The organism is Veronia nyctiphanis (genome assembly GCF_004116385.1).
GTDB classification, from domain to species: Bacteria; Pseudomonadota; Gammaproteobacteria; order Enterobacterales; family Vibrionaceae; genus Veronia; species Veronia nyctiphanis.
In genome coordinates this window covers 1-57671 of record NZ_PEIB01000012.1, presented here as the reverse complement: position 1 = coordinate 57671, position 57671 = coordinate 1, and the positions used below count along the sequence as shown (strand labels likewise).

The window sequence follows — 57671 nt, the reverse complement described above, 5'->3', positions numbered from 1 at the left end:
GCAACGCTGGTGACACCTTCACCGACCTGCTCAACGATACCGCCGCCTTCGTGACCAAGTATTGCTGGGAAAATTCCTTCAGGATCATCACCTGAAAGGGTAAATGCATCGGTATGGCATACACCCGTTGCGATAATTCTTACCAATACTTCCCCTGCTTTTGGCAACATCACATCGACTTCTTCGATGCTTAGCGGCTTGCCTGCTTCCCAAGCGATTGCAGCTTTGGACTTAATGAACTGTTCTGTCATGATGTTCGTCTCGCTGTTATTGTGTGGGTGCTCACTGTCACCCTAGCTGAAAAATAACCCCTGCTTTGTTCTGTTTTTGACACAGATTATCTAGCCAGTTGTCGTCTGGTTTTTAGTATATTTATTTCATATGAAGTGATAATCCTCTATATTTGCAATTCACTTTTACCTAGAGGTAATAATGGTTACGTGGCAAGGCATTAATGAATTTGTAGCTGTGGCAGAAACGGGCAGTTTTACCAAAGCATCTGAGCGGGTCAGTGCTTCAACGGCACATGTCAGCAGGCAAATCAGTATTCTGGAAGAACGTCTTGGGGCAAGGCTCTTTCTCCGAACAACACGCAGTGTGTCGTTAACCGCGGAGGGAAAAGTCTACTATCAACATTGCCGTGTGCTGGTTGAGGGGTTGAAAGACGCCGAAACCGCGCTGACTGATCTTCGCGAAATGCCGAAAGGGACGATAAAACTGACTGCACCTGTGACCTACGGAGAGCAAGTCATTATGCCGTTAGTCATTGAGTTTATGGCTCAGTATCAGGATGTGAACGTTGAAGTGGTGTTATCCGATAAGCCACTTGATTTGGTTGAGACCGGATGTGATTTGGCTGTTAGGCTCGGACGCCTTGCGGATTCGTCGTTAATTGCCAAAAAATTAGCGACAAGGAAAATGATTGCCTGTGCATCGCCTATTTATCTGACCGAACGCGGCACACCGCATACCCTTTCAGAGTTGGAACATCACAATTGCCTTTGCGGCTATCGTGAGTATTGGCGCTTCCGGGAAAATGGCACAGAACGAAATGTCCGTGTTTCCGGTAGCTCCGCTGTAACAGTGGGCCTGCACTCTGTAATGCAGCGAAGAAGGGGATAGGGATCATTCAGCTACCCGATTATTACGTTAACCATGCGTTGAGAGCGGGGGAATTAGTGCAGGTATTACACTCTTATCAGGACGATGAAGAGGGAATATGGGCGTTGTTTCCGCATCGCCGCCTTCAACCGAGAAGGGTAAGGACGCTGGTGGATTTTTTTGCTCAACGATTAAATCAGTTAGAAAGTGATATACTCCCCGCCGTTTCAATTTAGTAGGTAATCTAAGTGACTGACGTGCACCAACAAGAAATCTTTATGCGAAGGGCGATGACGCTGGCTGAAAAAGCGGAAGCTGAAGGCGAAGTGCCTGTCGGTGCAGTACTTGTGCATGAAGGCCGTGTCATAGGTGAGGGCTGGAACCGTCTTATCGGTCAGCATGATGCCACCGCGCATGCCGAAATGATGGCATTGCGCCAAGGCGGTAAGGTTTTAGAAAATTACCGACTGCTTGATGCTGAGTTATACGTCACTCTTGAGCCTTGCCCCATGTGTGCAAGTGCAATGGTACATAGCCGAATTGGTAAAGTTTTCTTCGGTGCGCCCGACCCAAAAACAGGCGCTGCAGGCAGTGTAATGAACTTGCTCAGCTACGAGGGCGTGAATCACTGTGTTGAAATAAAAGGTGGATTGTTAGAAGAAGAATGCCGCGCTCAGTTACAAGCCTTTTTTAAACGTCGTCGAGCGGAGAAAAAGGCCGAAAGGCAGGCGCGAAACGGTATCAATGATTCTGATGGGCCTGCCCAATAGTTGTTAGTGATTATCTTCCAGCATTGCGAATTCTCGAAGTGAGAACGTACGTTGACGCCAGAGTACCTTTTTGTGCATGTTTGCACGCATTCTTTTACGGCGATTAGCCGCCATCATTGAACTGCGGTTAAAGCTGGATCTTGACTTGCTTCTTTGTGAAAACATATTTCAAATTCCATTCTGACAAGCGGGGCCAACTTAGCCCCATCGTGGTTTTAATAATACGTCATATTGATAACGTCTTCGTATGACTGAATGATGACATTGAGCAGATAATTACTTGCCAGGAATCGGCGGTGTGGATTCTTCCACCTTTTTATTATTAATTAATGGCGATTTCGACGGTGCATTCTTATAGGTACTGTTATTTCCTGTTGCTTGTCTTGCCGTTGGTTTTTGGCTGCTCTTTTCCTTCTCTTCTTTCTTTATCGTGTCTGTTTGCTTGTTGTCTGCTTTGCTTGGAGCGGTTGATTCTGCTTCTTTAGGCGGTGTTATAGTTTCATCATTTGACTTTTTCTCGCTGTCTTGAGCCTTTTCAGTCTGCTTTTTAGCTGATGAAGGCGACTGAACTTTGGCTGGCTCTTTTTTGGTTTCTTTCTTGGTGCTGCTAGCATTGACGTTCTTGGTCTTGACGTCATTTGTTTTTTCTTTCACCTTACCTGCTGCTGGCGTGGGCGTTTTCACCGGTTTTGTCGCTGCCACTTTCTCTTCTTTCGGTTTACTGGCTGGTATGACAGGTTTCGCATCATCAGAGTCAGTTTTGGTCACGATATCAGTCGTCGGTACGTTAATTGTCTTCAATCCATCCAAGTCGCCACTCGAAACAGGCTGACCTGCTTCAGCGAGCTTAGATTGCTCGTAACCGCTGATACTCTGATAGTAACGTCGAATATTCTCAACATAGCTGAGGGTTTCATAACCACGTGCGAATCCGTAACGCGTCTTGGTGTAATACTTACGTTCGGCGAGCATTGGCAGGCGCTTTTTCACATCACGCCATGAATTAGGATCACCACCTTGGCTGGTGGTGAGTCTTCTGGCATCCATTAAGTGACCAAAACCCACGTTGTACGAGGCGAGAGCGAACCAAATGCGTTCGTTTTCGTTCACGCTGTCGGGTATTCGTCGCATCATCTTGCCAAGGTATGCAGAGCCACCGCGAATACTCTGCTCAGGATCGAGTCGATTCTTAACGCCAACATCTTTTGCCGTCGGCTTAGTTAACATCATCATCCTCTCACACCTGTTGGAGAGACGGCGCGGGGGTTCCAGTGAGACTCTTGATACGCAAGGGCAGCAAGTAATCGCCAGTCAAACTCACCCGAATATTTTTTGAAAAGAGGCTCCCATTTTGGCAGCTTCTTCTCGATAGCGCGTAAAAATGCTCGGGTATCGACAAAGTCGAAGTTGTTAACGTGACCAAAGTATTTCTCTTCAAGTCGGGCAAGCTCACCGCTTTTTTTGATTTTTCCGAAAAACTCAATCATCAGTGCATAGAGGCTATCGTCAGCCTGCTTTTTCATAAACCATGCAATGGGTTCATCTTCTGAGAGTTCAAGTGCTACGGCGATATTCGGGTGCGTGCGCTGGATTAATGCGATGTCGACAGAATCTGCTATCGTAAAGTCGATTTCACCGGAAGCTATTTTCTTCAGAAGCTCATCATCGTCCGTGTCTGCCACGCTGTCCCATTTCAGATCAGGATATTCGCCTTTCAACGTCTGGAGTGTTAGCTCATGGCTTGAGCTGTCGACAACGACGATATTTGAGTCTTCCCTGATGAGATCTTTGACTTTTTTGGGGTGCCAATGACCGTTTTTATACACCAGTTGCTGACTGACTGAGTAGTAGGACGGGCCGGGTCTGAACGTATTCATTCTGTCTTTGGTCACGGTCAAACCAGCGGCGATAATGTCAACATCGCCGCGTTCAAGTGCCGGAAATAATCCTGATAGGGTGTAGGCGGGCTGCATTTCGAGCTTCAGTCCAAGACTGTCTGCAAAGCGCTGTGCGAGTTCGAAATCAAGGCCTGTAGGGCCGTCACGGTCAATATAGTAAGAGAGTTGATTGTTCAGAGTGCCAACACGAAGTACACCGCGATCGCGAATTTTTTCCAATTGGGTGCGGTCGTCATAGTCCCACTCACACCCTGCAACTAGCAAAACCAGTGAGGTAATGATAAGTGTATGAAAAATTTGAGTGACAGATCTGATGTTCAAAAAAAAGCCCACTTCTCTCTATTTTCTCCATTTATACCAGAGCAACTGTGCCGCGGAAAGTTCACCTACGGCTTCTGTGCGTTACAATGACCAGACCCGCATTTTTACAGCAAGATAAAAAAAACGCGCAAACGGTTGCGTCAGGTGTTACCTCAATTGGACTTTTACCCTATAATGGCGCCCGAATGGTGCGAAGGCGGCAAAAAAAGAAGTATTGACGTGACCTGATCTGCTACGGGCAGCCCGCAATCAGGTGGTCAGGCCAATATTCCTTTGATCAACCGCTAACGAGAGATGTACGCACATGGAAATTTTGCGTGGTTCCCCCGCTCTGTCCGAATTCCGAGTAAATAAGCTGATGGAAAGCTGCCGGGAGCTCGGTCTGCCTGTTTCTGGTATATATGCAGAATACGTCCATTTTGCTGATCTGGCTTCTGCGTTAAATGATGAAGAGCACAGTAAACTGTCTCAGCTACTCACTTATGGTCCAACAATCGAAGAACATGAGCAATCAGGTTTATTCTATCTGGTTACACCTCGCCCGGGTACTATCTCTCCATGGTCTTCAAAGGCGACAGACATAGCCATTAACTGTGGCCTGTCTCAGATTAAGCGTTTGGAGCGCGGCACAGCATACTACATTACCCTGACTGATACGCTAAATGCTGAGCAGGATCACGCACTGAAAGGTCTTATTCATGACCGCATGATGGAAAGTGTGTTTGCTGATCTTGAAGATGCAAGCGTACTGTTTACCGAAGCAACGCCGGCACCTCTGACACCGGTGGATGTTCTCGAAGGCGGTCGTGAGGCGTTGGTTGTCGCGAACACCGAGCTTGGCCTTGCTCTTGCAGATGACGAAATTGATTATCTGGTGGAAAGCTTTACCAAGCTAGGTCGTAACCCGAACGATATCGAACTGATGATGTTTGCGCAGGCTAACTCTGAGCACTGTCGTCATAAGATTTTCAATGCCGATTGGACCATTGATGGTGTTGAGCAGGGTAAATCGCTGTTCAAGATGATCAAAAACACTTACGAGAAGAACAGCTCTCACGTCCTTTCTGCGTATAAAGATAATGCTGCCGTCATGACTGGCTCTGAAGTCGGTCGCTTCTTCCCCGACCCTGAATCCCGTCAGTACAACTACCATCAGGAAGATGCACACATTCTGATGAAGGTGGAAACACACAACCACCCAACGGCGATTTCACCATGGCCGGGCGCATCGACAGGCTCAGGCGGTGAAATCCGTGATGAGGGCGCAACGGGTATTGGTGGTAAACCGAAAGCTGGCCTTGTTGGCTTTACGGTCTCTAACCTTCGCATCCCGGGCTTCGAACAGCCATGGGAAACCAACTTCGGTAAACCTGAGCGTATTGTTACTGCACTGGACATTATGCTGGAAGGTCCACTGGGTGGCGCGGCATTCAACAACGAATTCGGTCGCCCAAACCTGCTGGGATATTTCCGTACTTACGAAGAAAAAGTCACCTCACACAACGGTGAGGAAGTGCGCGGTTACCACAAGCCAATCATGATTGCTGGTGGTATGGGTAACATCCGTGACGAGCACGTGAAGAAAAAAGAAATTCCTGTTGGTGCCAAGTTGATTGTTCTGGGTGGCCCGGCGATGAATATCGGCCTGGGTGGAGGCGCTGCATCATCGATGGCATCTGGCCAGTCTGCGGAAGATCTGGATTTTGCTTCTGTTCAGCGTGAAAACCCTGAAATGGAACGTCGTTGTCAGGAAGTGATTGACCGCTGCTGGCAGATGGGTGAAGAAAACCCGATTGCCTTTATCCACGATGTGGGCGCGGGTGGTATCTCTAATGCTCTGCCTGAGCTGGTTGATGATGGTGAGCGTGGCGGTAAATTTCAGCTGCGTGATGTACCGAATGATGAGCCGGGTATGTCGCCGCTCGAAATCTGGTGTAACGAATCTCAGGAACGTTATGTCATGGCGGTGGCGCAAGAAAACATGGATGTCTTCGATGCTATCTGTAAGCGTGAACGCGCGCCATATGCTGTGGTAGGTGAAGCAACCGAAGAGCGTCACCTGACGCTGGAAGATAGCCACTTCGACAACACACCTATAGATATGCCAATGGATATTCTCCTTGGTAAGCCGCCGAAAATGCACCGCGATGTAGAAACCAAAAACGTTGAGGGTGTCGCGCTTGACCGTGCGGGCATTGATATTGAAGAAGCGACCAAGCGTGTTCTGAGATTGCCTTCCGTCGCGGAGAAAACCTTTCTCGTGACCATCGGTGACCGCTCAGTGACAGGTCTGGTTGCTCGTGACCAAATGGTCGGCCCATGGCAGGTTCCTGTTGCTAACTGTGCAGTAACTGCTGCAAGCTATGACAGCTACCACGGTGAAGCGATGTCGATGGGCGAGCGCACACCGGCAGCACTGCTTGATTTTGCAGCATCTGCGCGACTGGCTGTTGCTGAATCACTGACCAACATTGCCTGTGCCGATATCGGTGATTTGAACCGCATCAAACTGTCAGCAAACTGGATGGCAGCAGCAGGCCACCCGGGCGAAGATGCAGGTTTGTATGAAGCGGTTAAAGCTGTGGGTGAAGAGCTGTGTCCTGAACTTGACCTGACTATCCCAGTTGGCAAAGACTCTATGTCGATGAAAACCCGCTGGCAGGAGAATGGTGAAGATAAAGAAAATATCGCGCCACTTTCTCTAATTATTACTGCATTCGGTCGCGTTGAAGACGTTCGCAAGACGGTTACGCCGCAGCTTCGCACTGACAAAGGCGATTCCGCATTACTTCTGGTTGACCTTGGTCAGGGCCAGAATCGCTTGGGTGCAACGGCACTCGCGCAGGTTTACAAGCAGCTGGGTGACAAACCTGCAGACGTTGACAGCCCGGCGTTGCTAAAAGGTTTCTTCCATGCCATGCAAATCCTTGTTCGTGAAGAGAAACTACTTGCCTACCATGACCGTGGTGATGGCGGTTTGTACGTGACACTGGCGGAAATGGCATTTGCAGGTCACACAGGTATTGAAGTAGATATCAACACCCTGTCTGCCGATGGTCATTGCGATGACAACCTTGCCGCCTTGTTCAACGAAGAGCTGGGTGCGGTCATTCAGGTCAAATCTGATGATCTAGACCAAGTTCTTTCATCACTGGCGTCTCATGGCCTAGAGCACTGCAGCCATGTTATCGGTACGCTGAGTGATGACGATGTTGTTCGTGTCTGGAACGGTGACGAGCGCGTACTGGAACAAAATCGCACTGAACTTCGAACCACTTGGGCAGAAACGACTTATCAGATGCAAGCGATGCGCGACAACCCGGCTTGTGCGCAACAAGAGTTTGATGCGAAAGCCGACCTTACAGACCCAGGTCTGCAAGCTGAACTGACCTTTGATGTTCATCAGGATGTTGCTGCGCCTTTCATTGCTACAGGTGCACGCCCGAACATGGCGATTTTGCGTGAGCAAGGCGTTAACTCACACGTAGAAATGGCAGCAGCCTTTGATCGTGCAGGCTTTGACGCAACAGACGTTCATATGAGTGATGTGCTGGCTGGCAATGTCGGGCTGGAAGATTTCCACGGTCTGGTAGCGTGTGGCGGTTTCTCGTATGGTGACGTGCTGGGTGCAGGTGAAGGCTGGGCGAAGTCAATCCTGTTCAACAGTCAGGCGCGTGATGAATTCGAACGCTTCTTTACCCGTGATAACACCTTTGCATTAGGCGTGTGTAACGGTTGCCAGATGATGTCTAACCTTAGGGACCTGATCCCGGGTGCCGACCTGTGGCCACGATTCGTTCGCAATGAATCAGAGCGTTTTGAAGCGCGCTTTAGCTTGGTTGAGGTACAGTCTAGCCCGTCGTTGTTCCTTGATGGAATGGCTGGCTCAGTGATGCCAATCGCTGTCTCTCATGGTGAGGGACGTGTCGAGGTTCGAGGTACAGACCATCTTGCAGCGCTTGAGCAATCAGGCACTGTGGCACTGAGATACCGCGATAACTTCGGCAAGATCACCGAGACATATCCAGCGAACCCGAATGGCTCGCCAAATGGTATCACGGGTCTTACAACCACAGATGGCCGTTTCACTATCATGATGCCGCACCCTGAGCGTGTGTTCCGTACCGTGGCGAACTCATGGCATCCGGATAGCTGGGGTGAGGATAGCCCTTGGATGCGCATGTTCCGTAATGCACGCGTCAAAATCGGCTAAACATACGCATTTATTAATGAAAACCGCTGCTTTGACAGCGGTTTTTCTTTTTTTGAGATAGTACATGGCTGGGTTTTTATCTCTCAGCGGTTACAATGACACTAATGAATCGATTGGACATTTCCGGTAAAAGGGTGTCATTCCAGTTTTAATTAGGGAAGAAAACATGAAAAAGATCGAAGCGATCATCAAGCCGTTTAAGCTGGACGATGTCCGTGAAGCTCTGGCTGAAGTGGGTATCACAGGTATGACAGTATCTGAAGTAAAAGGATTTGGCCGCCAGAAAGGGCATACTGAGCTTTATCGCGGTGCTGAGTACATGGTCGACTTTTTACCGAAGGTAAAACTGGAAATCGTTGTTGCGGATGATGTCGCTGACCAATGTGTTGAAACCATTATGGAAACGGCACAAACGGGTAAAATTGGCGATGGTAAGATTTTCGTCACTGAAATTGAGCGTATTGTTCGCATCCGAACCGGTGAAGAAGATGAAAACGCCATCTAGTCTCTCGCTGTGAAGAAGAATGTGAAAAAAAGACAAATAAAAAAAGAGCGCTTCAAGCGCTCTTTTTTGTTGTCAGTTGACCCGTCAAGCCTAACTTGATTTTACTTCGCAGGTGCCACTTGATAACGCTCTGGCTTGTGGTTCATGGTCAGCAGCATATTGAGGATGACTGCGCTGCCTACCGAACATAGCAAGATAAATGGACTGACAACAAAGAATGAAGCCACCAAAATCGCGCAGTCAATGCCCATCTGAACGTTACCGGCACGAAGACCGAATTTATCCTGACAGTAAAGGGCAAAAATATTGAATCCACCCAGACTGGCGTTATGACGGAATACCATCAGCATTCCAACACCAATCATCAGGCCAGCAATGACCGCACTGTAAACAGGGGATAGCCAGTCCACAACAAACAAGTTGTCTATCATGTCTGCAAAGATTGAGACTAAACTGCCTGCGATAAGGCTACGAATAGCAAATTGACGGCCGAAGCGTTTCCACGCCATCAGGTAAAAAGGCAAATTGAGAACAAAAAAGAGAGTGCCGAATGATAAATCTGTTACCTGATTAACTAACAGTGCTAAACCTGCAATACCACCGGAGAGAAGTCCCGCCTGCTTCAGGAACATAACGCCTTGAGCAACAATGAAAGTACCCGCCAAAATAGCGACTAAATCTTCCTGCCAGGTGTGTTTAATGGTCTTACTCAACGCTGTTACTCCTCAAATTTGCTCAATTCAACTGCGGAATGTAAAAAAACAACAAGAAATACGCAAAAGCACACATATGTAGGCTTAGCTAAATGCGATCAGGCGCTAATATATCTCTGATTTTACATTTTTGCTAATGAGGTATTTTACACGTAATCCAAGCTTTACAAAGTGTAAAGTTGTAAATTTACAACTTGTTGTAATTTTGTTACCTAATGAAGTCCTAAGCTTGGTGTTTTTCTGCGGAATTGATGGGAGAATACGAAAGAATATATTTCTACTACCTGATGGCGCGCATATTTTGTAGAATACTTGCGGAAATTATACGGGAGACGTAAACGTTTGCGTCCGCGTGATAGCTGGTTTTTTTAAGTTACTCAATGCTGGAGTGACACTTGGGTTACCAAAGCTGTGACCTTATCTGAGGCAGGAGAGACAGATGTTAAAGCGTGATATGAATATCGCTGATTATGATCCGGAGTTGTTTGCCGCGATCGAGGAAGAAACGGCCCGTCAGGAAGAGCACATCGAACTGATCGCGTCAGAAAACTACACCAGCCCTCGCGTAATGGAGGCTCAGGGTTCGCAGCTGACTAACAAGTACGCAGAAGGCTATCCGGGCAAACGTTATTACGGTGGTTGTGAGTTCGTTGATAAAGCAGAAGCGCTAGCCATCGACCGTGCCTGTGCGCTGTTTGATTGCGAATATGCCAATGTTCAGCCACATTCAGGCTCACAAGCCAACAGTGCAGTGTTCATGGCACTGCTTAACCCGGGTGATACCATCTTGGGTATGAGCCTCGCGCACGGCGGTCACTTGACTCATGGCTCTCCGGTAAACTTCTCTGGTAAGCACTACAACGTCATTCCTTACGGCATCGATGAAGCTGGCCAAATTAATTACGATGAGATGGAAGCGCTGGCTGTTGAGCACAAACCTAAGATGATCATCGGCGGTTTCTCTGCCTATTCGCAAATCGTTGATTGGGCGCGCATGCGTGAAATCGCGGATAAAGTCGATGCTTTCCTGTTTGTCGATATGGCCCACGTCGCCGGTTTGGTTGCTGCAGGTGTTTACCCTACGCCAGTGCCTCATGCACATGTGGTCACAACCACAACCCATAAAACGCTTGCAGGTCCTCGCGGCGGTCTGATTCTGTCCAGTGCTGGCGAAGATCTGTACAAAAAACTGAACTCAGCGGTATTCCCGGGTGGTCAGGGCGGTCCTTTGATGCATGTTATCGCAGCAAAAGCGGTCGCATTTAAAGAAGCGATGGAGCCAGAATTTAAAACTTACCAGCAGCGTGTTGTCGATAACGCCAAAGCCATGGTTGAAGTTTTCCTGTCTCGCGGTTTCAACATCGTATCGGGCAGCACAGAAAACCACCTGTTCTTGGTTGACCTGATTGAAAAGAACATCACAGGTAAAGAAGCGGATGCGGCGCTGGGTGCGGCGAACATCACGGTAAATAAAAACAGCGTACCGAATGACCCGCGTAGCCCATTCGTCACCTCTGGTATTCGTGTGGGTACGCCGGCAATTACTCGCCGAGGCTTCACTGAGCAAGATGCAAAAGATCTTGCTGGCTGGATGTGTGACGTGTTGGAAAACATCGAAGACAGCGCTGTTATCGAAGCGACGAAAGGCAAAGTATTGGATATTTGTCAGCGTCTGCCAGTTTATCCATAAAACTGCGTAAGAGACTGCAAAAAAGAAAAGGCACCCTCAGGGTGTCTTTTTTGTTTTAGCAACCAGAATTTCATCGGCATTTCCTATAATCCACTGCGACTGATCAGTAAATCGGGTACACTGTTGCGAAATCATTAAGGAGGCACGATGCACTGTCCATTTTGTGGTGCAACTGACACCAAAGTCATAGATTCCAGGTTGGTGGCCGATGGTCATCAAGTTCGTCGTCGTCGCCAATGTATTGCGTGCAGTGAGCGATATACCACGTTCGAGACGGCGGAACTGGTTATGCCACGCATCATAAAAAGCAATGGTAACCGTGAGCCTTTCAATGAAGACAAACTGACTGGTGGTATTCAACGCGCGTTAGAAAAGCGTCCAGTTAGTACCGACGATATGGAAAAAGCCATCAACGCGATCAAAACCAAGATACGTGCGACGGGTGAGCGTGAAGTTTCGTCGAATATGGTCGGTAACTTGGTGATGGAAGCGCTGAAAGAGTTGGATAAAGTGGCGTACATCCGCTTTGCCTCGGTCTATCATAGTTTTGAGGATATCCGAGAGTTTGGCGAAGAGATTGCCCGACTCGAAAAGTAAGGCTCATCATGTTTTCTGATTTTGATACCCGAATGATGGAGCGCGCACTGGCGCTGGCGGCTCTTGGGCGGTTCACCACAGCCCCCAACCCTAGGGTCGGTTGTGTTATCACGCAAGGTGAACATATTGTTGGTGAAGGTTTTCATCAGCGGGCAGGCGAAGCGCATGCCGAAGTCTTTGCTCTTCGAGCAGCTGCTGAGAAAGCAAGCGGCGCGACGGCCTACGTCACGCTTGAGCCGTGCTCTCATTTTGGCCGAACGCCGCCTTGTGCGAATGCGCTGATTGATGCTGGCGTAAAACGCGTTGTCTGCGCCATGGTTGATCCCAACCCAGAAGTGGCGGGTCGGGGCATTAACCGAATGCGTGATGCAGGTATTGAAGTTGATGTAGGCCTCAAACAAACCGACGCGGAAACGCTCAACGCGCCATTTATCAAATTCATGACCACAGGCATGCCTTATGTTCAACTCAAGCTTGCCTCGACGCTTGATGGTAGAACCGCACTGGCGAATGGCGACAGTAAATGGATAACAGGTGCAGAAGCGCGAGCCGATGTTCAGGTTTACCGTGCGATGTCAGGTGCAATACTTTCTACTAGCCAGACAGTTATTGATGACAATCCTTCCTTAAATGTGCGTTGGGCACAGCTTCCCGAAGACATTCAGCAGGCTTATCCGGAAACGTCACTTCGCCAGCCCATTCGAGTGATTTTAGATCGCCAAAGCCGAGTGAAACCTGACGCTCACCTTTTTTCGTTGAAGGGCGAGGTCATCATGGTGCATGACAGCGCCAACGATAACGTTTTGACTGAGCAGACGTCAGTCACTCATGCTAACAGTAATGAAGCAGGCTTTGACCTTCATGATGTGATGCTTAAACTTGCTGCTCAGGGAATTAATCATGTTTGGGTCGAGGCAGGCGCAAATCTTGCTGGTGCATTGTTAAAAGCCGGGCTGGTTGACGAACTGATTGTTTATCAGGCACCCAAAGTCATTGGTGCGGATGGCAGGCCACTGTTGGCGTTGTCTGGCCTCGAGTCTATGTCAGACGTGCCCGAGTTTATCCTTGATGACGTGACCCGTGTTGGTAACGACATTCGTATGACTCTGCGTAAGCAGTAACGACAAGAATTGAAACTATGTTTACAGGAATTATTGAAGCAGTTGGTGAAATCAAAGCGGTGACCTCTAAGGGGCAGGATATTTCGCTGACTGTTGACAGCCGTGGGCTTGATTTGGCTGATGTCAAACTGGGCGACAGTATTGCCACAAATGGTGTGTGTTTGACGGTTGTCTCTCTGACGGGTAATGGCTACGTTGCCGACCTGTCAGCTGAAACACTAAACAGAACGGCATTTGCTCACTATGAGCCGGGGCAAAAAGTAAACCTTGAAAAAGCGATGCTGCCAACAACCCGTTTTGGCGGCCACATTGTATCAGGCCATGTTGACGGTCTGGCGACCGTGGCTTCTCGGGAGCAAAGCGGCAGGGCTATCGAGTTCTGGCTTGAAGCGCCTGCTTCACTGGCAAAATATCTGGCGGAGAAAGGGTCTGTCACAGTAGATGGCATAAGTCTTACTATTAATGCTGTTGATGGTGCCCGCTTTAAGCTTACTATTGTGCCGCACACTTCGTCTGAGACTACTATTCAGCATTATCATGCTGGTCAGGTGGTTAATATGGAAGTAGACGTTATTGCGCGTTACCTGGAGCGTCTGGTTCTGGGTGAAAAGGCAAGCCAGTCAGCGCAAAATGGTCTGACAATGGCTAAGCTTGCTGAATCAGGTTTTTTAAAATAGTTCATCAAAGAGCAGAAAAATGGCGATTAGCAGTATAGAAGAAATCATTGAAGACATCCGTCAGGGAAAAATGGTTATCCTGATGGACGATGAAGATCGTGAAAACGAAGGTGATCTTATTATCGCCGCCGAGAAAATCACGCCGGAAGCCATCAACTTTATGGCGACGTATGGTCGTGGTCTGATTTGCCTTACCATGACGCAGGAGCGCTGTGAGAAGCTTGGTTTACCCCCTATGGTGTCTGACAACAACGCGCAGTTTTCTACCGCGTTCACTGTCTCTATCGAGGCAGCGGAAGGGGTGACGACAGGTATTTCAGCCGCTGACCGCTCTCGCACTGTTGAAGCAGCAGTGGCCCCGGATGCAAAAGCGTCTGATCTGGTTCAGCCGGGTCACATTTTCCCATTGATGGCACAAGACGGTGGTGTTCTGACTCGTGCTGGTCACACAGAAGCAGGCTGTGACTTGGCTCGTCTGGCAGGTTTTGGCCCAGCGGGCGTTATCGTTGAAATTCTCAATGAAGACGGCACCATGGCGCGTCGTCCAGATCTTGAAAAGTTTGGTGAGAAACATGGCATCAAACTCGGTACCATTGCGGATTTGATTGAGTACCGTAATAACAACGAAACGACCATCGAACGTGTGGCAGAATGTAAATTGCCAACTGAATTTGGTGAGTTCGATCTGGTTGCTTATCGCGATATCATTGATAACCAACTTCACTATGCCCTGCGCAAAGGCGAAATTAATAACCAGCCGACGTTGGTGCGTGTTCACTTACAAGATACGCTCACTGATCTGCTTCACACCGACAGGGCGTCAGAGCGCAGCTGGGCGTTGACTGATGCCATGAAAAGAATGAGCGCAGAAGGCGGTGTATTGGTGGTGCTTGGTAAAGAAGAAAGCACAGAATCAATGATTGAAAAGCTTCGTGTTTTTGGTGCGCAGGACAAAGGCGAACGACCTGCCGGAGCTAAGTGGCAGGGTACGTCGCGCCGCGTAGGTGTTGGCTCTCAGATACTATCAGACATGGGTGTCACGGAAATGCGCTTGCTGTCATCGGCGAGCAAACGCTACCATGCACTGTCTGGTTTTGGCCTCAAAGTGGTCGAGTACGTTAGTCAGTAACTAGAAAACAACGAATACCGTCAAACGCGGCACAGTGCCGCGTTTTTTGTTTTAGCTCACGGATTAATAACGCTTTTGAATGGGGAGCAGGGGAACAGATCCGAGGCAATTTGCTATCGGTTTGTTACACAAACACCATCGATACACTGGGATCGGCAGATAAAAGTGTGTTAGAATCCCGCGGTTTTTTAATCCGGTTAAATTAAGTCACAGGAAGGCCCATGAAGGTGATCGAAGGTGCATTTGCAGCACCCAACGCTAAAGTTGCTATCGTTATTTCCCGCTTTAACAGCTTTATTAATGAAAGCCTGCTGGAAGGTGCGCTTGATGCACTGAAACGTCAGGGTCAGGTCAGTGAAGACAATATCACTATCGTTCGTTGTCCAGGTGCTTATGAGCTGCCTTTGGTTACTCAGCGTGTTGCTAAGAGCGGCAGCTACGATGCTATCATCGCACTTGGCTCAGTGATCCGTGGTGGTACACCGCACTTTGATTATGTAGCCGGAGAATGTAACAAAGGGTTGGCACAGGTTGCACTGGAATTTGATACGCCAGTTGCTTTCGGTGTGCTGACTGTAGATACCATCGAACAAGCTATCGAACGCGCGGGTACCAAGGCTGGTAATAAAGGGGCAGAGGCTGCACAAAGCGCGCTTGAAATGGTCAATGTTCTGTCCCAAATCGAATCCTAACGGAGTGTTATCGTGAAACCAGCCGCACGGCGTAATGCACGCCATTTTGCATTACAGGCGATTTATTCGTGGCAATTGTCAAAGCGCAACATTGCAGAAATTGAAGCGCAATTTCTTTCTGACGACAATTACGAAGAAGAAGAGCATCAGGCAGAGGAACCTCGTCTGCGCCAACCAGAAACCGATGTGGATTATTTCCGTGATCTGTTTTCTGGTGTGGTACTGAGCCATCAGGAACTGGATAGCAAAATGCGTCCTTACCTGTCACGTCCGCTTCAGGATCTTGAGAGATGGAACATGCTCTTCTGCGCCTTGCTGTTTATGAAATGGCGAAGCGGGAAGATGTCCCATTCAAAGTGGTTATCAATGAAGCTATCGAGCTTGCTAAGCGTTTTGGCGCTGAAGATAGCCACAAATTTGTGAATGGTGTTCTCGACAAAGCGGCTCCCACGCTTCGTAAGAAATAAGAACACAATGTACGATAGAAAAGGCCAGCCATGCTGGCCTTTTTACTTAGTTAAGGTTGTTTAGCTACCTATTTTCTAGCTACTCATTGGGTTACTACAAAAGTCGGATACGGTTATGTCTGGAAATGAATTCGATATCATTGGGCGTTACTTTGCTTCGCAACCTGTCACGCGACGCGATGTAGATTTAGGCATTGGTGATGATGCCGCGTTGATTTCAGTGCCTGAAGGTAATCAGGTAGCCGTCACTACAGATACATTGGTTGCAGGCGTCCATTTTCTTGAAGACGCCAATCCAGAGTGGGTGGCTCACAAGGCCCTAGCTGCTAATCTCAGTGATCTTGCTGCAATGGGAGCCATGCCTGCGTGGTGTTCGCTTGCGCTAACGTTGCCTGAAAATGATGAAGGCTGGATAGAAGCATTCTGCAAAGGGTTCTACAAACTTGCTGAGTATTTCAATGTACAGCTCATTGGTGGAGATACCACCCGTGGGCCGTTGAGTATTTCCATCACTCTTCAAGGCCTTGTGCCGACTGGTCAAGCATTGACACGTAGCGGAGCCAAGGTCGGTGATTGGATTTATGTGACCGGAGAGCTGGGTGACAGTGCGCTGGGTTTGGACTTTATTCTTGGTAACCGAGATCGAACAGGTCTATATGCTGAAGCACTCATTCGCGGGCATTACTTGCGCCAGCCACGGGTTTTGGCAGGACAAAAACTGAGAGGCATTGCCAGCTCTACACTTGATATTTCTGATGGCCTTATTTCGGACCTTCCGCATATCCTGAAAGCCAGCGGTGTTGGCGCTAATGTCGATGCTGCTCTTATCCCTGTTTCTTCCGTGTTAAATGAGCTGGAAAAAGATCCACAGGTTGCCGCAAAGATGGCCCTTTGTAGTGGAGAAGAGTACGAGCTGTGCTTTACAGTGCCAGAAATTAACCGTGGCGCGTTAGATACCGCGTTTGCACACGCGGATATTCATTTGGTCTGTATCGGTCAGATTCGCTCTGGCAGTGGCTTGACCCTCAACTGGCAAGGTGACGCGGTAGACTGGCAGCTTGCTGGTTGGGATCATTTTTCGGAGTAAGCAGTGACAAAACCTACATCCCATATTCGACTCTCTAACCCTGTCCACTTACTGGCAACAGGCTTTGGTTCTGGTCTTTCACCAATTATCCCAGGAACCATGGGGACGCTAGCTGCGGTACCTTTCTATTTCCTGTTCATGCAATTTGGCTGGTGGGTGCTGCTCTCTGCGGCGATTTTGGGAAGCCTGGTGGGCATCTACCTTTGCGGGCGCACGTCGGATGATATGAAGGTTCATGACCACGGCAGTATTGTCTGGGATGAGTTTGCAGGCTTTTGGATCACTATGTTACTCGTGCCTTCGACGCAGTGGCAGGTGGTGCTGACAGGCTTTGTGCTCTTTCGGTTTTTTGACATGGTGAAACCTTGGCCAATCAGCTTACTCGACAGGAAAGTACACGGTGGTTTCGGGATCATGCTGGACGACGTTGTTGCGGGATTAATGGCAATGGTGTCGCTATGGCTGGTTAACCATTGGTGGTTGAGCAGTCTGCTCTAACGTATTTTTACTTGTTGTATTAAGCAATAAAAAAACGGCGCTTGTTGCGCCGTTTTTTCTCATCACTGGTCGAGATAGCGACGGATTTGTTTCTCTATACCCTCTGCATCAAGCTCCAGTTCCGCATGAAGTTCTTGCTGTGTACCTTGATGGATAAACTTATCAGGCAAGCCTAATTGCAGCACAGGTTTAATCTGACGCGATTTCATGAGGTATTCGATAACACCAGAGCCAGCACCACCTGCAATTGCATTTTCTTCAATCGTGACAAGTACGTCATGCGTTTCGGCAAGTTCACTAATGAGTTGCTCATCCAGTGGTTTAACAAAACGCATGTCTGCGACGGTCGCATCAAGTTTTTCTGCCGCTTCAAGCGCATTGGGCAGGAAAGTACCGAAGCTCAGGATAGCTATGCTTTTACCTTCTCGGCGGACGATGCCTCTGCCCAACGGTAACTCATTCATTTCTGACTCAACGTCAGCGCCACAGCCGGCCCCGCGAGGGTAGCGTATTGCTGATGGCCCCTGATGTTTGTGGCCCGTATACAGCATCTGGCGGCATTCATTCTCATCACTTGGTGCCATGATCACCATGTTTGGAATGCAGCGCATATAGCTAAGATCAAACGCGCCCTGATGGGTTTGACCATCCGCACCAACGAGTCCGCCACGGTCGATGGCAAACATCACAGGTAGGTTCATGATTGCCACGTCATGGATAAGCTGATCGTAGCCGCGTTGCAGGAAGGTCGAATAGATGGCAACAACCGGATGATAACCACCAATGGCCATACCTGCGCCGAGCGTCACAGCGTGTTGCTCTGCAATCGCAACGTCAAAGTACTGATCCGGATACTCTTTCGAGAATTTCACCATACCTGAGCCTTCACGCATTGCAGGTGTAATGGCTAACAGTTTCGGATCTTGCTCTGCCATGTCACAAAGCCAGTTACCAAAAATTTTCGAGAAAGTCGGATTTGTTGCTTTGCTTTTCGGCAGGGAACTCTCGGTCGGGTCGAACTTCGGTACTGCATGGTAGCCGATTGGGTCTTTCTCCGCTGGCTCGTAACCTTTGCCTTTTTTGGTCATCACGTGCAAAAACTGAGGGCCTTTAAGGCCACGCATGTTTTTGATGGTTTTCACCAGTTCTTCAACGTCGTGTCCATCAATAGGGCCGATGTAGTTGAAACCCAGCTCCTCAAACAAGGTCCCAGGAACAACCATGCCTTTGAGGTGCTCTTCGGCACGACGAACCAGTTCTTTGATTGACGGTGTGCCAGACAGCACTTTCTTTCCGCCTTCCCGGATTGAGGTATACATATTCCCCGAGAGAAGCTGCGCAAGGTGATTGTTTAGCGCGCCCACATTCTCAGAGATAGACATCTCATTGTCATTAAGGATCACTAGCATGTCATTGTGTACATCACCCGCATGGTTCATGCTTCAAACGCCATGCCTGCGGTGATTGCACCATCACCAATAACACTCACGACACGACGGCCTTTACCCTCTTTATCGGCGGCAATAGCCATACCGAGGCTGCACTGATAGAGGTCGAACTGTGTCCGACAGAGAGTGTGTCGTACTCACTTTCTCCGCGCCATGGAAATGGGTGAAGACCGTCTTTTTGACGGATTGATGTCATTCTTTCACGACGACCAGTGAGAATTTTGTGCGGATAGGCCTGATGGCCAACATCCCAAATAAGGTGGTCAAACGGTGTGTTATAGACGTAGTGAAGTGCCACGGTGAGTTCTATTGCACCAAGGCCAGAGGCAAAGTGTCCGCTTGAATGGCTGACACTGTTCAGTAAGTAAGTCCTCAACTCCTCACAAAGCTTCGGCAGCATAGTACTTGGGAGCGTTCTTAGCTCATCAGGTGTATCTGCCAGTGCAAGGGTTGGGTATTTTGATATATCCAAAGTCATAGTGGGATTCGGCGCGAGAAAAATTATTAGCTATTGCGCTCGATGATATATCGGGCAAAAACTTCCAGTTGTGACGTATTGTATGGGATTGTCCCCAATGCGTGTAGTCCTTCCTTATAAAGCTCGTCGGCTTTTTGTCTGGCTCCTTCCAGTCCGAGCAGGGCAGGGTAGGTACTTTTCTCTGCTAAAACATCAGAGCCTTGGGGTTTACCAAGGGTGGCTGTATCGCTGGTGATATCAAGAATATCGTCCTGAACTTGGAAAGCCAGACCCATGGCGTTGGCAAATTTATCGAGTTCAGGCAGACAAGCAATTCCCTTCTCCCCAGCGGCATACGCACCCATGCGAACCGCGCAGCGGATCAGTGCCCCTGTTTTGTTGTTATGGATGCGTTGCAGTGTTTCGAGGTCAACAGCTTTACCTTCAGCTTCAAGATCGAGGGCCTGACCAAGGCACATACCTCTGGCACCTGATGCGGAAGCCAATTCGCGGACTAAATTGATGCGATGAGCCTCAGCGTCAGCAGATAAACGCCCCTCTGCGAGTATCGAGAAGGCCAGTGTTTGCAGTGCATCACCCGCCAGTATTGCGGTTGCTTCATCGAATGCAACATGACACGTTGGCTTTCCGCGACGAAGTGCATCATCATCCATGGCAGGTAAGTCATCATGAATCAGAGAGTAGGCATGCACACATTCAACGGCGGCGGCTGGCGTATCTAAATCAGACTCTGATGCTCCAAACATTTGGCCTGTGGCATACACGAGAAAGGGACGCACCCTCTTTCCGCCGAGCAACACGCCATGTTGCATGGCTTTTATCAGTGACTGTTCAGGTGAAGGCAGAGTATCAAGCCAGTGAGTCAACACGTCATTACTGCGCGTTTGGCAATGTGTTAACAGTTGTTGCAGCTCAGTCATCGTTTTCCGGCTCGAAATCAGTCAAAGGCGCATTGTCATCCTCACTGAGCAGAATTTCCACTTTCTGTTCTGCGTCGGTCAGTGTTTTTTGACCATGACGTGCCAGTGTGATGCCACGTTCAAACTGCTTTAGCGCCGAATCTAAAGGTAAATCACCACTTTCAAGGCCCTGTACGATAGTATCCAACTCTTTGAGGATCTCCTCAAAAGCCATCTTCTCGGGTTTCTTAGCTGCCATAATGCGTCTTATATTACTAATTTGGCTGTGAAGTTATCGCAGTGCCCGAGAGGGGTCAAACCCTAGCGTGAAATAATGTGTACGGAAGAGATTTTTCTTATGTTGCTTTTGCGCACTAAATCTCCTGACTATACTGCCGTTATATCTAGTAACTGATAAAATCGTCGCGTTTCTCGACACCTTTCAGTGTTGTTGCATTTTTAAACTTTTAAAGGGGTATCGCTTTGGATCTGGCTACACTACTCGGAATCCTCGGTGCGTTTGCGTTCGTCTTGATGGCAATGCTGCTTGGTGGAGAGCTGAGCATGTTTGCGGACGCACCTTCTGCATTGATTGTATTCGGCGGAAGTCTCGCGGTTGTTATGATGAAATTTACCCTGCCTCAGTTTTTGGGTGCCTTTGGTATTGCAGGCAAAGCATTTATGTTTGCCGCTGACGACCCTGAAGAATTGATCGCGAAATTGGTTGAGATGGCAGATGCTGCCCGTAAAGGGGGATTCCTTGCCCTGGAAGAAATGGAAGTCACCAATTCTTTCATGAAAAAGGGTGTGGACATGCTGGTGGATGGACACGACGGTGACGTGGTGAAAATGACACTGGCAAAAGACATTGGACTGACAGAAGAGCGTCATGACTCTGGTGCAAGTTTTTATTCCAACCTGGCTGATGTTGCCCCGGCGATGGGGATGATAGGTACATTGGTTGGTCTGGTCGCGATGTTGTCAAACATGGATGACCCGAAGGCAATCGGGCCTGCGATGGCGGTTGCACTGTTAACGACCTTGTACGGTGCAATGCTGGCAAACATGGTGGCTATTCCTATCGCGGATAAGCTAAAACTGCGCAAAGATCAGGAAAAACTGAACCGCTTGCTCATCATGGATGGCTTGCTGGCAATTCAGGATGGCCAGAACCCAAGGGTACTGGACAGCTATCTGAAAAATTACCTCAACGAGAAAAAACGTACTGTTGACGTTGATGGGTAGGAACTGAGTATGGAAGAAGAATGCAAATGTCCCCCCCCCGGGCTACCCGCTTGGATGGGAACCTTCGCCGACCTGATGTCACTGTTGATGTGTTTCTTCGTACTTCTGCTGTCTTTCTCTGAGATGGATGTCATGAAGTTCCGGCAGATTGCCGGTTCGATGAAGTTTGCGTTTGGTGTTCAGAATTTGCTGGAAGTGAAAGATATCCCCAAGGGTACCAGTGTAATCGCACAGGAGTTCCGTCCGGGCCGTCCTGAACCTACACCGATTGAAGTCATCATGCAGCAAACGATTGACATGACGCAGCGCTCGCTGACTTTTCAGGATGGTGAAGAAGATCGCTCTGGTGGTACTCAGCGCGATTCCGAAGGACAAAAGTCGGGTGGTGCAACGGCGGACTTGGCAACACAATCTGAAAAGCTGAAAGATGCTGAGGACTCCCAAAGTGCTGCTAAGTCTTCCAGCGCCGCGCAGATGCTGATGCAAGCGTTGAAAAAGGAAATTGAAGAAGGCGCAATTGATGCGGAAAACCTTGGCCAGCAATTTGTTATCCGAATCAAAGAAAAGGGCATGTTCCCAACAGGGTCGGCTTACTTACAAAGACAGTTCCATCCAATGATTCAGAAAATCGGTCGCATCATTAAAGATGTACCGGGAGAAATTCATATTTCTGGCCACACAGACGATACATTGGTCGACACAGAGCTTTATCGCTCAAATCTGGATTTGTCAGCGCAACGCGCCGTGTCTGTGTCTCTCGTTATGAGTGAGGTCGAAGGGTTTGACCCGTCCCGTGTCAGAGTCGAAGGCGCAGGCTCTTCGCGACCTTTGGTGCCGAATGATTCAGATGAAAACCGCGAGCAAAACCGTCGGGTAGAAATTTCTATCATGCAGGGTAAAGCGATGCTTTCAGATGAAATTGCTACTGAAAATATGGATCCAGACTCATAATTATCCTGAGTGGCTTATTTTTCAAAGTCCAGTGTAAAAAAAACAGCCCCACATGGTGCTGCTTTTTTGTCCGCCTGTATAGTTCCAGATGCTGTATGCTTGATGTATAATCCGCGCCTTTGTTGTAGCTGTAGCGAAATCTGTTATGAAATTTATCGTCAAAATTCATCCTGAAGTGATGGTCAAAAGTGAGTCTGTACGGAAACGTTTCACGAAAATACTTGAATGTAATATCCGTAACATTCTCAAGCGTAAATCTAACGCGATGGCGGTATACAATCGTCGTGACCACATTGAGGTTACTCTGAAAGACGATAGGGAAAGAGAGATTGCGCTAGAGGTGCTGACTTGCACGCCGGGTATCCACCATGTGCTTGAGGTTGAACAAACCCCCTTCACTGATCTGCACAATATTTATGAGATCACCCTTGAAGCGGTGAGAGAGCAAGTTGAAGGCAAGTCGTTCTGCGTTCGCGCCAAACGTCGTGGTTCTCACGATTTCACATCTATCGAGGTAGAGCGCTATGTTGGTGGTGGTCTGAATAAACTTGAGAATGCGAGAGTGCAGCTCAAGAACCCAGATGTGACAGTTCATCTTGAGGTGGATCGCGACAAGCTCAATGTGGTTCGTAAGCGTCACAAGGGCCTAGGTGGTTTCCCTCTGGGAACGCAGGAAGATGTACTTAGTTTGATTTCCGGTGGTTTTGACTCCGGTGTGTCCAGCTACCTGCATATAAAGCGCGGCAGCAAGGTACATTATTGCTTCTTCAATCTGGGCGGTGCAGCCCATGAGATTGGTGTTCAGCAGACGGCTTACTATCTGTGGGAAAAATTCGGCTCTTCGGCCAAAGTTAAATTCATCTCGATTGACTTTGAACCTGTCGTCGCTGAAATTCTTGAAAATGTCGATGATGGCCAGATGGGTGTAGTGCTTAAGCGTATGTTCATGCGTGCGGCGTCTAAAGTCGCTGAGAAATTTGGTGTCCCAGCTATGGTTACAGGCGAAGCGATTGGTCAGGTATCTAGCCAGACGCTGACCAACCTGAGCTTGATTGATAAGGTGTCTGAGACCATGATCTTACGCCCGCTGATCAACTGGGATAAGGAAGATATTATCAATCTTGCTCGTGATATCGGCACTGAAGACTTCGCGAAAACCATGCCCGAATACTGTGGCGTGATTTCCAGAAAGCCGACGGTGAAAGCCGTTCAGGAAAAGCTGGATATTGAAGAAGCCAAGTTCAATTTTGATATTCTTGATCAGGTTGTTTACGACGCCCGAATCACCGATATCCGTGAGATTGCGACCAAAAGTCAAGAGCAGGCACCTGAGGTTGAACTGGTAGATGAAATTGCAGCCGACCATGTAGTACTTGATATCCGTAGTCCGGAAGAAGAAGACGACAAGCCGCTGGAAATTAATGGGGTGGAAATTACACACATTCCGTTTTTCAAATTGGCCACTAAATTCGGTGATTTGGATCAGAGCAAAGTCTATCTGCTCTACTGTGATCGCGGAATTATGAGTCGTCTTCAGGCATTGTATTTACGCGAAAATGGCTTTGAGAACGTGAAAGTATATCGACCTTAATCATTGTATTAAGGCATAAAAAAACCGGCTTAAAGCCGGTTTTTTTATGCCTGTCAGTTTATTGAGTCACCCGTGAGGTTAATCCACAACAGCAAATTTTTTGTCGTAGTTGAGGTTGGGGATAATCGTCATCGGCGCAACCACTTCTGCCGCTTTTTCTTTGCCGCCCAGAGTCAACACGATTTCTACCGCAAATTCCAAGGCACTGCCAGGCCCTTGACTGGTGATCAATTTATGGTCTCTGTCGTTCATCACACGACGGGTGTTTTGCTTGTCTTCTGGAATGTGATTAATGAATGCAGGATGACAGCTCTTGTATGCATCAGGGTAAAGCCCATTTTTCTCCAACACGAGTGCGGGAGCAGCACAAATTGCCGCGACCCATTTCTGATCGCACTGCTGCTGTTTGATCATTTCAATGATCAATGCACTTTCACCGAGGCATGTTGCGCCATCAACACCGCCGGGCAACACGATACAGTCAAACTCATCATCAGCGATTTGTACCAAAGGTACATCGGCAATCAACCTGACACCGCGGGAGCAGGTAATCGTCAGGTCGCCATCTGGCGCCGCACTGGCCACTGTGACGCTAAACCCGGCTCTGACCATTACATCGATGACAGTAACGGCTTCCATTTCTTCCGTGCCGTGGGCCAGACACACCAATACGCGTGGAAGTGTATTTTCCTGCACTTCACTTTTCATAGCTTTGCTCCAGATTCTTTATTTGCTGCCACAACGACAGGTTGGCTGGGACATCAATACCGTGAATATTTGCCCGTGAAATCAGATAACCAGTAATAAAGTCGACTTCTGATCGGCGCTTAAAATGCAGATCTCTATTCATCGACGAGTAATTCTCAGCGGTATCTTTGGCAACCTGTAATGCATTCTGGCGGATGATATCACAATCACTGTCCATCCCATCCGCGAGCATGACGTTGGTAATTTCTTCACTCAGTGAGCTGATTACTTCGCTGAATTTCTTGTTTAGCAGTTCGCCGTTTTTGATTTTGTGAACGGCAGTAAGGGGGTTAATGACGCAATTGATTGCGAGCTTTTGCCAAAGTGCAAGATAAACGTTATCTGACCAGGTACAGGGAGGCAGGCTGTGATGAATCACTTCCGCCAGAAACTCACAACGTTTACCGCTGTCATTGAGCCCACCAACCAGTGTTTGCCCCTTTCCGGTGTGACGAATATGGCTGTCACTTAATCTAAGGCTGCCATGGGTAGTGGTGGCAAACAGAAGTGGATTGTTTGGCAATATTCTTGCGGCCAGTTCATCGGTACCCATGCCATTGTGAGTCAAAATAACGGGTGAGTCTGGATGAAGGTACTGGGCCAACTCTGTTAATACTTCTTCGACGTGAAATGCTTTGACGGCCACAAAGACAGCATCACTTTCAGCAAGGCGATCCGGACTATTACTGGCGAAGCCTATCTGAGTATTTTCATCCCGTTTGCGCTGGATCTGGGTTGCATTGCCTCGGGTCCAGAGGTGGATATCGTGTCCGCCTTCAGACAAGTAAGTGGCAAACAGCGATCCTATTGCGCCGCTGCCCGCAATTGTTATTCTCATTACGTCCCTTAATTTCTCGCTATCCGTAAAGCATATCATTCGCTCACAGGAAGTATATCCTTGCTACAAACCTCACGGCTGCCCCTTTTTCCAGCTTAAATTATACTGTATAAATGAACAGTCAATGGTTTGCAGTCTGAATAGCTCTGATGAAAAAAATCGTTCACATCGATATGGATTGCTTTTACGCGGCAGTGGAAATGCGCGATGACCCATCACTTGAATCCATCCCGCTTGCTATTGGTGGTTCAGAAAAGCGTCGCGGGGTGATATCAACTTGTAACTACATTGCAAGGAAGCACGGTGTTCGCTCTGCCATGGCGACGGCCCATGCGTTGCGGCTATGCCCAAACCTGACGGTGATCCGCGGCAATATGATGAAATATAAAGAGGTCTCGCAGCATATCCGCGAAATTTTCTCCCGCTACACTGATAAGATTGAGCCTCTTTCACTCGATGAAGCCTATCTGGATGTGACAGACAGCGAACTGTATCAGGGGTCAGCGACGCTGATCGCGGAAGCGATTCGTGCGGATATTGCTCGCGAACTCAGGTTGACAGCTTCAGCTGGCGTAGGTCCGGTAAAATTTGTGGCAAAAGTGGCGTCAGACATCAACAAACCCGATGGGATTTGTGTGATCCCGCCCAATGCGGTCGATGATTTTGTTAAGACCTTACCGTTAGAAAAAATCCCCGGTGTGGGAAAAGTTACGCTGACCAAGCTGCATAAGCTTGGTTTATATACCGGAAGTGATGTGCAGCAGTTCGACAAAGCAGAGTTGATTCAGCGCTTTGGTAAGTTTGGCCATTCGCTGTGGAAACGCAGTCATGGGGTGGATGACAGGGAAGTTGAAACCCATCGTGAACGAAAATCAGTTGGGGTTGAACGCACGCTGGCTGCAGATGTGAAGACAGAGGCGCAGTGCCTTGAAGTATTGGAGTCATTGTACACAGAACTTGAAAAACGTCTTTGTCCGGTGTTAGCCGACCGTAAAATCAATCGTCAGGGCGTGAAGCTGAAATTCTCTGATTTTCAGCAGACCACCGTTGAACACCGACAGGATCAGTTTAATAAGACAGCTTACCCATTGCTACTCAAAGAAGCCTTGGAGCGCCAACAAGGACGAGGAATTCGTTTGATAGGCCTAACAGTCGGTCTGGCGCCAAAAACTGCTGAGAATCGTGAACAGCTCAGTTTTGACTGGGGATAGAAAAAAAGCACTCATATTGAGTGCTTTTTTGATAAGCAAGATACGCCGTTAAGCTTTTTCTGGAATTGCGTTCAGCATCGCGACCATTTGTTCCCAGAACAAGGCCACGGTTTTGATCTCTACCTTTTCATCAGGAGAGTGAGGGAACTTGATGGTTGGGCCGAATGAAATCATATCCATTTCTGGGTATGGTTCTTTAAACAAACCGCACTCAAGGCCTGCATGAATGACCATGATGTTAGGGACTCGGCCATAAATATCTTGGTAAGTCTGGCGGAAGATTTTCATCACTTGAGAGTCGGCATCGGGTTTCCAGCTGGGTAAGCGCCTGTAAAGCTTGAAGCTGCTCCCGCAAGCTCTGCAAGTGAGGCCAGCATGCTCTCAACACTCTGGCGACCCGTATCGGTCAGCGAACGAATCAGGCATAGCAGGGTGATGGTGTTACCTTCTGTGGTGATCACACCAAGGTTCAGCGATGTTTCAACCACGCCCTCAATGTCGTCGCTCATACGAATTACGCCGTTAGGGCATGCATTGATGGTGGCGATGATTCTGGCCTGATCTGAGTTGCTCAAAGCAATCAATGGCGCGTTACTGTCAGTGACAGACAGATCCAGTGACGTTTCGACAGCACCCAGCTCTGCGTTGAGCACCGAAAGATATTCAGCAAAAAGTGTCTCCAACTTCTCACGCTGAGCAGTAGGCACAGCCACGTCTGCAAACGCTTCTCGCGGAATAGCGTTGCGAAGTGTGCCGCCACCAATACCAAGAAGACGCAGGCCAAGTTCGTCGACATGCGCAGCAAGGAAGCGACCAACCAATTTGTTCGCATTAGAGCGACCCGTGTGGATATCGCAGCCCGAGTGACCACCTTTGAGTCCTTTCACCTGAAGACGAGCAGCGACGTAACCTTCCGCCAACTCTGCTTTTTCCACCGTGAACGCGAGGGACGCATCAACGCCGCCTGCACAGCCCATATACACTTCGCCTTCCTGCTCTGAATCCGTGTTCAGCAGGATGTCGCCTTTGAGCCAGTTTGCTTTCAGGCCAAAGGCCCCCGTCATGCCGGCTTCTTCATCGATAGTCAGCAATACTTCCAATGGACCATGGGCGATATCTTTATCGGCCAGCACAGCAAGGCATGCAGCCATACCCATGCCGTTATCTGAACCCAGTGTCGTGCCTTCAGCCGTTACCCATTCGCCATCGATATAAGGGCGGATTGGGTCTTTTGTGAAATCATGGATAGTGTCTTCATTCTTCTGCGGTACCATGTCGATGTGTGCTTGTAGAACCACACCTTTATGGTTTTCCATGCCAGAAGTTGCAGGTTTGCGGATTAACACATTGCCGGTGTCGTCCCGCTCCACCTCCAAGCCTTCACCTTCAGCCCAGCCGATAATGTATTGGGCCAATTGCTCTTCATGTTTTGAAGGATGGGGAATTGAACATATTTTGTCGAAGAACTGCCAGACTGGCTGTGGTGATAACTGACTAATTTCAGACACGTAAAGCTCCATGATCTTTCGGAATGCTTGAGCATATAAGCAGGTTACTCTGATATAGCAATGCCTGCCGCAACAATCATTCTGGTGGTTGTATAAAGCGCAAAGAATACCACTGCACTTGTGATACGAATAGCGCCTTTCTGTTTTGGTCGCGGAGCAAAATGTAAAACTGGTATCCGTCTCTGATAACGGTGTCACTGTTAACGAAGAGATCACGGGAGCGCTAATTTACCTAAACTTGTTCTCGCATGGTGCGAAAAGGATAAAAAATGGTCATAAGTTGAGGCGATCCTCCTTGTTATAACTTTGCTCTGGAATTTTATTTTCTGGAAGAGTAGTATGCGCGTCAAAATTATAAGCAAACGTTTTCCTTTGGCTTGTATTCACCTATACAGCATTTTTCACACATTTAAGGGACCCACTTTATGCTTGAGCGCCTTTTTAAATTAAAAGAGCAGGGCACAGACGTACGCACTGAAATCATTGCCGGATTGACTACCTTCCTGACGATGGCTTACATCATCTTCGTCAACCCTCAGATCCTTTCTGAAACGGGCATGGACCGTGGCGCAGTATTTGTCGCCACTTGTGTAGCAGCGGCGATTGGCTGCTTCATCATGGGCTTTATTGCCAACTATCCGGTGGCGCAGGCTCCCGGCATGGGCCTAAACGCTTTCTTTACCTACACGGTTGTTTTCCAAATGGGTTACTCGTGGCAGGTCGCTCTTGCCGCTGTTTTTCTTTCTGGTGTGTGCTTTATCCTGCTTAGCCTCTTTCAAGTCAGGCAGTGGATCATTAACTCTATCCCTATGTCGTTAAGAACGGGGATCACCGCGGGTATCGGAATGTTTCTCGCGCTGATCGCGCTTGAAAATTCCGGCATTGTCGTTGACCACCCTGCCACCTTGGTTGCTTTAGGCGATATCACGGCATTTGGTCCGGCAATGGCAGCTCTGGGTTTCTTTCTAACGATTGGCTTGGTTAACCGCGGTATTAAAGGTGCGGTGATGCTGGCGATTCTTGTCGTTACCGCTATCAGCGTATTGACAGGCAATGTGGAATACAGCGGCCTGATGTCAATGCCACCAAGTGTTGCTCCGACTTTCCTGCAGTTAGATTTTGCAGGTGCATTTGAAGTTGGCTTGATTTCGATTGTTTTTGCCTTTTTGTTTGTCGACCTGTTCGACACGGCAGGAACGTTAGTCGGTGTTGCTCAACGTGCCAAGTTGACCGATGAAAACGGCAATGTACCTCGTCTTGGTCGCGCATTGTTGGCAGACAGCACAGCAACGTCTGTTGGTGCGCTGTTTGGGACCTCCAACACGACCTCGTATATCGAAAGCGTGTCTGGTGTTGCTGAAGGGGGACGCACGGGCCTGACGGCTGTGGTTGTCGGTATTCTGTTCCTGCTCGCGCTGTTCTTTTCTCCGCTTGCTGGCATGGTGCCTGCTTACGCAACAGCAGGTGCACTGTTCTACGTTGCTATTTTGATGATGTCAGGGCTGGTGAATGTTGATTGGCGCGATCTGACGGAAGCGGCACCTGTGGGTGTTGTCTGCCTGATGATGCCACTGACATACTCTATTGCGAGCGGTATTGGTCTTGGCTTCATTGCTTACGCAGCAATCAAAGCGTTCAGCGGCAAAGTGAAAGAAGTGCATATTAGTATCTGGATCTTGGCTGCGCTGTTCTTGCTCAAGTTCTACATGTAAGTCAGAATACCGCAAATTTTTTTAACGTACTCTACTGGCAAGCTCGCCACAAAGGTTTTTTATATGACGACTAAATTCGTGATCACATGGGACAATATGCAGATGTACACTCGCCAATTGGCGGAGAAACTACTTCCTGCAGAACAATGGAAAGGTATCATTGCTGTGAGCCGCGGTGGTCTGGTACCTGCCGCAATTCTTGCCAGAGAGCTGGGCATCAGGCATGTCGATACGGTGTGCATTTCAAGCTACGATCATGATCATCAACGCGACATGCGCATTCTGAAAAAAGCAGACGGCGACGGTGAAGGTTTTATCGTCATCGATGATTTGGTCGATACTGGTGGTACAGCAGAAGTCATTCGCCAGATGTACCCGAAGGGAAAATTCGTCACTGTGTGTGCTAAGCCAGCCGGAAAACACTTGGTTGATGACTATGTTGTTGATATTGCGCAGGACACATGGATCGAGCAGCCTTGGGACATGAGCGTGACGTTTGTTGAGCCAATCAGCAAACAGTAAGCTTGAACTCGCTCCAAAAGCCTCGTTTCGGGGCTTTTTTGTATCTAAATGGATCTGACCCTTTCTGAATATAGCGTCAGTGAATTACACTATCGGAAACACGAACATCCACCGGGAGGCCAGGTTGTCAGAGGCGCACTCCGTTAACCTTTCAGAACAACTCTTCACTCAGCATCGACACGCACGAGAAACCTCTTCTATTGTCGGCACAGACAAGCGAACAGGTAAAGTCAGTACGGCGATTGACGGCAGCAGTGAATCATCATGGTATCGTGTGTTGCGCAGGCCACAATGGATCTGGCAAGGGGTCGATCCGATAGACATGGAAGCCACCTTGTCACGCATTGCCGCTTCTTCTCAGCAGAGAACCGACGAAAAATTGCTCGATACTGTGATTGGTTATAGACCCGGTAACTGGTATATGAGTGGTCAACCAGCGGTATGGCCTATCAGAAAAAAGCACAAATGTGTTATGAGGCTGGCGAGAAGAAAAGGGCGGCTGATCTTTGGCTGAAAGCGTCCACCCACTTCGGTATTGCTGCCTATCCGCACTTAAAAGGCGACAGCCTGGCGGCACAGGCTGAAATCATGGCCAAGCAGTCATTTCATCAGGCGATAGACAATCTGCCTCTAAAAACTAAAGTCGTTGAGTTCAAGCACGCAGGGAAAGACGTAAAGGGCATGCTTTATTTGCCGCATACCTACTCACCTTTACCTGTTGTCGTGGTGAGCGGCGGTCTTGAAACACTTCAGACAGATTTATGGTGGCTGTTCGTTAATTACTTTGCTGACAAAGGGCTAGCACTGCTGACAATTGACATGCCTTCGGTCGGTTACAGTTCTGATCATCCATTATCGCAAGACAGCAGTTGTCTGCATCAGTCGCTTCTTCGTCACTTGCCGAAGGTGCCTTGGTTGATCACCACAGAGTGGGTTTTATGGGCATGCGTTTTGGCGCTAACGCCGCAGTGCGTATGGCCTTCATTGAACCCGACAGTGTGAAAGCTTGTGTGTCTCTCGGTGGTATCGTACATAGCATTTTGACCGATAGTAAGAAACTTCAGTCTGTGCCTTCCATGCATCTCGATATGCTGGCTTCGAGAATGGGACGCCGTCTGGTCTCCGGCACCTTGCTTACCGCTTTGCAGGCATTGTCATTAAAAAATCAGGGACTACTGGCAGGGCGTCGAACGAAAGTCCCTGTTCTGGCGGTGAGCATGAAAAATGATCCCGTATGCCCTGAGGCCGATAGCCGGTTAGTCGCGATGTACAGTCAGGGCGGCAAAGCTATGATTTTGCCAGACAAACCCTTACATGATGGCTATGACAGGGCTATACGTGAATCTGTAGATTGGTTTGCAAAATACCTGTGATCAACCTCATCTAAATATCGATAGTCAGATGATCAACAGCCCAGAGAGAACCCAGAGCAACGCAATTTCATACATCGCGTGATATACCCATAGTACTCATAACAAAAATTAAATTAACAAACTGTTGGGGAGCTTACTATGGCTGAAGAAACAGTAATTTTATCTCATGGAAGACTGATAACCCGTTTCGCTGCTCTGGGTCCGTATCTTAGACAAAAAAAGTCTAATCCAGATACCTACTTTTTTGATTGCTTGTCGGCATGCGTTAACGCCAAGAAAGCACCGGATGAACGCGAGTTCTGGGGCTGGTGGTTGGAACTGAGTGCGCGTGAGGGTGGGTTTGATTACACCTATGAATTTGGAAAATTTGATGACAAAGGTGATTGGGTTAAGGGCTCCGTACCTGCAAAATCTCAGCAAGAAGTAGTGGCGACGTTAGAAAGCTTTTATACCAAACTGACTGATTTTGTGGAAAAAGAGCTTAACCTTGCGGTAACGCCATCCTCTCAACTTCCTCACCCTAAACTTGGTGGTAAGGCCTGATTTGCCATCAGTTTAATAAGGAATCTCCGCTTTTACTTGTGATCTTGCTCTGGGATTGTTAAAAGATTGATTATATAAACATCATAATTAATCCCAGGGCAGGGTCAGTGAACAAAGCAACAGACAAAAAGTCGTCTTCCCAAACTATCGTCGTCAAGCTCGGTACCAGTGTACTGACTGGTGGCTCTCTCCGATTAGATAAAGCTCACTTAGTCGAATTAGTTCGCCAATGTGCACATTTGATGCGTGATGGACACAAAGTGATCATCGTGACGTCAGGCGCGATTGCTGCGGGTCGTGAGCACTTAGGCCACCCAAAACTTGCTGACACCGTTGCTAACAAGCAAATGCTAGCAGCGGTAGGTCAAAGCAGCCTGATTCAATCGTGGGAGAACCTTTTCAGTATTTATGGCATCCATATTGGGCAAATGTTGCTAACCCGTGCTGATCTTCATGACAGGGAGCGCTACCTCAACGCCCGCGACATGCTTCATGCGCTGCTCGATAATGGAATAGTGCCTGTTGTGAACGAAAATGATGCGGTTGCTACGAGTGAAATCAAAGTCGGCGATAACGACAACCTGTCGGCGCTGGTGGCTATTTTAGCAGAAGCTGACAAGCTTCTGCTTCTTACAGACCAGCCCGGCCTGTTTACCGCTGATCCGCGTTCAAACCCCAATGCCGAGCTGATCCGCGAAGTGCATACCATCGACGAAACGCTCCACAAACTGGCTGGCGGCAGTGTCAGTGGTTTAGGTACTGGCGGTATGGCGACAAAACTTCAAGCCGCAGATGTGGCGCGTCGGGCGGGTATTGAAGTGACTATCGCTGCGGGAAGCCGCCCTGAGGTGATTGAGCATTTGGCAGACAACAAACCTGCCGGAACCCGCTTTTTACCTTTGGCTTCACCACTCGAAAGCCGCAAAAAATGGATCCTTGCGGGGCCTCCTCCTGAAGGAGATATTTGTATTGATGAAGGAGCGGCGAACGCGGTAATGCAAAGAGGCAGCAGCCTGTTGGCAAAAGGGATCACGAAGGTAACTGGCCAGTTTGATCGCGGAGCGGTAGCGAGAATCTGTGATACCAAAGGAAAGTTGCTTGCTCGGGGGATTTGCCGCTATTCAAGTAAAGACCTGACCCAGATTTCAGGCAGACACAGTCAGGATATTTCGAGCATACTCGGCTATGAGTATGGTCCGGTGGCTATCCACCGCGATGATTTGGTTGTAATTGATTAACAGTACAGGACAAGCAGGGACAACAATGAGTCTTAACGATATGGGGCGGGCAGCGAAAGACGCTGCTTATGCTCTGGCGACAGCGCCAACGGCACAGAAGAATAACGCTTTGTCAGTGATTGCTGACGAACTTGCTGACAATCAGGCCGCGATTCTAGCCGCTAACCACAAGGACATTGAAGCAGGGCGCAAGGCAGGGTTGCCGGAAGCAATGCTAGATCGCCTTTTGCTCAACGAAGCGCGCCTTGAAGGTATTATCGCTGATGTCAGAAACGTCATATCGTTAGATGACCCCGTAGGCAGTGAAATTGACTGCAGAGTTCTCGAGAATGGGATGACGCTGAGCCGTCGCCGAGAGCCGATTGGCGTTATCGGTGTGATTTATGAGGCGCGTCCTAACGTCACTATCGATATTGCGTCTCTGTGTCTGAAAACAGGTAATGCCAGTATCCTGCGTGGAGGTAAAGAAACGTTTCACTCCAACATGGAACTGGTGAAAGTCATTCAGACCGCACTGGAAAAAACAGGCTTGCCAGCGGCATCGGTACAATACATTGAAAAGCCAGATAGAGAGCTGGTTTCTGAACTGCTCAAACTCGACCAGTACGTCGACATGATCATCCCGCGCGGTGGCGCAGGCTTGCACCAGATGTGCAAACAAAACAGCACGATCCCCGTCATCATTGGCGGCTTTGGAATTAGCCACTTGTATGTTGATAGTAGCGCTGATTTACAGCGTGCTCCGGACGTTATCGTTAACTCAAAAATTCAGCGTCCGTCAGCTTGTAATGCGCTTGATACGTTGCTGGTACATCGAGACGTTGCCGCGTCGTTACTTGCTTCCTTAGTTCCTGTTCTGAATGAACAAAAGGTATCCCTTGTTGCGACAGACGAAGCGATGCCAATGTTGCAAAGTGCCAATGATGTCCGTGCGGCAGGGGAGCAGGATTTTGATACCGAATGGCTGAGTAACACCCTAGGCGTTGCTATTGTTGATGATGTTCAGGAAGCCCTGACCCATATGAGAGAGCATAATGCCAGCCACTCAGATGCGATATTAACTAATGACTTGGCGGCAGCAGAAGCGTTCATTAATGGAGCTGGCTCAGCGGCCGTTTATGTGAATGCGTCAACACGCTTTACCGACGGGGCCCAATTTGGATTGGGTGCAGAAGTGGCAGTATCGACGCAGAAGTTGCATGCGAGAGGCCCGATGGGGCTGGAAGAGCTGACAACGTATAAGTGGGTAGGCAAAGCGGACTATTTGCCACGTCCTTAGTTAAATACGTGAGTATTAGAAAGGAAAAAGGCGCCACTGGCGCCTTTTTTGTTGAGCATTTATTTTATTTCGACGCCTTGTGCCTGCAAGTCGGCGTGATAGGACGAACGAACAAAAGGACCGCATGCTGCGTGAGTAAAACCAAGCTCGAGAGCGATTTCTTTCAGCTCATCAAACTCTTCAGGCGGCACGTAACGCTCAACCGGCAAGTGGTGGCGGCTTGGTGCCAGGTACTGACCGAGCGTTAGCATGGTGACACCGTGTGCGCGAAGGTCTTTCAGTACTTCAACAATTTCTTCTTTTGTCTCACCAAGGCCCATCATCAGACCTGATTTAGTTGGTACATCTGGGTGCATTTCGCCAAACTTCTTCAGCAGCTCCAAAGACCACTTATAGTTAGCGCCTGGACGTGCTTTACGGTAAAGGCGAGGTGCGGTTTCCAGATTATGGTTGAATACATCGGGTGGATTGTCTTTGAGGATCTCCAGTGCTTTATCCATACGGCCGCGAAAGTCGGGTACCAGTGTTTCGATGCGGATATTCGGGTTTAATGCACGGATTTCACGGTTACAGTCGGAAAAATGCTGTGCACCGCCATCACGCAGGTCATCACGGTCAACGGAGGTGATCACCACGTATTTGAGCTTCATGTCCGCAATGGTTTTAGCCAGTTTGGTTGGCTCTTCAGCATCAGGAGCCAGTGGGCGTCCATGGGCGACATCACAGAAGGGACACCGACGTGTACAGATAGCACCCAGAATCATGAATGTCGCTGTACCGTGGTTGAAGCACTCTGCAAGATTCGGACAAGATGCTTCTTCACACACCGAGTGAAGCTTGTTCTTGCGAAGTGCAGACTTAATCTCTTGAATGCGTTTGCTGTCAGAAGGCAGCTTGATCTTCATCCACTCTGGCTTGCGCAGCATTTGTTTCTGCTCCGCGGGCACATTCTTGACGGGAATGAGCGCCATTTTGTCTGCGTCGCGGTACTTGACACCGCGTTCCATCTGGATAGGTTTGCTCATGATTTGTTGCTTTCCATTAAGGTTTCCACCTCATTAGATCCGAGATGCGAAATCAGTTTATCAATTAATACGGGTTGCACTTCACTTAGGTTTGAAGGGCCACCCAAATCGACGGTTTGCGTCATGGCCATGCCTGCATAGCCACACGGGTTAATTCTGAGAAATGGCGCGAGATCCATATTGATGTTCAAGGCAAGACCATGAAATGAACAGCCTCGGCGGATCCTGAGGCCCAGCGAACAAATTTTATTGTCACCGACATAAACGCCGGGTGCATCTGGGCGGGCACTCGATGAGATACCAAAGTGTGAAAGGGTATCAACAACAGTATTCTCAATGTGCGTTACTAACTCTCTGACACCGAGCTTGCGGCGTTTGAGATCAATGAGTACGTAAACGACTTGTTGTCCGGGACCATGGTACGTTACCTGACCGCCCCGATCGCTTTGAACAACGGGAATATCGCCAGTGTTCAGAAGGTGTTCTGCTTTACCTGCCTGACCTTGAGTAAATACGGGTTCATGCTCAACGAACCAGATTTCATCACAGGTATCGCTGTCTCTCTCCGCAGTGAAGTCATGCATTGCGTCAAAAGTATTTTTGTATGGCTGTAGGCCCAGCTGGCGGATAATAAGGCGTTTCAACGGCAATTTGTCACCTGCTTTATAAACATCCGGCAATAAGCAGTGCTCTGGATGTGCATCCTGCATTCGATGCCTATTATAACGACAGACGGCTGAATAAACAGCCGTCTTTAGTCTAATTACGTTGCGTTGCGGGTTTACAGCACCATACGAACGATGTCGATTTCACCCAGCTCTTTATAGAGGGTTTCAACCTGCTCGATAGAGGTTGCTGTAATTGAAACAGATACTGAATTGTAGGTACCTTTGCCGCTTGGTTTGATAGTCGGAGTGTAATCACCTGGTGCATGACGCTGTATGACCTCAAGCACCCGTTCAGGTAGCTCTGGCTTCGCATAGCCCATGACCTTGTAAGTGAATTTACAAGGAAACTCCAACAGATCTTTAAGTTTTGGTTGCTCTTGCATCTCTACTCCGGCAGACCACGCCGAGGCATGGTTGTAACAGTGACAGATTGTCGCACTGGGGCGAATTGCTGTGAATATTAATGCGACAAGTGTCAGAAAACAAGGTTAGTCGTTATGGAGTTGCCCGGATAATGCCATCAGGTCAATGTTAACCATTTTGAAGGGCCTTGCGTATGAGCAAGGCCCCCTTATTTCGTTGGGTTTAGAACAAGCCTTTTACAAACAAAATAACAGTGTCTTTCATGCGGGTAAAAAAGCCGCCTTCTTCAATATCTTCAAGCGCGATCAGCGGAAAATCGGCGATATCGTCATCGTCAAGTTGATAGTAAAGTGTGCCGACGACATCGCCCTTTTTGAGCGGTGCTTCCAGTGTTTGATGGAGTTTGAAGTTTGATTTGAGGTTTTTGACTTTACCTCTGTGGACAGTGACAAAGGTATCTTGAGCCACGCCTAGCGCAATATTTTCTTTGTCCCCCATCCATACGCGCTCACTGGCAAAGGTATCAGCGGCTTTATGCGGAGAGACAGTGTCGAAGAAGCGGAACCCGTAGTTCAGGAGTTTCTTACTCTCTGCCTTTCTCGCGTTGGTACTTTGGGTGCCCATGACAACTGAAATCAGGCGCATTCTACCCTCTGTCGCAGAGCTGACGAGGTTATAGCCCGCACCATCGGTATGTCCTGTTTTAATGCCATCAACGTTCAGGCTTTTATCCCACAACAAGCCGTTGCGGTTGTATTGTGGGATGTTATTAAACGAGAACGCTTTTTCTTTATAAATGGCATACTCTTCCGGCACATCACGAATAAGCGCCTGACTGAGGAGCGCCAGATCGTAAGGCGTTGAGTAGATATTCTTGCTGTCGAGGCCATGGGAGTTGGTGAAATGGGTATTCTCCATACCTAGGGTTTTTGCCCATCCATTCATCAATCCGACAAAAGAATCCTCAGAGCCAGCCACGTGCTCAGCCATGGCTACACACGCATCATTACCTGACTGGATAATGATACCGCGGTTAAGGTCGGCAACTTTTACTGTTTTACCCACCTCGATATACATTTTTGAGCTACCTGGGAAGTTACGTGCCCAGGCGTTTTCACTGATAACGACATCGTCATCAAGACTAATGTTTCCACGTGATACTTCCTGCCCGATGACGTAACTGGTCATCATTTTTGTCAGGCTGGCAGGTTTAAGTCTTTCATTTTCATTGCTTGCAGCAAGGATTTCTCCTGAATGGTAGTCCATTAGGATATAGCCTTTTGCGGCAACGTTAGGAGGATCTGGAATTACACTCGGTGCAGCATGAACACTGCCTGAAACCACGAGTGACAATGCGATAGCGCTGAAAGTTTTCGATGCTTTATTCATGGTAATTAACGTTCAGTTGATGTGTGTCATTCGTAAGAATTTGCACTTCACTATACCAAACGAACAGATAATGGGCAGGTGCTGAGGCATTGAGTGATGGGTTGCTCGCAGAGTTACATTATCGCGAGGTAAAAAACATTAAGCTGTCATCTCTGGCTGCATTCTGAGCAATAAGATCAAAAAACCACCCGGCAGGGTGGTTTTGATATTCAGTGACCGCTTGCCTGTTAGAAAAGACTCTTAAACAGCAGGATGATGTAGTCAATCATACGGCTGAACAGTCCACCTTCTTTTACGTCGTTCAGCGCAACCAGCGGATATTCAGCAATGTCTTTACCGTCTACCTGATAGAAGAGTTTTCCTACCACATCGCCCTTGCTAATAGGGGCTTCTGGATTTTTCTCAAGGACAAAGCTGGCTTTAAGATCCTGTACTTTACCGCGAGGTAAGGTGACATAAGTATCTTCGGCAACACCCAGTGCGACCTGATCGGTATCGCCCATCCAAACTCTTTCGGTCACAAAGGTTTCGTTGGCCTTGTGCGGAGAGACAGTTTCAAAGAAACGGAAGCCGTAGTTGAGCAGCTTTTTGCTTTCTGCTTTTCGAGCATTCGCGCTTTTGGTGCCCATCACGACAGCAATTAAGCGCATTTTCCCTTCAGTCGCAGAGCTGACAAGGTTATAGCCCGCTTTGTCGGTATGGCCAGTTTTGATGCCATCAACGTTCATGCTTTTGTCCCACAGCAGGCCGTTGCGGTTGTACTGAACGATGTCGTTGTAGGTGAAAGACTTCTCTTTGTAAATGGCATACTCTTCCGGTACATCACGAATAAGTGCCTGACCTAACAGTGCTTGATCATAAGGCGTTGAGTACAGCTCTTTTGCATCCAAACCATGTGCATTGGTGTAATGGGTATCACGCATGCCCAGTGTCTTCGCCCAACCATTCATCAGATCAACAAAGGAATCCTGCGAGCCCGCGACATGTTCAGCCATCGCTACGCACGCATCATTACCTGATTGGATAATAATGCCGCGATTAAGATCGGACACTTTGACAGTAGTGCCGACTTCGATAAACATCTTTGAGCTACCAGGGAAGTTCTTTGCCCAAGCATTTTCGCTGATCACTACATCATCGTTAAGGCTGATGTTACCTCGCTCAATTTCCTGACCAATGACATAACTGGTCATCATTTTAGTCAAGCTGGCTGGGTTGAGTTTTTCGTGTTCGTTATTCCCCGCAAGAACTTTACCTGAATGGTAATCGATAAGTACGTAGCCTTTGGCGGCTATTTGAGGAGCATCAGGAACAACACTGGGAGCAGCAAGCGCAGAAGTACTACCCAGCATCGCAGCAGATAGCGCCAGGGTGGTAAAGAAGCGGGAAGATTTTTTCATAGATAAATGTACTTATTAGGTGTAACAAAAGTCAGAAATTGCCAACACTATAGCAAATAAAATTGACAGTGACAGTCATCGGAGCAACAAGTTATTGTTGATTCGTATTCAAGTTCTGCAATGCGGCCGAGTCCAGTTGTTCAGTCACAATAAATGCGCCTTTGAGCTGCTTGTTAATGGCTGTCTGATTGGCACTTTGTGCTTTTTCAAGCGATGAAAAAGGCCCCAATCTAACCACGAATATTTTATCATCTCGGGCTTTTATTGCTGTTGGCAGTCCAAGAGTGCGTGAAAAATTCGTCGCTGCCTTCTCTGCACGTTTTTTATCACTGAGTGCCAATAACTGAACAAAGTACTGTTCTTTGACCAGTGTTTGCCATTCCAGTTCATCTTGCGGCTTTTTGGGTTTCAATAATGTGATTTTTACGGGTGCTGTGCCTGTTTTCAGGACGCCAAGTTTAGAAGCGGCGGCATAGCTCAAATCGATGATCCTGCCTTCATGAAAAGGGCCTCGGTCGTTGACCCGAACAATGGCTTTTTTGCCATTCACTGTGTTCTCTACTTGAACATAGCTAGGTAAAGGCAGTGTTTTGTGCGCCGCTGACATGGAAAACATGTCATAGATTTCACCGTTCGAGGTCAAGTGGCCGTGAAACTTCTCCCCATACCAAGAAGCGAGGCCTTCTTCTTTGAAACCATTGTCGGGTTTGATCACTTTATATCGTTGACCGTTGAGCGTGTAGTCGCGGTTACCTGCGCGGCTATAGGCTTCATAGCGGGGTTCAGCATCTTCAATGTGCGCAAGTGAGGGCGTCGCCTCAGGTGTTTTGTCGTTTGACATTTGGTAGCGGTCACCTGATGAGCAGCCCGCCAGTATCAGCGCAGAAATAATTATCCGTTTTTGCATTAAGAAGCCTTTGAAAGCATTTTTCTGTGTGTATGAATAGACATCAGGATCCCGAAACCTGCCATGAGGGTAACCATGGAAGTACCGCCATAACTGATAAGAGGCAGGGGGACACCAACGACAGGCAGGATTCCACTTACCATGCCGATATTCACGAAAACGTAAACGAAGAAGCTCAGTACAATACTGCCCGCCATCATGCGGCCAAATGCAGTTTGAGCGCGGCTAGCCAGTATCAGCCCCCGTCCTACAACGAAGAGATACATGGCGAGCAGGCAACAAACGCCTATTAGACCCCACTCTTCTGAGATCACTGCGAAGATAAAGTCTGTATGTCGCTCAGGCAGAAACTCAAGTTGCGATTGCGTACCTTGTAGCCAGCCTTTCCCGCTGACCCCTCCTGAGCCGATAGCAATTTTGGACTGAATAATATGATAGCCAGCCCCTAATGGGTCAGACTCTGGATCAAATAGTGTTCGTACCCGTACTCGCTGGTATTCGCGCATCAAGAAGAACCACATGATGGGCACAAATGCGGCAACCAATGCACCTGCTGAGAAAATAATTCGCCAACTGACGCCCGAGAGGAACAAGACAAAAATACCGGACGCGGCAATCAGTATCGACGTACCGAGGTCAGGCTGTTTAGCAATCAGGATGGTTGGTACAACAACCAGCATTAGGCCAATAAACAGGTTTTTCAGGCTGGGTGGCAAAGGATCTTTACCGATATATCGGGCGACCAAAAGAGGAACGGCTAATCGAATAATGTCTGAAGGCTGGAAGCGGATAATGCCAAGGTCGAGCCAGCGTTGCGCACCTTTTGAGCTTGAGCCCACCAATAGAACCGCAACCAGCAAAAATATACCGATGATATAAAGATACGGTGCCCAAAACTCATAGTGTCTCGGTGGGACCTGAGCCAGCGCGAACATAACCCCAAGCGCCAGTACCATTCGAATGATCTGGCGTTCGATCATTGCTGCGTCCTGACCACTGGCACTGAACATAACAATCAGTCCGAACGCCATTAAAGCGAGAATACCCAGTAGTAATGGGCCATCCACATGCAACCGATCGAAAATAGATTTCTTCTGACCGGCTGAAGCGAAAGAATTCATCAATTAACCTCTTTACGTGGTGGTGTTTCCACCAAAATGTGATCAAAAATTTGTCGGGCAACTGGCGCCGCTTTTGATGAACCGCCGCCTGCGTTTTCAAGGACAAGAGAAACAATGACTTCCGGTTTCTCAAACGGTGCGAAGCCAACATACAACGCATGGTCAATCAAATGCTCGGCCAATTCTTCAGAGTCATATTTCTCGTTTTCACCCAGCCCAAATACCTGTGCAGTGCCTGTTTTGCCCGCTGACTGATATGACGATTGGGTGAATGAGAATCGAGCGGTACCTTTTTTGCCGTGGTTGACTCGACGCATCCCTTCAAGTGTTGTCAGCCAATATTTCTCAGGTACGTCTACGATAGGCGGATAAGGCTCTGAGGCGTTAAGCGTTTCTGTCTTCTCGCTAATGAAAGCTTTCACAAGGTGAGGGGGGTTAACCACACCGTGATTGACCAATACCGATGCGGCCTTAGCAATTTGCATCGGTGTCGCTGTCCAGTAGCCTTGTCCAATTCCAACAGGGATAGTGTCACCTTGATACCAAGGCTTTCGGTAACGGGACATTTTCCACTCACGTGTTGGCATGTTGGCGCGACTTTCCTCGTGAATATCTATACCCGTTCGCTCACCAAAACCAAACATGGTCATCCAATGTGACAAGCGGTCAATGCCCATGTCGTAGGCTATTTGATAGAAGAAGGTATCGACAGACTCTTCCACTGACTTGACGATATCGACGCGACCATGTCCCCCCTTTTTCCAGTCACGGTAGGGTCGGGTCGTCGAATTTGGTAAACGCCAATAGCCAGGATCATTTCGCATGGTATTGGTGGTGATGACATTTTCCTGCAACGCTGCGACAGCGATGAAAGGTTTGACAGTCGATGCCGGAGGATAAGTTCCCAGAGTGGCACGGTTATACAGAGGACGATCCTTGTCGTTCAGCAGCGCGTTGTATTGTGATGGCGAAATACCATGAACAAACAAATTGGGGTCGTAACTTGGTGTTGATACCATCGCCAACACGCCCGATGTTTTAGGATCCAAGACGATTGCCGCGCCACGGTTGTTGCCAAGCAACTCGCGCACATAGAGTTGCAGTTCGATATCAAGGTTGAGGACCAGATCTTGCCCCGGCTCTGGTGGCACATACTTGAGTGTACGGATGATTCTGCCGCGACTGTTTACCTCGACTTCTTGATAGCCTGCTTGCCCATGAAGCGCATTTTCGTAGTAGCGCTCAATGCCTAGCTTGCCAATATCACGAGTCGCTTTGTAATTATTGGTTAGCTCTGCCCGCTCCAGTCTGTCGAGATCTCTGTCGTTGATTTTGGCCACGTAGCCAAGCACGTGCGTGAGTGCATCACCAAATGGATAGTATCGTTTAAGGTAGCCTTCAACTTCTACACCGGGGAATTTGTGTTGGTTGACCGAGAAAAGCGCAACTTCTTGTTCAGTAAGTTGGCTCTTGAGAGTGACTGTCTGAAAACGCCTTGAGCGACGTTTCTCTTTCTTGAAGTTACGAATATTGCTATCCGTAATATCGATAAACTCACTGAGCGCATCAATGGTTTCAGGGATATTTTTGACTTGTTCCGGGATAAGCTCAAGAGAATAAACAGGACGATTTTCGGCAAGCAGCACACCATTGCGGTCATAAATAAGACCGCGGTTCGGTGCAATGGGAACAACCTTAATTCGGTTGTCATTTGAGCGGGTTTTATAATCCTGATGATCGCTGACTTGCAACCCGTAAAGGTTGACAGTCAGCAAGGTAACAAGAAGAGCAATTACGCCGAACGAGAATACCGCACGACGAAAAAAAAGCGCAGATTCAGACCTGTGGTCTCGTATCGGGCTACGCTTATGTTTCATTCACTATTCCCTGTGGTATGGATGATTAGCCGTAATGCTCCACGCACGGTAGAGGCTTTCTGCCATCACCACGCGAACAAGCGGGTGGGGCAACGTCAAGGGCGACAAAGACCAGCTTTGATCTGCTGCCGCCTTGCAAGCAGGCGCGAGGCCTTCTGGGCCACCAATTAGGATAGAGACGTCTCGGCCATCGAGTTTCCAACTTTCAAGCTGGCCTGCTAATTGTTCGGTATCCCAGCGTTTACCCGGAATATCCAAGGTAACAATGCGATTGCCGCGATTGACGGCAGCTAGCATGGCTTCGCCTTCTTTCTGTAAAATACGCGCAATATCTGCGTTTTTTCCGCGTTTTCCAGCAGGGACTTCAATCAATTCAAGTGGCATGTCTTTCGGAAAACGCCGACTGTATTCTTTATAGCCTTCTTCAACCCATTTTGGCATTTTTGTGCCAACGGCAATCAGTTGAATTTTCATTGACTTAGTTCCAGAGTTTTTCCAGCTGGTAAAGTTCCCGCTGTTCTTCCTGCATCACGTGAACCATCACGTTCCCTAAGTCCAAAACGACCCACTCGCCTTCGCGTTGGCCTTCCATACCAAGTAGCCCGACTTCTGCTGCTTTGGCCTCTTCGGCAACATGGTCAGCAATAGAAGCAACATGGCGTTTAGAGTTTCCGGTACATAGAACCATATAATCAGTAAGGCTGGATGTGTCTCTTACATCAAGTGTGACAATGTCTGCGGCTTTCATGTCGTCGGCTTTGTCGGCGACAAAATGTTGAAGCTGTTCTGAAAGCAAAAGTTACCTCTCAAAGGGTCGAAATAGTAATAATAGCCATTCTCCGCCACCTTCAATGTGGCAGAGCGCAAAAGTATAACATTGGAAAGGTGTAAAATAACCAGAGTTAATTATTGGCTCAGTAACTGAGCTATCTCTGTTGGCTAACGGGGTTGGAAAACAGAATACAAAACTCTGCTAACAGGCTCCATGGTTGACTGCCGTAGTCAGTCTTCACCATCAGTTCAATGTCGTTGAGTTTGCCAAGAAGTATCATTAGCTTCGGCAACGTCAGTCGATGTAAGGCCGAGGTTAATGGTGGTCTTCGCGCTTGCCAGACTTTGAAATGATCAAATATCTTACCCAACGGCATGCCATTTTGTCCGTACTCCTGCATTTTGCAAAGCTGGACCAATTCTTTTTGGATCACTCGAAGCAAGATGGTGATTTCAACGCCTTCTCCCTCAAATTGCCTCAGAATGTTGACCACCCGCTTGGGCTTGCCCTCAATCATGGCATCTGTCAGCTGGAAGGGCGTGAAGTGGTTATGCCTCGATAAGCTCTCTTGAAGCCGAGGTAGGGTCAGATTGCCATCTGGAAATAGCAGCTGCAATTTCATCAAACTTTGGGCAAGCGCCATTAAGTTACCTTCATGCCATTGCGATAGCATCATGACGGATTCATGGTCTGGCTTCAGGCCGAGTGCATGGCATCGATTCTCGACAAACTTGGGTAATTGCCGCTGGTCTGGTGTATTGCAGGGAACATAGGTGCCTTGATTGGCAAACAAAGTGAACCATTTTGCTGACTCCTGCTTTTTGTTTAATCTCGGGCCATCAAGAATAAGCAATATATCTTGATGAAGCAGGGGCTGGAGTTCCTTCAGGGAATTAGCCTGACTGGTCGTTAAGGCGTTATCGGGCAAGTTGAGAATGATGATCTGACGGGCTGAAAACAGGCTCATTGCCTGACAAGAGTCGTAGACATCATTCCAATTGAGCTGAGCATCAACAGAAAATCGATGAACTTCTTCAAATCCCTCCGACTTTCCTTTTTGAATGACAGCTTCCGCGCTCTCCTGCTTAAGGAGCGGCTCGTTACCGAAAATAAGGTAATTACCCACCAAGCCTTGCATTAAGCGTTGTGGAAGCTGTTCTGGGTAGGTTCTCATTTCGAGTTATCACCATCATCACCGCTTTTGAATAGCTCAGGTAAAAGAACACTGTCATCTTTCCCTTCAAAGCGGTTTTTTATCGTGATTGATCCATCCTGACCTTCGTTTTGGATCTTCTCAATCATTTCCTCAGCGGCCTGCTTTTTCTCGTATTCTTCGACGTACGTTTTAATACGTGTCAGTTGGCGCATCATTTGTTTGGTCGCTTCGGTTCTTAGTTCAGCGGCCAACATATCTTGCTCGACAGACTTTGCCAGTGCAGTCAGCGGGTTGTCGAGATAACTTCTATTGAGCGATGCCGAAAAGTTGTAATTACCTTTGCCCGGTACTGTCACACTGTAGCGGGCAGTGTAGGTAAAGGCTTTTTCCGCCACCCGGCTGCTTTGATACAAAGACAGTGTTCGCTCGCCGTAGCTTTCGCTGATCAGATGCAGGTTGGTGATGTTGCTTGCGGGCAGCGTCAATTTGATACCATGCTCTTGCAAAAGGTAGCGCATTTCACGGGTAAGCGGCCCGTACTGGTCGAAGCTGGTGACAGAGAGCTTATCAAGCTCAGGAGGAAGGTTGTAGCTGCCTCGCAGGTGGAATCCGCAAGACGCGGTGGTCAGAGCGACCACCACGACTATCAGGCTCCGAAGTGAACGAAAAATCGAATTCACCGGAGACTCCCTTTAGTTGGCAACGATGTTGACCAGTTTACCCGGTACGTATATGACTTTACGCACAGTTTTGCCGTCAGTAAATTTGACGACATTCTCGTCTGTCTGTGCCATGTCTTTCACGGCATCTTCAGCGGCATCGGCAGCAACTGTGATTTTCGCACGCAGCTTGCCGTTAACCTGAACGATGATCAGTTTCTCGTCTTCAACCATGGCATCTTTGTCTGCTTCTGGCCACGCAGCGTCATCGATGTTGCTCTGACCCAGCGCTTCCCACATTTTGAAGCATACGTGTGGCGTGATTGGGTGCAGCATCAGGGTGATCGCTTTCAACGCTTCTTCCAGAATCGCACGGTCGTTATCAGACTCCTGTGGCGCTTTGTTCAGGCTGTTCATCAATTCCATTACAGCGGCAATCGCCGTGTTGAATGTCTGACGGCGGCCAATATCATCGCTCACCTTGGCAATGGTTTTGTGAACATTGCGACGTAGCGCTTTTTGATTGCCATTAAGTGATGCGATATCCAGTGCTGGCGCGTCGCCTTTCGCTGTGTGTTCGAAGACAAGCTTCCATACACGCTTAAGGAAACGGTTTGCACCTTCAACACCAGACTCTTGCCACTCAAGCGTCATGTCAGCAGGAGAAGCGAACATCATGAACAGGCGAACCGTATCTGCACCGTACTTATCGATCATCACCTGTGGGTCGATACCGTTGTTCTTCGACTTCGACATTTTGGTCATACCGGAGTGAACAACTTCTTTGCCGTCTTTATCAACCGCACTGGTGATTTTACCTTTCTGATCGCGTTGAACGGTAACCTCAGTCGGTGAAACCCATACCTTGGCACCTTTTTCATTGGTGTAGTAATAGGCATCACTCAGCACCATGCCCTGACACATCAGACGCTTGAAGGGCTCATCGCTGTTGACCATTCCGGTATCACGCAGTAGCTTGTGGAAGAAACGTGCGTATAGCAGGTGCATACAAGCATGCTCGATACCACCGACATATTGGTCAACAGGCAACCAATAGTTTGCTGCATCAGAATCCAGCATCTGGTCAGCTTTGGGAGAGCAGAAACGTGCGTAGTACCATGATGATTCCATGAAGGTATCAAAGGTGTCCGTCTCGCGAAGTGCAGGTTGACCATTAAATGTGGTCTGCGCCCAGCTTTTATCTGATTTGATTGGGCTGGTTACGCCGTCCATCACGACGTCTTCAGGCAGGATGACTGGAAGTTGGTCAGCAGGGACTGGATGTACTTCACCGTCTTCTGTCGTCACCATTGGGATTGGCGAACCCCAATAACGCTGACGTGATACACCCCAGTCACGCAGGCGGAAGTTAACCGTCTTATTACCTTTGCCTTCTGATTCCAGCTTGGCGGCAATCGCATCAAAGGCGTCTTCGAAGTTCAGTCCGTCAAACTCTCCTGAGTTAAACAGAACGCCTTTTTCGGTATATGCCGCTTCAGAGATATCCAACTCGCTACCATCAGCAGGCTTGATCACGCCTTCAATGGCGATGCCATACTTGGTTGCGAACTCATAGTCACGTTGGTCGTGGCCCGGTACTGCCATGACCGCACCTGTGCCGTAATCCATCAGAACGAAGTTAGCGACAAACACAGGTACTTCACGGCCGTTTAACGGATGGATAGCAGTCAGACCGGTATCCATGCCCTTCTTCTCCATGGTCGCCAGCTCAGCTTCAGCAACCTTGGTGTTTTTACATTCGTCAACAAATGCAGCAAGCATTGGATTATTTTCCGCTGCAATGGCGGCCAGAGGGTGGCCTGCTGCAATCCCCACGTAAGTCACACCCATCAGGGTGTCAGGGCGGGTAGTGTAAACTTCCAGATCGTTTTGACCTTTCACTTCAAACTTGAGTTCGACACCTTCAGAGCGACCAATCCAGTTACGTTGCATGGTTTTAACCTGATCAGGCCAGCCATCCAGATTATCGATGTCATCAAGAAGCTCTTGTGCGTAGGCGGTGATTTTTACAAACCACTGTGGAATTTCTTTTTGTTCGACAGGCGTGTCACAACGCCAGCAGCAGCCATCTTCAACCTGCTCGTTGGCTAGTACGGTTTCGTCGTTCGGACACCAGTTGACGGATGACGTTTTTTTGTAAACCAGCCCTTTTTCGTAAAGCTTGGTGAAAAACTCTTGTTCCCAGCGGTAATATTCCGGCGTACAGGTCGCAAATTCACGGTCCCAGTCATAGCCAAAGCCCAGCATTTTCAGCTGGTTCTTCATGTAATCGATGTTCTCGTAAGTCCAAGGTGCAGGAGCAACATTGTTTTTTACCGCTGCATTCTCTGCAGGCAGACCAAAAGCATCCCAGCCGATAGGTGCATGACATTTTTACCTTGCAGGCGCTGATAGCGCGCTATGACGTCACCGATAGCATAGTTACGCACATGCCCCATGTGGAGACGGCCACTTGGGTAAGGGAACATGGAAAGACAGTAAAATTTTTCTTTGTTAGCGTCTTCTTTTACTTCGAAAGTTTTCTTGTTGGCCCATTCAGACTGAACTGATGGCTCAATGTCCTGTGGACGGTATTGTTCTTGCATCGATGACATCCGGGAAATTGTGAGATAGGTTTATATAGTTCCAGACTAATCGACATAGAATAACTAAAGGCAGAAGCAGCAACAACACTTGAATGCAGGGGGAGGCCATGTCAGACCAAAAACCGGAATATCAGGTACTTGTTGAGCGTGTAAAAGACGCCCTCGAACACACACCTGATGAATTAGAGCGATGGGTGGCATTAACCGAAAGATACGTGTCAGCAGCCAGAGAGATGACTCAGGATGAACTGGCTTTGATTCAGTCTTATTTCAAACGCGATGTGCAGGAGTTCGGCAGCCAATACGAAGAGTCATCAGAACAGCCTGATGTCTTTACAGAATTGGTGAAAGACTCGCTGTGGGAACAGCTTGCTGAGATAACAGACAAGACCCAGCTTGAATGGACAGAGATCTTTGATGACATTAAACATCACGGGATTTATGAAGCGGGTGAAGTGGTTGGCCTTGGCATTTTAGAGTGTGAGAAGTGCGGTAATCAAACACGTCATAACCATGTTGGCGTGCTACCGACCTGCGTCAATTGTGGTAATCGTTTTTTCAGTCGTCACACTTACCCAGCATAAAATCTCTTCGTGCATGGAAAGGAAAAAAGAGCGGACATGAAAATGTCTGCTCTTTTTTAAGTCATTGTCGACATTGATGCCAAGAAAGTAGAGATAAAGAATCAGAGATCTTTTATTTCAAAATGTTGACCCGCGATAGCCGCCTCGACCATCAGTCCGCCTTTATTCTGGGTAAAGACGGCAGTGCCATTAACGTATCTCGCTTTATATTCGTGAACACTTGAGCCTGCAGTAACACCTTGCGTACCTGCTGAGGCAGCAGCGCCCTCCGTCAGCACTGATGCTGAGGCTTGGGCACTCAATGCCATTGACCCTGACATGAAATCGTCAAATGTCTTCGCGTTTTCGAAGAACAAGATTTCACTGAATGCCTGACCGCCAAACGCAAAGCCGACCGAGACTTGCTTTAATTCAGTTTTTGCAACCGCTACGTGTTTTTTATAAACAATTCCCTTGCCGTAAGCACCGCCAACCCAGAAAGCTCCTTTTCCGACGGAAGGAAAAACCGCATAACCGTAGGCATGCTCAAAAAACGGAGTGAGCTCTGGAAAGCGCTTGAAGCTCTCAAGCGTCGTTTCAGCCTCGGAGACCAGTGCGGGTTTTTGCGCGCTGCTGCTTACACACCCCGATAAGATGCTGATAAATATCAGCGCAAACAGGATCTTTATCATTCGTAGGCTTTGCATTGTTTGTCCTCCGTGACGTAAGTTTCGCATTGCCAGTCAATATGTTGACAACAATTTGCGCGAAATGTTGCTTATGCGCCTTACCTTTATTGCTGCCCGGCTTTGTCTTTATTGCGTCGCTTCATCGTAGATAGCAACACAATGCCCATGCATAGCGCGACCCAGATATTCAGGGGCCATTCGCCGATACGGGTATAGGGTGTTTCACCTTTTGTCGTCAGTACATCAGCACGCAGGAAAGTCTTCTCAAACTGCGGGATCTCTTCCTGAATATTGCCTTTGTAGTCGATAGCTGCCGTAAGACCTGTGTTGGTCGCTCTTAGCACTGGCTTACCATTCTCCAGTGCCCGCATCCTTGCTATCTCCAGATGCTGGTGTGGGCCGATAGATTTACCAAACCATGCGTCGTTTGATAGAGTTAGGATGAAATCTGTGTCCTCGTGAATATTGGCTCGGACCTGCTGATGGAAGAGTATTTCGTAGCAGAGTGCTGTCGCGAGCTTATAACCTGCTGCATTGAGATTGGGCTGAATGTATTCCCCTGGTGTGAAAGAAGACATCGCCAGATTGAAAAAGGGTGCGAGAGGGCGCAGCCATTCCTCAAACGGGACAAACTCACCGAAAACCAATAGGTGATGCTTGCTATACACCTCTTTTGCTGGGTATGCGTAACTTGTCGTGCCATTACTGCCCAACGTAACAACGTTGTTAAAGTAACGGCCATCTTTATGTTGGTCGAGGACACCAGTCACCAATGCCGTATTGTTGTAACGTGCCGCTGCATCAATGCGTGAGAGAAAATCAGGTACATCTCTCTCAAGCGCGGGTATGGCAGCTTCTGGCCAGATGACAATATCAGCATCCCAGTTTTGCCGTGTCATGTCTTGATAGCTCAGCAGGGTTGGCCAGCGCTGGCTCGGTAGCCACTTCAGTTTCTGCGGGATGTTGCCTTGTATCATTGCAATTTTAACGGGCTTCTCGGTGACGGGTGCTACCCATTCGACCTTACCAAGCCCGAAAGCTCCGACAATAACGACAACAATTGGTGCAAGGAAAACCGCACGTTTTTGCGTTATCAACAATACACAAGCGCCAGCGATCAGCATCATTGCCAGCGTTATACCTTGAACACCCAGTAAAGGCGCAAGCGATGCTAATGGGCTGTCTATCTGGCTGTACCCCGGCCAAAGCCAAGGGAAGCCCGTGAGTATCCAGCCTCGTAACCAATCGACAACCAGCCAAAGAGCGGGAGCAAAAATCAACAATGAAAGGGTGTCGGGTAAATGCGGAAAACGCCGTAGGACATAGGCAAAAAGAGACGGATAGAGAGACAAGTAAAAAATCAGCAAGCCAATAAGCGAAAGGCCAACAGGGAGCGGCAGGCCACCGAAGTGATAGATAACCTCATAGACCCAGGCTATTCCTGTCCCAAAGTGTCCAAGGCCCCATAAAAGCCCCAGCATTGCTGCGTCTTTGGCCGTTTGTCTATGAAGCACCAATAGCAGGCATATGAGGGCAAGGATTGTGGCTGGCCAGATGTTATAGGGAGCAAAGCCAAGCGTGGCAAAAGCGCCAGAAAAAACGGCCACAATGGGCCGTTTAAGTTTATTTATTGTTGAGAGCATATCTGTGCTTACGCTGTCTCTTCGGTTGTGATGTCAGGAATAGTAACCTGTAACTGAATGATGCGTCGACTGTCTGCTGCGGTCACTTTGAAGTGGAAGTTATCGATGTCCACTTCCTCGCCTCGGGCTGGTAAATGCCCAAAGCTGGTCATGACAATCCACCTATCGTATCGACATCATCATCTTTGAAGTTTGAGCCAAACTTCTCGTTGAAGTCTTCCAGAGTGGTCAGTGCTTTTACCGAGAACGTATGCTTGCTGAGGCGGCGGATTTCCTGCTCGTCCTCATCGTCATATTCATCCTCAATTTCACCGACGATTTCTTCCAGAATGTCTTCAATGGTCACCAAGCCTGATACACCACCGAACTCGTCGACAACAACCGACATGTGGTAGCGTTCTTCCTGGAACTCTTTGAGAAGGCGGTCAACACGCTTACTTTCAGGCACCAAGTCTGCAGGTCGCAGGACTTTGTCCATATCGAACTCATCACTGTCCGGACGAAGGTAACGGAGCAGATCTTTTGCGAGCAGAATGCCCTCAACATGATCCTTGTCGTCACTGATCACCGGATAGCGCGAGTGCTGCGCATCGATAATGGTGGAGATAATTTCTTCGAGAGGTTGGGAGCGCTCTATGGTCACCATCTGCGAACGGGGTATCATGATGTCCCGGATACGCATTTCGCTGATCTGCATAACGCCTTCCAGCATGCCTCGGGTTTCCTCGTCAATCAGCGCGTTTTGCTCTGAGTCGCGGAATACATCAACCAATTCCTGCCTGTCTTTCGGCTCTCCCTGAAAGATCTGGCCTAATCGTTCGAAGAAGGTCTTTCTACTCGGACCTTCAGAGCTTTGTGAGTTGTCTTCGTTCATCAGTTCTTTACAAAGTCAATTTATACGACATCTTCAGCGTAAGGGTTAGGAAATCCAAGTTCATCCATGACGGTGACTTCAAGCGATTCCATTTCTTCCGCTTCTTGATCGTCAATATGATCATAACCTAGCAGATGCAGACTGCCATGTACAACCATGTGGGCCCAGTGGGCAAACAGTTCCTTGTTTTGTTCCTTTGCCTCGCGTTCGACAACCTGACGACAAACAACAAGATCACCGAGCAAATCCAGTTCGATGCCCGGATGGGCATCAAATGGAAAAGACAACACATTGGTTGGCTTATCTTTGCCTCGATAATCTCGGTTGAGTGTCTGGCTTTCAAACTCATCAACAATCCGTACTGTGACTTCAGCTTGTTGGCGAAAAGGCTTGATAGCCTGTTCAAACCATTGCGTCAGCTGTGTTTCAGTCGGCAGGTTGTCGGTGTCTGATGTGGCAACCTGAAGGTCAAGGAAATACGTCATTTACGGTTGTTTCTCTTCTGTTGGTGCGCTTTGTTGCGATGCATTCAAAGATTGCTCTCGCTCCTGACGGCGGCGTTTCTCCGCTTCTTTGCGCGCTCTGGCATCTTCAGCTTCCCAGACGTCATAAGCTTGAACGATACGTGCGACAACAGGATGACGAACCACGTCATCTGCTTGGAAGAAGTTGAAGCTGATCTCATTCACTTCGGCAAGCACTTCAATCGCATGACGCAGGCCTGAACGGGTGTTTCTCGGCAAGTCTATCTGAGTAACATCGCCTGTAATCACTGCTCGGCTATTGAAACCAATACGCGTCAGAAACATCTTCATTTGCTCGACTGTGGTGTTTTGGCTTTCGTCGAGAATAATAAAGGCATCGTTGAGCGTCCGCCCACGCATGTAGCAAGCGGTGCTACTTCAATCACGTTGCGTTCAATCAGTTTCTCTACACGCTCAAAGCCCAGCATTTCGAACAACGCATCATAGAGCGGTCTCAAGTAGGGGTCGACTTTCTGACTGAGATCACCCGGCAGGAAGCCAAGCTTTTCACCTGCTTCCACAGCAGGACGTGTCAGCAGGATGCGACGAATTTCCTGACGCTCAAGCGCATCAACAGCGGCAGCGACCGCCAGGTACGTTTTACCTGTACCTGCAGGACCAATACCAAACGTGATGTCATGCGTGATCATGTTGCTGATGTATTGTGCCTGGTTTGGCGTACGCGGCTTGATCACACCCTTTTTGGTCTTGATGTTGATTTCTTTACCATAAGGGATGGATGACTCTGTGCTTTGCTCAAGCACACCGGATTCTTTGATCGCTAGGTGAACCTGTTCAGGCTCTAAGTCAGGAAAATTGCCTTTTACCGGCGCAGTCTCAACATACAGGGATTTAAGAATGTCGATGGCAGCGGTAGCAGTGTGCGCTTTTCCTACGACGGAAAAATGATGGCTGCGATGGTTGATTTCTACGCCAAGACGGCGTTCGAGTTGCTTGATATTGTCATCAAAAGGTCCGCACAGGCTTGCCAGTCGTGTGTTATCGGCAGGTTCCAGCGATACTTCTAGGGTTATAATTTTGTTCAACGCTATCCTCGCAATGGTTGCTGGCAAGTAATTTCACCAGCAACTGTCGGTTTAGGCCGTTACGGCTGTCCTATTCCTATTAAGGAGTATACACGCCAACGCCAAGTTCATCTTCCTTGCGCGTTTTGGCCATCATTTCCGCAGGTGAAACAGCGACCCGCAGGTTCATGTCTTTCTCAGTTCTTACCAATTCACCACGCAGTGAATTAGGCATCACTTCGGTGATTTTTACATCAACGAACTGTCCGATCAAATCTACCGAGCCTTCAAAGTTAACCACTCGGTTGTTTTCAGTACGTCCGCGAAGCTCCATCAGATTCTTACGAGATGGTCCTTCTACCAGAATACGTTGCTCGGTAGCCAGCATTTGGCGTGAATAACGCATTGCCTGACTGTTTATCTGCTGCTGAAGTTCGTACAGGCGCTCTTTCTTGTCTTGCTCTGGCGTATCGTCCGGCATGTCAGCGGCGGGTGTACCCGGACGCGGTGAATACACAAAGCTGAAGCTCATATCGAAATCAACGTCGCGGATAAGCTTCATGGTTGCTTCAAAGTCTGCCGCAGTTTCACCCGGGAAGCCTACGATGAAGTCAGAGCTGATAGCGATCTCTGGACGTGCTTCACGCAACTTACGGATCTTGGATTTGTATTCGATCGCAGTATGTGGGCGTTTCATCATTGTCAGAATACGGTCTGAGCCACTTTGCACGGGCAAGTGCAGGAAACTAACCACTTCGGGTGTATCGCGGTACACCTCGACAATGTCGTCGGTGAACTCAATTGGGTGGCTGGTGGTGTAGCGAATACGGTCGATACCATCAATGGCGGCAACGTAACGAAGCAGTTCTGCAAATGAGCAAATGTCACCATCATGCATTTCACCACGGAAGGCGTTAACGTTCTGACCCAGAAGGTTTACTTCACGAACGCCTTGCTCTGCCAGCTGGGCAATCTCAAATAAGACATCGTCTAATGGGCGGCTGACTTCCTCACCACGCGTGTAAGGGACGACACAGAAGGTACAATATTTAGAACAGCCTTCCATGATAGAAACGAATGCCGTTGGGCCTTCAGCGCGTGGCTCTGGCAGACGGTCGAATTTTTCGATTTCTGGGAAGGATATATCCATCACCGGCGCGTCATCTTCGCGCGATTGCTTGATCATTTCAGGCAAGCGGTGAAGGGTCTGTGGGCCGAAGATAACGTCAACAAAGGGTGCACGCTCACGGATATGATCGCCTTCCTGAGTAGCAACACAACCACCCACACCGATCACCACGCCGGGCTTCTGATCTTTTAAGTTCTTCCAGCGACCGAGTTGGTGAAAGACTTTCTCCTGCGCTTTTTCACGGATAGAACAGGTATTAAGAAGCAGTACATCCGCCTCTCCCGCCTCTTCGGTCAGCTCGTAGCCGCCAGCCGCGTTAAGCAAGTCAGCCATTTTTGATGAATCGTACTCGTTCATCTGGCAGCCCCAGGTTTTGATCAGCAGTTTCTTTGCCATGTAACGTATGCTCACATTAGATTTATCGCACCGGTCAGTTTCCATCACGCGACTGTTATCAGACAGGGGTGATGAAACGCCGAAATTCTTTCTGCTTTACGGCTATCACGTCGTCTTTGACTGAGCATAGCCTTAGCAAGCCGCGTATTGTACTGTTTTACATCAAGGCTGACCAGATCACGTTCTATTCAATTAGCGACTGTAATTTCTGCTTTCCATTGATCTGGAAAGGTCGCTTTCGTGTTTCAAGACGTTAGAATGCACTCAGGTACTTTGTTGGTAAGGTTTATGATGAAAATAAGTCTGTCAGCAGTTTAGGAAAAGAATGAATGAAGCAATATGACATCATTGTTGTCGGCGGCGGTATGGTGGGGGCTGCGACGGCGCTCGGACTCGCCAGACAGGGTAAAACTGTCGCCCTGGTCGAGCGCATAGCGCCTGAACCTTTTGACGCAAACCAACCCATGGATCTGCGGGTCTCAGCAATCTCTCCGGCATCGGTTGAACTACTGAACTCTCTGAAAGTTTGGGACAGTATCCGAAGTATGCGTTTGTGTCCCTATCGCCGATTAGAAACATGGGAACATGAAGACTGTCGTATCCGTTTCAGCAATGACAATATCGAATTAGATCACTTGGGTTTTATCGTTGAAAATCGATTGATTCAACTGGGGTTTTGGCAAGCCTGTGAATCGCAGGAAGGGTTAACCTTGTATTGTCCCCACACCATAACATCGTTTTCTGGGACCGAAAGCGGTCATAAGGTTGTACTCGACAATGGCAGTGAACTGCATGCGGCGTTATTAGTCGGCGCAGATGGTGCGAACAGTCGGGTCAGGGATTACGCCAAAATCGGTGTCACCGCGTGGGATTACCGCCAGCACTGCATGTTGGTCAATGTTGAAACGGAATTGCCTCAGCAAGACGTCACATGGCAGTGGTTTACCCCAAGCGGACCGCGTTCATTTCTTCCTTTGCCGGGTCATCAGGCGTCGCTGGTCTGGTATGACAGCCCAGAGCGCATTCGTGAGCTGACAGCCATGGATAATACTGCTTTGAAACAGCAAATTGTGACTTATTTCCCTCAAGAGCTGGGGGAGATTACTGTCATCAACAAAGGGGCGTTTCCGCTCACCCGTCGGCATGCACAGCGCTACCATCACCATCAGGTTGTGATACTCGGCGATGCGGCGCACACCATCAACCCTTTGGCCGGACAAGGCGTAAATCTGGGGTTCAAAGACGTTGATGCACTGCTTGATGAAGTGGCCGCAGCAGGTGAGCGGTGGCGTGACAATCAGGTTCTCGAAAATTACACGCGTCGGCGACGCACCGATAATTTGTTGATGCAAACCGGAATGGATGTTTTTTATGCTGGGTTCAGTAACGATATTGGCCCGCTGAAGTTACTGCGAAATATCGGTATGAAGTTTGCGGAAAACAGCGGCCCGATAAAAGAACAAGTGCTGAAGTACGCATGGGGCTATAGAAAACTGGTATTTTCTACCTCAAATAAAGCCTGCTGAATGCGGGCTTTTTTGTGGCAAAGATTCTAGGTTAAATCTTGGTTGAATAGGCTAACTACAAAAAAAGCCCGCCATTGGCGAGCTTTTGAAAGAGTGGCTGGGGTACCAGGATTCGAACCTGGGAATGACGGGATCAAAACCCGTTGCCTTACCGCTTGGCGATACCCCAATACCTGAAGTATACGCAATCCAATCGAAAAACGATTGGTGCGAGGGGAGGGACTTGAACCCTCACGTCCTTGCGGACACTAGCACCTGAAGCTAGCGCGTCTACCAATTCCGCCACCGTCGCATCGT

45 protein-coding genes, 2 tRNA genes and 9 pseudogenes (1 of these 56 running past the window's edge) are annotated in these 57671 nt (G+C 48.5%); 25 read left to right on the top strand and 31 right to left on the bottom strand.

Annotated features, from left to right (window positions below; all coding sequences use genetic code 11):
* Nucleotides 1-251, bottom strand: partial view of an S-(hydroxymethyl)glutathione dehydrogenase/class III alcohol dehydrogenase gene (locus CS022_RS11385; protein ID WP_129122377.1) — the 5' portion only. The gene continues 880 nt to the left of window position 1, outside the view; only the first 251 of its 1131 coding nucleotides appear in the window; its start codon is at nucleotides 249-251; the stop codon falls past the left edge of the window.
* Between the two features lie 181 nt (nucleotides 252-432).
* Here CS022_RS11385 and CS022_RS11380 point away from each other — a divergent pair.
* Nucleotides 433-1337: pseudogene (locus CS022_RS11380) on the top strand (LysR substrate-binding domain-containing protein).
* 12 nt (nucleotides 1338-1349) lie between these two features.
* On the top strand, nucleotides 1350-1871 hold the full coding sequence (gene tadA, locus CS022_RS11375; RefSeq protein WP_129122376.1) for a tRNA adenosine(34) deaminase TadA: 522 nt from the start codon (nucleotides 1350-1352) through the stop codon (nucleotides 1869-1871).
* Nucleotides 1872-1874: 3 nt separating this feature from the next.
* Here the strand turns inward: tadA and CS022_RS25330 are convergent, their stop codons facing one another.
* Both CS022_RS25330 and mltF read right to left on the bottom strand, forming a co-directional pair.
* Nucleotides 1875-2036 carry a hypothetical protein gene (locus CS022_RS25330; protein WP_201746262.1) on the bottom strand — a complete coding sequence of 54 codons (162 nt, stop codon included), beginning with the start codon at nucleotides 2034-2036 and terminating at the stop codon, nucleotides 1875-1877.
* A gap of 618 nt (nucleotides 2037-2654) precedes the next feature.
* Nucleotides 2655-4066 (bottom strand): annotated as a pseudogene (gene mltF, locus CS022_RS11370) (membrane-bound lytic murein transglycosylase MltF); the annotation flags it as partial.
* Between the two features lie 328 nt (nucleotides 4067-4394).
* Between mltF and purL the strand changes: the two are divergent.
* The gene (gene purL / locus CS022_RS11365; RefSeq protein ID WP_129122375.1) at nucleotides 4395-8303 is read left to right on the top strand and encodes a phosphoribosylformylglycinamidine synthase; all 3909 of its coding nucleotides are present in this window, start codon (nucleotides 4395-4397) and stop codon (nucleotides 8301-8303) included.
* 166 nt (nucleotides 8304-8469) lie between these two features.
* On the top strand, nucleotides 8470-8808 hold the full coding sequence (glnB, locus tag CS022_RS11360; protein ID WP_129122374.1) for a nitrogen regulatory protein P-II: 339 nt from the start codon (nucleotides 8470-8472) through the stop codon (nucleotides 8806-8808).
* A 101-nt stretch (nucleotides 8809-8909) separates the two neighbouring features.
* Here the strand turns inward: glnB and CS022_RS11355 are convergent, their stop codons facing one another.
* The gene (locus CS022_RS11355) at nucleotides 8910-9521 is read right to left on the bottom strand and encodes a YitT family protein (RefSeq protein WP_129122373.1); all 612 of its coding nucleotides are present in this window, start codon (nucleotides 9519-9521) and stop codon (nucleotides 8910-8912) included.
* 439 nt (nucleotides 9522-9960) lie between these two features.
* Between CS022_RS11355 and glyA the strand changes: the two genes are divergently transcribed.
* The 9 genes and pseudogenes from glyA (at nucleotide 9961) to pgpA (ending at nucleotide 17479) form a co-directional block, all read left to right on the top strand.
* Entirely contained in the window at nucleotides 9961-11211 is a 1251-nt protein-coding gene (gene glyA, locus CS022_RS11350; protein ID WP_129122372.1) for a serine hydroxymethyltransferase, read from the top strand.
* 147 nt (nucleotides 11212-11358) lie between these two features.
* A complete protein-coding gene (gene nrdR, locus CS022_RS11345; protein ID WP_129122371.1) occupies nucleotides 11359-11808 on the top strand; it encodes a transcriptional regulator NrdR in 450 nt (149 codons plus the stop codon).
* An 8-nt stretch (nucleotides 11809-11816) separates the two neighbouring features.
* Nucleotides 11817-12929 (top strand): bifunctional diaminohydroxyphosphoribosylaminopyrimidine deaminase/5-amino-6-(5-phosphoribosylamino)uracil reductase RibD, encoded by a 1113-nt coding sequence (gene ribD, locus CS022_RS11340; RefSeq protein ID WP_129122370.1) that lies wholly within the window; start codon nucleotides 11817-11819, stop codon nucleotides 12927-12929.
* A 17-nt stretch (nucleotides 12930-12946) separates the two neighbouring features.
* Entirely contained in the window at nucleotides 12947-13606 is a 660-nt protein-coding gene (locus CS022_RS11335) for a riboflavin synthase (protein WP_129122369.1), read from the top strand.
* Nucleotides 13607-13625: 19 nt separating this feature from the next.
* Nucleotides 13626-14735: a bifunctional 3,4-dihydroxy-2-butanone-4-phosphate synthase/GTP cyclohydrolase II gene (gene ribBA / locus CS022_RS11330; RefSeq protein ID WP_129122368.1), complete on the top strand. Its 1110-nt coding sequence runs from the start codon at nucleotides 13626-13628 to the stop codon at nucleotides 14733-14735.
* Nucleotides 14736-14956: 221 nt separating this feature from the next.
* Nucleotides 14957-15427 (top strand): 6,7-dimethyl-8-ribityllumazine synthase, encoded by a 471-nt coding sequence (ribH, locus tag CS022_RS11325; RefSeq protein ID WP_129122367.1) that lies wholly within the window; start codon nucleotides 14957-14959, stop codon nucleotides 15425-15427.
* 12 nt (nucleotides 15428-15439) lie between these two features.
* A pseudogene (nusB, locus tag CS022_RS11320) lies at nucleotides 15440-15894 on the top strand (transcription antitermination factor NusB).
* 115 nt (nucleotides 15895-16009) lie between these two features.
* Nucleotides 16010-16981, top strand: coding sequence for a thiamine-phosphate kinase (thiL, locus tag CS022_RS11315; protein WP_129122366.1), 972 nt, complete (start codon nucleotides 16010-16012; stop codon nucleotides 16979-16981).
* A 3-nt stretch (nucleotides 16982-16984) separates the two neighbouring features.
* Nucleotides 16985-17479 (top strand): phosphatidylglycerophosphatase A, encoded by a 495-nt coding sequence (gene pgpA / locus CS022_RS11310; RefSeq protein WP_129122365.1) that lies wholly within the window; start codon nucleotides 16985-16987, stop codon nucleotides 17477-17479.
* A 62-nt stretch (nucleotides 17480-17541) separates the two neighbouring features.
* On the opposite strand, the pseudogene dxs reads toward pgpA, so the two are convergent.
* From dxs to xseB, 3 genes and pseudogenes are all read right to left on the bottom strand, one after another.
* Nucleotides 17542-19405, bottom strand: a pseudogene (gene dxs, locus CS022_RS11305) (1-deoxy-D-xylulose-5-phosphate synthase).
* 26 nt (nucleotides 19406-19431) lie between these two features.
* Nucleotides 19432-20325: a (2E,6E)-farnesyl diphosphate synthase gene (gene ispA / locus CS022_RS11300; RefSeq protein ID WP_129122364.1), complete on the bottom strand. Its 894-nt coding sequence runs from the start codon at nucleotides 20323-20325 to the stop codon at nucleotides 19432-19434.
* The gene (xseB, locus tag CS022_RS11295; protein ID WP_129122363.1) at nucleotides 20318-20563 is read right to left on the bottom strand and encodes an exodeoxyribonuclease VII small subunit; all 246 of its coding nucleotides are present in this window, start codon (nucleotides 20561-20563) and stop codon (nucleotides 20318-20320) included. The genes ispA and xseB overlap by 8 nt, the downstream gene beginning before the upstream one ends.
* 224 nt (nucleotides 20564-20787) lie before the next feature.
* On the opposite strand from xseB, the gene pomA reads away from it, so the two are divergent.
* From pomA to thiI, 3 genes are all read left to right on the top strand, one after another.
* On the top strand, nucleotides 20788-21549 hold the full coding sequence (gene pomA, locus CS022_RS11290) for a flagellar motor protein PomA (RefSeq protein ID WP_129122362.1): 762 nt from the start codon (nucleotides 20788-20790) through the stop codon (nucleotides 21547-21549).
* A 9-nt stretch (nucleotides 21550-21558) separates the two neighbouring features.
* Nucleotides 21559-22500 carry a flagellar motor protein MotB gene (locus CS022_RS11285; protein WP_129122361.1) on the top strand — a complete coding sequence of 314 codons (942 nt, stop codon included), beginning with the start codon at nucleotides 21559-21561 and terminating at the stop codon, nucleotides 22498-22500.
* A gap of 145 nt (nucleotides 22501-22645) precedes the next feature.
* Complete coding sequence (gene thiI, locus CS022_RS11280; RefSeq protein WP_129122360.1) at nucleotides 22646-24091, top strand: tRNA uracil 4-sulfurtransferase ThiI; 1446 nt, start codon at nucleotides 22646-22648, stop codon at nucleotides 24089-24091.
* 78 nt (nucleotides 24092-24169) lie between these two features.
* Here the strand turns inward: thiI and CS022_RS11275 are convergent, their stop codons facing one another.
* Both CS022_RS11275 and CS022_RS11270 read right to left on the bottom strand, forming a co-directional pair.
* Entirely contained in the window at nucleotides 24170-24799 is a 630-nt protein-coding gene (locus CS022_RS11275) for a DJ-1 family glyoxalase III (RefSeq protein ID WP_129122359.1), read from the bottom strand.
* The gene (locus CS022_RS11270; protein ID WP_129122358.1) at nucleotides 24789-25676 is read right to left on the bottom strand and encodes a 2-dehydropantoate 2-reductase; all 888 of its coding nucleotides are present in this window, start codon (nucleotides 25674-25676) and stop codon (nucleotides 24789-24791) included. Before CS022_RS11270 ends, CS022_RS11275 begins: the two co-directional genes overlap by 11 nt.
* A 149-nt stretch (nucleotides 25677-25825) precedes the next feature.
* On the opposite strand from CS022_RS11270, the gene dinB reads away from it, so the two are divergent.
* Entirely contained in the window at nucleotides 25826-26887 is a 1062-nt protein-coding gene (dinB, locus tag CS022_RS11265; protein WP_129122357.1) for a DNA polymerase IV, read from the top strand.
* Nucleotides 26888-26935: 48 nt separating this feature from the next.
* Here dinB and CS022_RS11260 read toward each other — a convergent pair.
* A pseudogene (locus CS022_RS11260) lies at nucleotides 26936-28407 on the bottom strand (aminoacyl-histidine dipeptidase).
* A 413-nt stretch (nucleotides 28408-28820) separates the two neighbouring features.
* Between CS022_RS11260 and CS022_RS11255 the strand changes: the two are divergent.
* The 6 genes and pseudogenes from CS022_RS11255 (at nucleotide 28821) to CS022_RS11230 (ending at nucleotide 35062) form a co-directional block, all read left to right on the top strand.
* Nucleotides 28821-30107 (top strand): NCS2 family permease, encoded by a 1287-nt coding sequence (locus tag CS022_RS11255; RefSeq protein ID WP_129122356.1) that lies wholly within the window; start codon nucleotides 28821-28823, stop codon nucleotides 30105-30107.
* Nucleotides 30108-30170: 63 nt separating this feature from the next.
* Entirely contained in the window at nucleotides 30171-30629 is a 459-nt protein-coding gene (gpt, locus tag CS022_RS11250; RefSeq protein WP_129122355.1) for a xanthine phosphoribosyltransferase, read from the top strand.
* A 124-nt stretch (nucleotides 30630-30753) separates the two neighbouring features.
* Nucleotides 30754-32002 (top strand): annotated as a pseudogene (gene frsA / locus CS022_RS11245) (esterase FrsA).
* A gap of 138 nt (nucleotides 32003-32140) precedes the next feature.
* Nucleotides 32141-32545, top strand: coding sequence for a sigma factor-binding protein Crl (crl, locus tag CS022_RS11240; protein WP_129122354.1), 405 nt, complete (start codon nucleotides 32141-32143; stop codon nucleotides 32543-32545).
* Nucleotides 32546-32652: 107 nt separating this feature from the next.
* On the top strand, nucleotides 32653-33783 hold the full coding sequence (gene proB / locus CS022_RS11235) for a glutamate 5-kinase (RefSeq protein ID WP_129122353.1): 1131 nt from the start codon (nucleotides 32653-32655) through the stop codon (nucleotides 33781-33783).
* A 25-nt stretch (nucleotides 33784-33808) separates the two neighbouring features.
* Nucleotides 33809-35062: a glutamate-5-semialdehyde dehydrogenase gene (locus CS022_RS11230; RefSeq protein ID WP_129122352.1), complete on the top strand. Its 1254-nt coding sequence runs from the start codon at nucleotides 33809-33811 to the stop codon at nucleotides 35060-35062.
* Nucleotides 35063-35121: 59 nt separating this feature from the next.
* On the opposite strand, the gene lipA is transcribed toward CS022_RS11230, so the two are convergent.
* The 13 genes and pseudogenes from lipA to leuS form a co-directional block, all read right to left on the bottom strand.
* Complete coding sequence (gene lipA, locus CS022_RS11225; protein ID WP_129122351.1) at nucleotides 35122-36087, bottom strand: lipoyl synthase; 966 nt, start codon at nucleotides 36085-36087, stop codon at nucleotides 35122-35124.
* Nucleotides 36084-36671, bottom strand: a complete 588-nt coding sequence (lipB, locus tag CS022_RS11220; protein WP_235869478.1) for a lipoyl(octanoyl) transferase LipB — start codon at nucleotides 36669-36671, stop codon at nucleotides 36084-36086. The genes lipA and lipB overlap by 4 nt, the downstream gene beginning before the upstream one ends.
* Nucleotides 36672-36868: 197 nt before the next feature.
* On the bottom strand, nucleotides 36869-37138 hold the full coding sequence (ybeD, locus tag CS022_RS11215) for a DUF493 family protein YbeD (protein WP_129122350.1): 270 nt from the start codon (nucleotides 37136-37138) through the stop codon (nucleotides 36869-36871).
* A 202-nt stretch (nucleotides 37139-37340) separates the two neighbouring features.
* Entirely contained in the window at nucleotides 37341-38507 is a 1167-nt protein-coding gene (locus CS022_RS11210) for a serine hydrolase (protein WP_129122349.1), read from the bottom strand.
* 227 nt (nucleotides 38508-38734) lie between these two features.
* A complete protein-coding gene (locus CS022_RS11205; RefSeq protein WP_129122348.1) occupies nucleotides 38735-39907 on the bottom strand; it encodes a serine hydrolase in 1173 nt (390 codons plus the stop codon).
* A gap of 91 nt (nucleotides 39908-39998) precedes the next feature.
* Nucleotides 39999-40814: a septal ring lytic transglycosylase RlpA family protein gene (locus CS022_RS11200; protein ID WP_129122347.1), complete on the bottom strand. Its 816-nt coding sequence runs from the start codon at nucleotides 40812-40814 to the stop codon at nucleotides 39999-40001.
* The gene (gene mrdB / locus CS022_RS11195) at nucleotides 40814-41935 is read right to left on the bottom strand and encodes a peptidoglycan glycosyltransferase MrdB (protein ID WP_129122346.1); all 1122 of its coding nucleotides are present in this window, start codon (nucleotides 41933-41935) and stop codon (nucleotides 40814-40816) included. The genes CS022_RS11200 and mrdB overlap by 1 nt, the downstream gene beginning before the upstream one ends.
* Nucleotides 41935-43812, bottom strand: coding sequence for a penicillin-binding protein 2 (mrdA, locus tag CS022_RS11190; RefSeq protein ID WP_129122345.1), 1878 nt, complete (start codon nucleotides 43810-43812; stop codon nucleotides 41935-41937). The genes mrdB and mrdA overlap by 1 nt, the downstream gene beginning before the upstream one ends.
* Before the next feature lie 3 nt (nucleotides 43813-43815).
* A complete protein-coding gene (gene rlmH, locus CS022_RS11185; RefSeq protein WP_129122344.1) occupies nucleotides 43816-44286 on the bottom strand; it encodes a 23S rRNA (pseudouridine(1915)-N(3))-methyltransferase RlmH in 471 nt (156 codons plus the stop codon).
* Between the two features lie 4 nt (nucleotides 44287-44290).
* Nucleotides 44291-44608: a ribosome silencing factor gene (gene rsfS, locus CS022_RS11180; RefSeq protein WP_129122343.1), complete on the bottom strand. Its 318-nt coding sequence runs from the start codon at nucleotides 44606-44608 to the stop codon at nucleotides 44291-44293.
* Between the two features lie 130 nt (nucleotides 44609-44738).
* Nucleotides 44739-45758 (bottom strand): DNA polymerase III subunit delta, encoded by a 1020-nt coding sequence (gene holA, locus CS022_RS11175; protein WP_129122342.1) that lies wholly within the window; start codon nucleotides 45756-45758, stop codon nucleotides 44739-44741.
* Nucleotides 45755-46420, bottom strand: coding sequence for an LPS-assembly lipoprotein LptE (locus CS022_RS11170; RefSeq protein ID WP_129122341.1), 666 nt, complete (start codon nucleotides 46418-46420; stop codon nucleotides 45755-45757). The genes holA and CS022_RS11170 overlap by 4 nt, the downstream gene beginning before the upstream one ends.
* Before the next feature lie 12 nt (nucleotides 46421-46432).
* Nucleotides 46433-49005 (bottom strand): annotated as a pseudogene (gene leuS, locus CS022_RS11165) (leucine--tRNA ligase).
* Nucleotides 49006-49112: 107 nt separating this feature from the next.
* Here leuS and CS022_RS11160 point away from each other — a divergent pair.
* Nucleotides 49113-49589, top strand: coding sequence for a zinc ribbon-containing protein (locus tag CS022_RS11160; RefSeq protein ID WP_129122340.1), 477 nt, complete (start codon nucleotides 49113-49115; stop codon nucleotides 49587-49589).
* A 101-nt stretch (nucleotides 49590-49690) separates the two neighbouring features.
* Here CS022_RS11160 and CS022_RS11155 read toward each other — a convergent pair whose 3' ends face one another.
* The 6 genes and pseudogenes from CS022_RS11155 to miaB all read right to left on the bottom strand — a co-directional run bounded on the left by CS022_RS11155 (nucleotide 49691) and on the right by miaB (nucleotide 55848).
* Nucleotides 49691-50275: a lipid-binding SYLF domain-containing protein gene (locus tag CS022_RS11155; RefSeq protein ID WP_129122339.1), complete on the bottom strand. Its 585-nt coding sequence runs from the start codon at nucleotides 50273-50275 to the stop codon at nucleotides 49691-49693.
* Between the two features lie 86 nt (nucleotides 50276-50361).
* On the bottom strand, nucleotides 50362-51900 hold the full coding sequence (gene lnt / locus CS022_RS11150) for an apolipoprotein N-acyltransferase (protein WP_129122338.1): 1539 nt from the start codon (nucleotides 51898-51900) through the stop codon (nucleotides 50362-50364).
* Between the two features lie 8 nt (nucleotides 51901-51908).
* A pseudogene (corC, locus tag CS022_RS11145) lies at nucleotides 51909-52774 on the bottom strand (CNNM family magnesium/cobalt transport protein CorC).
* Between the two features lie 20 nt (nucleotides 52775-52794).
* A complete protein-coding gene (gene ybeY / locus CS022_RS11140; RefSeq protein WP_129122337.1) occupies nucleotides 52795-53259 on the bottom strand; it encodes an rRNA maturation RNase YbeY in 465 nt (154 codons plus the stop codon).
* Nucleotides 53260-54344, bottom strand: a pseudogene (locus CS022_RS11135) (PhoH family protein). It abuts the gene before it with no gap.
* Between the two features lie 79 nt (nucleotides 54345-54423).
* A complete protein-coding gene (miaB, locus tag CS022_RS11130) occupies nucleotides 54424-55848 on the bottom strand; it encodes a tRNA (N6-isopentenyl adenosine(37)-C2)-methylthiotransferase MiaB (RefSeq protein ID WP_129122336.1) in 1425 nt (474 codons plus the stop codon).
* Between the two features lie 329 nt (nucleotides 55849-56177).
* Between miaB and CS022_RS11125 the strand changes: the two genes are divergently transcribed.
* On the top strand, nucleotides 56178-57374 hold the full coding sequence (locus tag CS022_RS11125) for a 2-octaprenyl-3-methyl-6-methoxy-1,4-benzoquinol hydroxylase (protein ID WP_129122335.1): 1197 nt from the start codon (nucleotides 56178-56180) through the stop codon (nucleotides 57372-57374).
* 94 nt (nucleotides 57375-57468) lie between these two features.
* On the opposite strand, the gene CS022_RS11120 is transcribed toward CS022_RS11125, so the two are convergent.
* Nucleotides 57469-57543 (bottom strand) — tRNA-Gln (locus tag CS022_RS11120).
* Nucleotides 57544-57579: 36 nt separating this feature from the next.
* Nucleotides 57580-57666 (bottom strand) — tRNA-Leu (locus tag CS022_RS11115).
* Nucleotides 57667-57671: the final 5 nt, after the last annotated feature.

Excerpts from the sequence above, each read along its gene's own strand:
- CS022_RS25330 (WP_201746262.1), bottom strand. The coding sequence starts at position 2,036 with ATGTTTTCACAAAGAAGCAAGTCAAGATCCAGCTTTAACCGCAGTTCA.
- purL (WP_129122375.1), top strand. The coding sequence starts at position 4,395 with ATGGAAATTTTGCGTGGTTCCCCCGCTCTGTCCGAATTCCGAGTAAAT.
- glnB (WP_129122374.1), top strand. The coding sequence starts at position 8,470 with ATGAAAAAGATCGAAGCGATCATCAAGCCGTTTAAGCTGGACGATGTC.
- glyA (WP_129122372.1), top strand. The coding sequence starts at position 9,961 with ATGTTAAAGCGTGATATGAATATCGCTGATTATGATCCGGAGTTGTTT.
- nrdR (WP_129122371.1), top strand. The coding sequence starts at position 11,359 with ATGCACTGTCCATTTTGTGGTGCAACTGACACCAAAGTCATAGATTCC.
- ribD (WP_129122370.1), top strand. The coding sequence starts at position 11,817 with ATGTTTTCTGATTTTGATACCCGAATGATGGAGCGCGCACTGGCGCTG.
- CS022_RS11335 (WP_129122369.1), top strand. The coding sequence starts at position 12,947 with ATGTTTACAGGAATTATTGAAGCAGTTGGTGAAATCAAAGCGGTGACC.
- ribBA (WP_129122368.1), top strand. The coding sequence starts at position 13,626 with ATGGCGATTAGCAGTATAGAAGAAATCATTGAAGACATCCGTCAGGGA.
- ribH (WP_129122367.1), top strand. The coding sequence starts at position 14,957 with ATGAAGGTGATCGAAGGTGCATTTGCAGCACCCAACGCTAAAGTTGCT.
- thiL (WP_129122366.1), top strand. The coding sequence starts at position 16,010 with ATGTCTGGAAATGAATTCGATATCATTGGGCGTTACTTTGCTTCGCAA.
- ispA (WP_129122364.1), bottom strand. The coding sequence starts at position 20,325 with ATGACTGAGCTGCAACAACTGTTAACACATTGCCAAACGCGCAGTAAT.
- xseB (WP_129122363.1), bottom strand. The coding sequence starts at position 20,563 with ATGGCAGCTAAGAAACCCGAGAAGATGGCTTTTGAGGAGATCCTCAAA.
- CS022_RS11285 (WP_129122361.1), top strand. The coding sequence starts at position 21,559 with ATGGAAGAAGAATGCAAATGTCCCCCCCCCGGGCTACCCGCTTGGATG.
- thiI (WP_129122360.1), top strand. The coding sequence starts at position 22,646 with ATGAAATTTATCGTCAAAATTCATCCTGAAGTGATGGTCAAAAGTGAG.
- CS022_RS11275 (WP_129122359.1), bottom strand. The coding sequence starts at position 24,799 with ATGAAAAGTGAAGTGCAGGAAAATACACTTCCACGCGTATTGGTGTGT.
- CS022_RS11270 (WP_129122358.1), bottom strand. The coding sequence starts at position 25,676 with ATGAGAATAACAATTGCGGGCAGCGGCGCAATAGGATCGCTGTTTGCC.
- dinB (WP_129122357.1), top strand. The coding sequence starts at position 25,826 with ATGAAAAAAATCGTTCACATCGATATGGATTGCTTTTACGCGGCAGTG.
- CS022_RS11255 (WP_129122356.1), top strand. The coding sequence starts at position 28,821 with ATGCTTGAGCGCCTTTTTAAATTAAAAGAGCAGGGCACAGACGTACGC.
- gpt (WP_129122355.1), top strand. The coding sequence starts at position 30,171 with ATGACGACTAAATTCGTGATCACATGGGACAATATGCAGATGTACACT.
- crl (WP_129122354.1), top strand. The coding sequence starts at position 32,141 with ATGGCTGAAGAAACAGTAATTTTATCTCATGGAAGACTGATAACCCGT.
- CS022_RS11230 (WP_129122352.1), top strand. The coding sequence starts at position 33,809 with ATGAGTCTTAACGATATGGGGCGGGCAGCGAAAGACGCTGCTTATGCT.
- lipA (WP_129122351.1), bottom strand. The coding sequence starts at position 36,087 with ATGAGCAAACCTATCCAGATGGAACGCGGTGTCAAGTACCGCGACGCA.
- lipB (WP_235869478.1), bottom strand. The coding sequence starts at position 36,671 with ATGCATGACTTCACTGCGGAGAGAGACAGCGATACCTGTGATGAAATC.
- ybeD (WP_129122350.1), bottom strand. The coding sequence starts at position 37,138 with ATGCAAGAGCAACCAAAACTTAAAGATCTGTTGGAGTTTCCTTGTAAA.
- CS022_RS11210 (WP_129122349.1), bottom strand. The coding sequence starts at position 38,507 with ATGAATAAAGCATCGAAAACTTTCAGCGCTATCGCATTGTCACTCGTG.
- CS022_RS11205 (WP_129122348.1), bottom strand. The coding sequence starts at position 39,907 with ATGAAAAAATCTTCCCGCTTCTTTACCACCCTGGCGCTATCTGCTGCG.
- CS022_RS11200 (WP_129122347.1), bottom strand. The coding sequence starts at position 40,814 with ATGCAAAAACGGATAATTATTTCTGCGCTGATACTGGCGGGCTGCTCA.
- mrdB (WP_129122346.1), bottom strand. The coding sequence starts at position 41,935 with ATGAATTCTTTCGCTTCAGCCGGTCAGAAGAAATCTATTTTCGATCGG.
- mrdA (WP_129122345.1), bottom strand. The coding sequence starts at position 43,812 with ATGAAACATAAGCGTAGCCCGATACGAGACCACAGGTCTGAATCTGCG.
- rlmH (WP_129122344.1), bottom strand. The coding sequence starts at position 44,286 with ATGAAAATTCAACTGATTGCCGTTGGCACAAAAATGCCAAAATGGGTT.
- holA (WP_129122342.1), bottom strand. The coding sequence starts at position 45,758 with ATGAGAACCTACCCAGAACAGCTTCCACAACGCTTAATGCAAGGCTTG.
- CS022_RS11160 (WP_129122340.1), top strand. The coding sequence starts at position 49,113 with ATGTCAGACCAAAAACCGGAATATCAGGTACTTGTTGAGCGTGTAAAA.
- CS022_RS11155 (WP_129122339.1), bottom strand. The coding sequence starts at position 50,275 with ATGCAAAGCCTACGAATGATAAAGATCCTGTTTGCGCTGATATTTATC.
- lnt (WP_129122338.1), bottom strand. The coding sequence starts at position 51,900 with ATGCTCTCAACAATAAATAAACTTAAACGGCCCATTGTGGCCGTTTTT.
- ybeY (WP_129122337.1), bottom strand. The coding sequence starts at position 53,259 with ATGACGTATTTCCTTGACCTTCAGGTTGCCACATCAGACACCGACAAC.
- miaB (WP_129122336.1), bottom strand. The coding sequence starts at position 55,848 with ATGGCAAAGAAACTGCTGATCAAAACCTGGGGCTGCCAGATGAACGAG.
- CS022_RS11125 (WP_129122335.1), top strand. The coding sequence starts at position 56,178 with ATGAAGCAATATGACATCATTGTTGTCGGCGGCGGTATGGTGGGGGCT.